The 56,299-nt window shown below is 72.3% G+C and carries 34 protein-coding genes, 1 tRNA gene and 50 pseudogenes (1 of these 85 cut by a window edge); 38 read left to right on the top strand and 47 right to left on the bottom strand.

Annotated features, from left to right (window positions below; genetic code table 11):
- The 4 genes from UK94_RS16670 to UK94_RS54925 all read right to left on the bottom strand — a co-directional run.
- Window positions 1-66 carry the 5' portion of a metal ABC transporter ATP-binding protein gene (locus UK94_RS16670; RefSeq protein ID WP_011601349.1) on the bottom strand. 693 nt of this gene lie to the left of the window's left edge, so 66 of the gene's 759 nt are visible here — the first part of the coding sequence; its start codon is at window positions 64-66; the stop codon falls past the left edge of the window.
- Window positions 67-109: 43 nt separating this feature from the next.
- Complete coding sequence (locus UK94_RS16665; RefSeq protein WP_235488290.1) at window positions 110-691, bottom strand: OmpA family protein; 582 nt, start codon at window positions 689-691, stop codon at window positions 110-112.
- Window positions 688-1,215 carry a hypothetical protein gene (locus tag UK94_RS16660; RefSeq protein ID WP_231861439.1) on the bottom strand — a complete coding sequence of 176 codons (528 nt, stop codon included), beginning with the start codon at window positions 1,213-1,215 and terminating at the stop codon, window positions 688-690. Before UK94_RS16660 ends, UK94_RS16665 begins: the two co-directional genes overlap by 4 nt.
- Before the next feature lie 84 nt (window positions 1,216-1,299).
- On the bottom strand, window positions 1,300-1,665 hold the full coding sequence (locus UK94_RS54925; protein ID WP_313949527.1) for a DUF2470 domain-containing protein: 366 nt from the start codon (window positions 1,663-1,665) through the stop codon (window positions 1,300-1,302).
- A gap of 690 nt (window positions 1,666-2,355) precedes the next feature.
- On the opposite strand from UK94_RS54925, the pseudogene UK94_RS54920 reads away from it, so the two are divergent.
- Window positions 2,356-2,484, top strand: a pseudogene (locus UK94_RS54920) (type II toxin-antitoxin system VapB family antitoxin); the annotation flags it as partial.
- Window positions 2,485-2,509: 25 nt separating this feature from the next.
- Window positions 2,510-2,620, top strand: a pseudogene (locus tag UK94_RS54915) (type II toxin-antitoxin system VapB family antitoxin); the annotation flags it as partial.
- Window positions 2,621-3,398: 778 nt separating this feature from the next.
- On the opposite strand, the gene UK94_RS74135 reads toward UK94_RS54915, so the two are convergent.
- From UK94_RS74135 to UK94_RS54880, 8 genes and pseudogenes are all read right to left on the bottom strand, one after another.
- Window positions 3,399-3,447: hypothetical protein (locus tag UK94_RS74135; RefSeq protein ID WP_268761408.1), on the bottom strand; the 49-nt coding region annotated here is incomplete at both ends.
- A gap of 10 nt (window positions 3,448-3,457) precedes the next feature.
- Window positions 3,458-3,588, bottom strand: a pseudogene (locus UK94_RS54910) (hypothetical protein); the annotation flags it as partial.
- Between the two features lies 1 nt (window position 3,589).
- A pseudogene (locus tag UK94_RS54905) lies at window positions 3,590-3,807 on the bottom strand (HNH endonuclease); the annotation flags it as partial.
- A gap of 1 nt (window position 3,808) precedes the next feature.
- Window positions 3,809-4,065 (bottom strand): annotated as a pseudogene (locus UK94_RS54900) (HNH endonuclease); the annotation flags it as partial.
- A gap of 1 nt (window position 4,066) precedes the next feature.
- Window positions 4,067-4,419 (bottom strand): DUF222 domain-containing protein (locus UK94_RS54895; protein WP_235488288.1); only part of this gene is annotated, 353 nt, incomplete at its 3' end.
- 314 nt (window positions 4,420-4,733) lie between these two features.
- Window positions 4,734-4,844, bottom strand: a pseudogene (locus UK94_RS54890) (DNA-binding response regulator); the annotation flags it as partial.
- 1 nt (window position 4,845) lies between these two features.
- Window positions 4,846-5,249 (bottom strand): annotated as a pseudogene (locus tag UK94_RS54885) (response regulator transcription factor); the annotation flags it as partial.
- A 1-nt stretch (window position 5,250) separates the two neighbouring features.
- Window positions 5,251-5,378, bottom strand: a pseudogene (locus tag UK94_RS54880) (DNA-binding response regulator); the annotation flags it as partial.
- Window positions 5,379-6,265: 887 nt separating this feature from the next.
- Here UK94_RS54880 and UK94_RS54875 point away from each other — a divergent pair.
- From UK94_RS54875 to UK94_RS74125, 6 pseudogenes are all read left to right on the top strand, one after another.
- Window positions 6,266-6,661, top strand: a pseudogene (locus UK94_RS54875) (YcnI family protein); the annotation flags it as partial.
- A 1-nt stretch (window position 6,662) separates the two neighbouring features.
- Window positions 6,663-6,902 (top strand): annotated as a pseudogene (locus UK94_RS54870) (DUF1775 domain-containing protein); the annotation flags it as partial.
- A 105-nt stretch (window positions 6,903-7,007) separates the two neighbouring features.
- A pseudogene (locus tag UK94_RS74130) lies at window positions 7,008-7,111 on the top strand (hypothetical protein); the annotation flags it as partial.
- Window position 7,112: 1 nt separating this feature from the next.
- Window positions 7,113-7,249, top strand: a pseudogene (locus UK94_RS54865) (hypothetical protein); the annotation flags it as partial.
- Between the two features lies 1 nt (window position 7,250).
- Window positions 7,251-7,345, top strand: a pseudogene (locus tag UK94_RS54860) (copper resistance protein CopC); the annotation flags it as partial.
- A 1-nt stretch (window position 7,346) separates the two neighbouring features.
- Window positions 7,347-8,400, top strand: a pseudogene (locus UK94_RS74125) (CopD family protein); the annotation flags it as partial.
- Between the two features lie 315 nt (window positions 8,401-8,715).
- On the opposite strand, the gene UK94_RS16620 reads toward UK94_RS74125, so the two are convergent.
- From UK94_RS16620 to UK94_RS54820, 8 genes and pseudogenes are all read right to left on the bottom strand, one after another.
- Window positions 8,716-10,173 carry a hypothetical protein gene (locus UK94_RS16620; RefSeq protein WP_011601360.1) on the bottom strand — a complete coding sequence of 486 codons (1,458 nt, stop codon included), beginning with the start codon at window positions 10,171-10,173 and terminating at the stop codon, window positions 8,716-8,718.
- Window positions 10,174-10,653: 480 nt separating this feature from the next.
- Window positions 10,654-10,841 (bottom strand): annotated as a pseudogene (locus UK94_RS54850) (PDZ domain-containing protein); the annotation flags it as partial.
- A 1-nt stretch (window position 10,842) separates the two neighbouring features.
- Window positions 10,843-11,018, bottom strand: a pseudogene (locus tag UK94_RS54845) (S1C family serine protease); the annotation flags it as partial.
- A gap of 7 nt (window positions 11,019-11,025) precedes the next feature.
- Window positions 11,026-11,337 (bottom strand): annotated as a pseudogene (locus UK94_RS54840) (trypsin-like peptidase domain-containing protein); the annotation flags it as partial.
- A gap of 1 nt (window position 11,338) precedes the next feature.
- A pseudogene (locus UK94_RS54835) lies at window positions 11,339-11,596 on the bottom strand (trypsin-like peptidase domain-containing protein); the annotation flags it as partial.
- A 1-nt stretch (window position 11,597) separates the two neighbouring features.
- Window positions 11,598-12,408 (bottom strand): annotated as a pseudogene (locus UK94_RS54830) (peptidase S1); the annotation flags it as partial.
- Between the two features lie 107 nt (window positions 12,409-12,515).
- Window positions 12,516-12,746, bottom strand: a pseudogene (locus UK94_RS54825) (MscL family protein); the annotation flags it as partial.
- A gap of 1 nt (window position 12,747) precedes the next feature.
- A partial coding sequence (locus UK94_RS54820) for an MscL family protein (protein WP_235488338.1) occupies window positions 12,748-12,911 on the bottom strand: 164 nt, incomplete at its 3' end.
- 1,439 nt (window positions 12,912-14,350) lie between these two features.
- On the opposite strand from UK94_RS54820, the gene UK94_RS32730 reads away from it, so the two are divergent.
- Complete coding sequence (locus UK94_RS32730) at window positions 14,351-15,130, top strand: LpqN/LpqT family lipoprotein (RefSeq protein WP_231861440.1); 780 nt, start codon at window positions 14,351-14,353, stop codon at window positions 15,128-15,130.
- Window positions 15,131-15,143: 13 nt separating this feature from the next.
- Here the strand turns inward: UK94_RS32730 and UK94_RS16600 are convergent, their stop codons facing one another.
- The 3 genes and pseudogenes from UK94_RS16600 to UK94_RS16595 all read right to left on the bottom strand — a co-directional run bounded on the left by UK94_RS16600 (window position 15,144) and on the right by UK94_RS16595 (window position 16,646).
- Window positions 15,144-16,031 (bottom strand): plasmid partitioning protein, encoded by an 888-nt coding sequence (locus tag UK94_RS16600; RefSeq protein ID WP_313949522.1) that lies wholly within the window; start codon window positions 16,029-16,031, stop codon window positions 15,144-15,146.
- Window position 16,032: 1 nt separating this feature from the next.
- A pseudogene (locus tag UK94_RS54815) lies at window positions 16,033-16,166 on the bottom strand (plasmid partitioning protein); the annotation flags it as partial.
- Between the two features lie 150 nt (window positions 16,167-16,316).
- Window positions 16,317-16,646 carry a hypothetical protein gene (locus tag UK94_RS16595; protein ID WP_231861441.1) on the bottom strand — a complete coding sequence of 110 codons (330 nt, stop codon included), beginning with the start codon at window positions 16,644-16,646 and terminating at the stop codon, window positions 16,317-16,319.
- Window positions 16,647-18,281: 1,635 nt separating this feature from the next.
- Here UK94_RS16595 and UK94_RS16585 point away from each other — a divergent pair.
- The 4 genes and pseudogenes from UK94_RS16585 to UK94_RS54790 all read left to right on the top strand — a co-directional run.
- A pseudogene (locus tag UK94_RS16585) lies at window positions 18,282-19,229 on the top strand (deoxyribodipyrimidine photo-lyase); the annotation flags it as partial.
- Window positions 19,230-19,282: 53 nt separating this feature from the next.
- The coding region (locus UK94_RS54800; protein ID WP_235488286.1) for an FAD-binding domain-containing protein at window positions 19,283-19,637 on the top strand (355 nt) is incomplete at its 5' end.
- 389 nt (window positions 19,638-20,026) lie between these two features.
- Window positions 20,027-20,282, top strand: a pseudogene (locus UK94_RS54795) (uracil-DNA glycosylase family protein); the annotation flags it as partial.
- Between the two features lies 1 nt (window position 20,283).
- A partial coding sequence (locus tag UK94_RS54790; protein WP_235488284.1) for a uracil-DNA glycosylase family protein occupies window positions 20,284-20,683 on the top strand: 400 nt, incomplete at its 5' end.
- A gap of 60 nt (window positions 20,684-20,743) precedes the next feature.
- Here UK94_RS54790 and UK94_RS16575 read toward each other — a convergent pair.
- From UK94_RS16575 to UK94_RS16560, 7 genes and pseudogenes are all read right to left on the bottom strand, one after another.
- A pseudogene (locus tag UK94_RS16575) lies at window positions 20,744-21,292 on the bottom strand (L,D-transpeptidase); the annotation flags it as partial.
- Between the two features lie 215 nt (window positions 21,293-21,507).
- Window positions 21,508-22,305, bottom strand: a complete 798-nt coding sequence (locus UK94_RS16570; RefSeq protein ID WP_041938613.1) for a hypothetical protein — start codon at window positions 22,303-22,305, stop codon at window positions 21,508-21,510.
- Window positions 22,306-23,191: 886 nt separating this feature from the next.
- Window positions 23,192-23,618: pseudogene (gene pdxH / locus UK94_RS54785) on the bottom strand (pyridoxamine 5'-phosphate oxidase); the annotation flags it as partial.
- Between the two features lies 1 nt (window position 23,619).
- A pseudogene (locus UK94_RS54780) lies at window positions 23,620-23,745 on the bottom strand (pyridoxamine 5'-phosphate oxidase family protein); the annotation flags it as partial.
- Between the two features lies 1 nt (window position 23,746).
- Window positions 23,747-23,912: pseudogene (locus UK94_RS54775) on the bottom strand (pyridoxine 5'-phosphate oxidase); the annotation flags it as partial.
- Between the two features lie 35 nt (window positions 23,913-23,947).
- Window positions 23,948-24,028: pseudogene (locus tag UK94_RS74120) on the bottom strand (toll/interleukin-1 receptor domain-containing protein); the annotation flags it as partial.
- Between the two features lie 36 nt (window positions 24,029-24,064).
- Window positions 24,065-24,334: toll/interleukin-1 receptor domain-containing protein (locus UK94_RS16560; protein ID WP_235488282.1), on the bottom strand; the 270-nt coding region annotated here is incomplete at its 3' end.
- 442 nt (window positions 24,335-24,776) lie between these two features.
- Here UK94_RS16560 and UK94_RS16555 point away from each other — a divergent pair.
- Entirely contained in the window at window positions 24,777-25,886 is a 1,110-nt protein-coding gene (locus UK94_RS16555; RefSeq protein WP_055750573.1) for a citrate synthase 2, read from the top strand.
- Window positions 25,879-27,003, top strand: a complete 1,125-nt coding sequence (gene serC, locus UK94_RS16550) for a phosphoserine transaminase (RefSeq protein WP_011601375.1) — start codon at window positions 25,879-25,881, stop codon at window positions 27,001-27,003. Before UK94_RS16555 ends, serC begins: the two co-directional genes overlap by 8 nt.
- Window positions 27,004-27,122: 119 nt before the next feature.
- On the opposite strand, the pseudogene UK94_RS16545 reads toward serC, so the two are convergent.
- The 6 genes and pseudogenes from UK94_RS16545 to UK94_RS54750 all read right to left on the bottom strand — a co-directional run.
- Window positions 27,123-28,178 (bottom strand): annotated as a pseudogene (locus UK94_RS16545) (citrate/2-methylcitrate synthase); the annotation flags it as partial.
- A 1-nt stretch (window position 28,179) separates the two neighbouring features.
- Window positions 28,180-28,490 (bottom strand): citrate/2-methylcitrate synthase (locus UK94_RS54765; protein ID WP_313949521.1); only part of this gene is annotated, 311 nt, incomplete at its 3' end.
- A gap of 271 nt (window positions 28,491-28,761) precedes the next feature.
- A pseudogene (locus UK94_RS16540) lies at window positions 28,762-29,327 on the bottom strand (LuxR C-terminal-related transcriptional regulator); the annotation flags it as partial.
- 1 nt (window position 29,328) lies between these two features.
- Window positions 29,329-29,405: pseudogene (locus tag UK94_RS54760) on the bottom strand (DNA-binding response regulator); the annotation flags it as partial.
- Between the two features lies 1 nt (window position 29,406).
- Window positions 29,407-29,589: pseudogene (locus UK94_RS54755) on the bottom strand (DNA-binding response regulator); the annotation flags it as partial.
- Between the two features lie 76 nt (window positions 29,590-29,665).
- On the bottom strand, window positions 29,666-30,322 hold the full coding sequence (locus UK94_RS54750; RefSeq protein WP_235488336.1) for a histidine kinase: 657 nt from the start codon (window positions 30,320-30,322) through the stop codon (window positions 29,666-29,668).
- A gap of 1,426 nt (window positions 30,323-31,748) precedes the next feature.
- Here UK94_RS54750 and UK94_RS16530 point away from each other — a divergent pair.
- The gene (locus UK94_RS16530) at window positions 31,749-32,180 is read left to right on the top strand and encodes a MarR family transcriptional regulator (protein WP_041938614.1); all 432 of its coding nucleotides are present in this window, start codon (window positions 31,749-31,751) and stop codon (window positions 32,178-32,180) included.
- A gap of 47 nt (window positions 32,181-32,227) precedes the next feature.
- Here UK94_RS16530 and UK94_RS54745 read toward each other — a convergent pair.
- Window positions 32,228-32,567 (bottom strand): annotated as a pseudogene (locus UK94_RS54745) (dehydrogenase); the annotation flags it as partial.
- 1 nt (window position 32,568) lies between these two features.
- On the bottom strand, window positions 32,569-33,241 hold a 673-nt coding region (locus UK94_RS16525), incomplete at its 3' end, for a Gfo/Idh/MocA family oxidoreductase (protein ID WP_235488281.1).
- A 135-nt stretch (window positions 33,242-33,376) separates the two neighbouring features.
- Here UK94_RS16525 and UK94_RS16520 point away from each other — a divergent pair.
- From UK94_RS16520 to UK94_RS16510, 3 genes are all read left to right on the top strand, one after another.
- Window positions 33,377-33,598, top strand: a complete 222-nt coding sequence (locus tag UK94_RS16520; RefSeq protein WP_011601382.1) for a helix-turn-helix transcriptional regulator — start codon at window positions 33,377-33,379, stop codon at window positions 33,596-33,598.
- Window positions 33,599-34,019: 421 nt separating this feature from the next.
- Window positions 34,020-34,201: Clp protease N-terminal domain-containing protein (locus UK94_RS54740; protein ID WP_268761404.1), on the top strand; the 182-nt coding region annotated here is incomplete at its 5' end.
- A gap of 14 nt (window positions 34,202-34,215) precedes the next feature.
- Window positions 34,216-34,845: a 2'-5' RNA ligase family protein gene (locus UK94_RS16510; RefSeq protein WP_055750569.1), complete on the top strand. Its 630-nt coding sequence runs from the start codon at window positions 34,216-34,218 to the stop codon at window positions 34,843-34,845.
- 9 nt (window positions 34,846-34,854) lie between these two features.
- Here UK94_RS16510 and UK94_RS54735 read toward each other — a convergent pair whose 3' ends face one another.
- Entirely contained in the window at window positions 34,855-35,127 is a 273-nt protein-coding gene (locus tag UK94_RS54735) for a helix-turn-helix domain-containing protein (protein WP_268761407.1), read from the bottom strand.
- Window positions 35,128-36,348: 1,221 nt separating this feature from the next.
- On the opposite strand from UK94_RS54735, the pseudogene UK94_RS54730 reads away from it, so the two are divergent.
- Window positions 36,349-36,896 (top strand): annotated as a pseudogene (locus tag UK94_RS54730) (deacetylase); the annotation flags it as partial.
- Window position 36,897: 1 nt separating this feature from the next.
- Window positions 36,898-37,299 (top strand): sulfotransferase domain-containing protein (locus UK94_RS54725; RefSeq protein ID WP_235488279.1); only part of this gene is annotated, 402 nt, incomplete at its 5' end.
- Window positions 37,300-37,609: 310 nt separating this feature from the next.
- Here UK94_RS54725 and UK94_RS16495 read toward each other — a convergent pair.
- Window positions 37,610-38,105, bottom strand: a pseudogene (locus UK94_RS16495) (lytic polysaccharide monooxygenase auxiliary activity family 9 protein); the annotation flags it as partial.
- A gap of 295 nt (window positions 38,106-38,400) precedes the next feature.
- Between UK94_RS16495 and UK94_RS16490 the strand changes: the two are divergent.
- Window positions 38,401-38,688, top strand: coding sequence for a DUF2530 domain-containing protein (locus UK94_RS16490; protein WP_011601389.1), 288 nt, complete (start codon window positions 38,401-38,403; stop codon window positions 38,686-38,688).
- A 14-nt stretch (window positions 38,689-38,702) separates the two neighbouring features.
- Here UK94_RS16490 and UK94_RS16485 read toward each other — a convergent pair whose 3' ends face one another.
- Window positions 38,703-42,380 carry a hypothetical protein gene (locus tag UK94_RS16485; protein WP_055750565.1) on the bottom strand — a complete coding sequence of 1,226 codons (3,678 nt, stop codon included), beginning with the start codon at window positions 42,378-42,380 and terminating at the stop codon, window positions 38,703-38,705.
- Between the two features lie 116 nt (window positions 42,381-42,496).
- Here UK94_RS16485 and UK94_RS54720 point away from each other — a divergent pair.
- The 11 genes and pseudogenes from UK94_RS54720 to UK94_RS54670 form a co-directional block, all read left to right on the top strand.
- Window positions 42,497-42,872: pseudogene (locus UK94_RS54720) on the top strand (maleylpyruvate isomerase N-terminal domain-containing protein); the annotation flags it as partial.
- Between the two features lies 1 nt (window position 42,873).
- On the top strand, window positions 42,874-43,309 hold a 436-nt coding region (locus tag UK94_RS54715), incomplete at its 5' end, for a sterol carrier family protein (RefSeq protein WP_235488277.1).
- Between the two features lie 304 nt (window positions 43,310-43,613).
- Window positions 43,614-43,792: pseudogene (locus tag UK94_RS54710) on the top strand (amidophosphoribosyltransferase); the annotation flags it as partial.
- Between the two features lies 1 nt (window position 43,793).
- Window positions 43,794-43,848: pseudogene (locus UK94_RS54705) on the top strand (hypothetical protein); the annotation flags it as partial.
- 1 nt (window position 43,849) lies between these two features.
- Window positions 43,850-44,869, top strand: a pseudogene (gene purF, locus UK94_RS54700) (amidophosphoribosyltransferase); the annotation flags it as partial.
- A gap of 1 nt (window position 44,870) precedes the next feature.
- A pseudogene (locus tag UK94_RS54695) lies at window positions 44,871-45,012 on the top strand (hypothetical protein); the annotation flags it as partial.
- A 1-nt stretch (window position 45,013) separates the two neighbouring features.
- A pseudogene (locus tag UK94_RS54690) lies at window positions 45,014-45,321 on the top strand (hypothetical protein); the annotation flags it as partial.
- Window positions 45,318-45,611, top strand: a pseudogene (locus UK94_RS54685) (phosphoribosylformylglycinamidine cyclo-ligase); the annotation flags it as partial. The pseudogenes UK94_RS54690 and UK94_RS54685, both read left to right, overlap by 4 nt.
- Before the next feature lies 1 nt (window position 45,612).
- Window positions 45,613-46,158: pseudogene (locus UK94_RS54680) on the top strand (AIR synthase related protein); the annotation flags it as partial.
- A 1-nt stretch (window position 46,159) separates the two neighbouring features.
- Window positions 46,160-46,202, top strand: a pseudogene (locus UK94_RS54675) (hypothetical protein); the annotation flags it as partial.
- Window position 46,203: 1 nt separating this feature from the next.
- On the top strand, window positions 46,204-46,544 hold a 341-nt coding region (locus UK94_RS54670), incomplete at its 5' end, for an AIR synthase-related protein (protein ID WP_235488275.1).
- 573 nt (window positions 46,545-47,117) lie between these two features.
- Here UK94_RS54670 and UK94_RS16465 read toward each other — a convergent pair.
- Both UK94_RS16465 and UK94_RS16460 read right to left on the bottom strand, forming a co-directional pair.
- The gene (locus tag UK94_RS16465; RefSeq protein ID WP_011601395.1) at window positions 47,118-47,324 is read right to left on the bottom strand and encodes a DUF3073 domain-containing protein; all 207 of its coding nucleotides are present in this window, start codon (window positions 47,322-47,324) and stop codon (window positions 47,118-47,120) included.
- Window positions 47,325-47,678: 354 nt separating this feature from the next.
- Complete coding sequence (locus tag UK94_RS16460; protein ID WP_055750561.1) at window positions 47,679-48,749, bottom strand: Glu/Leu/Phe/Val dehydrogenase dimerization domain-containing protein; 1,071 nt, start codon at window positions 48,747-48,749, stop codon at window positions 47,679-47,681.
- 315 nt (window positions 48,750-49,064) lie between these two features.
- On the opposite strand from UK94_RS16460, the pseudogene UK94_RS16455 reads away from it, so the two are divergent.
- From UK94_RS16455 to UK94_RS16435, 5 genes and pseudogenes are all read left to right on the top strand, one after another.
- Window positions 49,065-49,761, top strand: a pseudogene (locus tag UK94_RS16455) (hypothetical protein); the annotation flags it as partial.
- Between the two features lie 286 nt (window positions 49,762-50,047).
- Window positions 50,048-50,254, top strand: a complete 207-nt coding sequence (gene bldC / locus UK94_RS16450) for a developmental transcriptional regulator BldC (protein ID WP_009741343.1) — start codon at window positions 50,048-50,050, stop codon at window positions 50,252-50,254.
- A gap of 542 nt (window positions 50,255-50,796) precedes the next feature.
- Window positions 50,797-51,159: pseudogene (locus UK94_RS54665) on the top strand (hypothetical protein); the annotation flags it as partial.
- A gap of 181 nt (window positions 51,160-51,340) precedes the next feature.
- A pseudogene (locus UK94_RS54660) lies at window positions 51,341-51,567 on the top strand (hypothetical protein); the annotation flags it as partial.
- A 253-nt stretch (window positions 51,568-51,820) separates the two neighbouring features.
- Window positions 51,821-51,896, top strand: a tRNA-Glu gene (locus UK94_RS16435).
- Window positions 51,897-54,412: 2,516 nt separating this feature from the next.
- Here UK94_RS16435 and UK94_RS54655 read toward each other — a convergent pair.
- The 4 genes and pseudogenes from UK94_RS54655 to UK94_RS74110 form a co-directional block, all read right to left on the bottom strand.
- A pseudogene (locus UK94_RS54655) lies at window positions 54,413-54,758 on the bottom strand (recombinase family protein); the annotation flags it as partial.
- A gap of 1 nt (window position 54,759) precedes the next feature.
- Window positions 54,760-55,123: pseudogene (locus UK94_RS74115) on the bottom strand (recombinase); the annotation flags it as partial.
- 482 nt (window positions 55,124-55,605) lie between these two features.
- Window positions 55,606-55,929: pseudogene (locus UK94_RS54650) on the bottom strand (DNA methyltransferase); the annotation flags it as partial.
- Window position 55,930: 1 nt separating this feature from the next.
- Window positions 55,931-55,995, bottom strand: a 65-nt coding sequence (locus tag UK94_RS74110) for a hypothetical protein (RefSeq protein ID WP_268761406.1), incomplete at its 3' end; no start/stop codon positions are given.
- Window positions 55,996-56,299: the final 304 nt, after the last annotated feature.

Here is a 56,299-nt window from a genome sequence, read left to right as displayed (position 1 = left end):
CAACGCAGGCACCCGCCCATAGGCGATGCTCGCCTGGTCGAAGACGATCGCGGCGGGTCGGGACATGACCTAATTGGAAACGATTGTCGATGCCGATGTCAAATTGGACTCACTGGCCGCCGTACGTGATTGTCACTCGGCGGTTGATCGCTCGTCCGGCCGGGTCGTCCGAGCCGTCGGGCAGGGTGTCATGGGCGATCGGATCGGCGGATCCATGGCCCCTGGCGGAGACGAGAAACCCGGCCGGCGCCGCGGGACGCAGGAGATCGGCGACGGCGCTGGCGCGCCGTTGGGACAGGATCACGTTGTAGGCCGGAGTGCCGAAGCTGTCGGTGTATCCGTCCACCCGGATCGGCGCGGCGGACCCGGCGAGCCGACCCGCCACGTCGGCGATCTGGCGACGCGCGGTCGCGGTGAGCTCGGCCGAGTCGAAGGCGAACAACACGTCTGCGCTCAGGACGAGCGTGGTCTCGGCGCCGCGATGTTCCTCGGTGCGAAGCTCGACGACGCTCCTGTCGAGGTCGATCGGGCGGACCGCGTCGTCGGTCCGCAGCGTGTGCACCGCGGCGCGCACCTCGTCGTCCGGCACAGGGGCCGCGGCGACGAGCGCCAGCACGGCGACCAGCGCCACCATCGCTCGGGGCCCACCGCTCACGAGGCGAGGGCTACTCGCGAGGCGAGGGCTACTCACGAAGCGATGTCCGCACCGTCGAAGACGATCTGATCGTCCAGATAGACATCGATCTTCTTGACCTCCGCCGGTGGCGCGGCGAACGTGAAGGTCAGGTTGAGCGGGCGATCGTTGGCGGTGCGGACGACGCCCGGGATCGGACCGAGCGGCTCATTGTGGCTGTCGCGGACGACCAGGTAGCGGCGCAGGTTCTCCGTGTCGACCAGGCTCACGCTGCCGCCTCGACCACCCGCCATGTCCAGCAGGGAGATGCCGCCGGGGCGGTCGGTGCGCAGGTGCGGTGTGAAGGTCAGCCGCAGGATGGCGAGTCTGCCGCTGATCCGCAGGTCGACGAGCCCGATCTCGACCGGGCCGTTCTCGCCGGCGGTGAGCCGAGCGGTGCGGGCGACCTCCGGGCTCTCGCTCCTCGGCGACGCCGGACCCGCCGGCCGCGCGGACTCGGCGGCCGGACCGGGTCTGTCGATGCTGTCCGATCCGCCGGAACAGGATGCGGCGGTCAGTGCCGCGAGCGTGGCCAGTGCCATGACGACACAACTCAGTCGGTGACGCGATCGCGGCATCTGAGCCTCCGGGCGCGGGGCAGAAACGTCCGGAGCCGATTATGGGCGTCATTCGGAGGTGTTGGCCGACTGGTCGAGCAATCGGCGAAGTTCGCGGCCGAGGGAGCGCGGCTCGACGAGGGGCTGCCGGAATGCGACCCGCACCTGCTCGGCTCCGGCGCTGTCCACCCGCCACAGATCCAAGCCGTACCGATCCAGGCCACTGACCTGGACGCCGGCGATGTCGCCCTCGGTCTCCGCCGGCCGAGCGTGTCGGGCGAGCTGGCGCATCTGGTCAGCATGTCCCACGTTGAGATGCTCGATGAGCTCCGGCGCGTAGGCGCTGATCAGATCCGGCTCGGCAAACGCATAGGACGTCAGGTCGATGCGCCGGTCCACCGTGGCGGAGGGCCATCGGCGTGGACGACCGTCCATGATCACTGTGGGTAGGCAGAGCACCACGTCGTCGACTGAGAGCGCCAGCACGGAAAGNCCATCGGTGACNCCGTCCTCCGTGCTGACGGTGCGACCCAGATCGGCGAGCCGGCTCAGGATCTGCTCCGTGGTGCCCGGCACCAAGCGCAGGGGACCAGTCAGGATCAGACGCTCGCCGGCGTGTCCCGGCACCTCGACCCAGCTCCGCCTCCCGCTCCTGGCGGCGCTGGCCAGTCGACCGTCAGCGCTCGCCATCAGTANCGGCTCACCTCCGTCGTCGATCACTCCCACCCAGNCCCGTGCCTGCTCACAGGGGAGAGTCAGTAGTGCCGTGNGGCCACCGGCGAGGACCGTCCTCGCCCGTCGAGCCATCGCGATCATGTCGTGAGTGTGGGCTGGTGACGACACTGGACCTCCATGTATTCAGGTTAGGCTTACTTAAGCCAGGCCGGGCGTGGAGGTCAAGAGATACTCAGGCCCGATNTGGGGATCCGCCACGCGGCCGTGGTCCTGATGTCCACCCGGTTCCCNCTCCGGGCCGACCGGGGTCTTATAGACGGGGCGGGGATTCTAGGCTGTCGTAGTCGACGGAAGTCTCGCCCTCGAGGAGGAGGTGCCGGTGATCTTCAAGTTGGTCGGAGACGGTCGCCCGTACCCCGAGCANGGCCTTGGCCAGCGGGACTGGGCGGNCATTCCCCCTCGCCAGGTCCGGCTCGATCAGCTCGTCACGACGAAGCGGGTGCTGGCGCTCGATGTGCTGCTCGATGAGGACTCGACCTTCTATGGAGACCTCTTCCCGCATGTGATCGAGTGGGGTGGNGCTCTCTACCTCGAGGATGGGTTNCATCGGGCGGTCCGCGCGGCGCTGCAGCAGCGCACATCGATACACGCTCGGGTGTACGTGCTCACTGGACCGGCGTTGAGTGACTCCGCTCAGTCTTCGGTGGCGCGGTAGGTCACGTAGACGTCCTTGCCAACCTTGGCGAACAGATACTGCGGGCAGGTCGAGGACGGACGGTAGGCGGTGATCGGCCGAAAGACCNGTGACCGCATCACTGGCTTGAGGTTTCCGCCGGCGGTCCTCCTGGCCTGTCGGCCAGTGACGTCTGGCGCGTCGGCGCGCTCGTACCATCCGCCGCAGTAGCGGATGTCATGCGGCCGCGACGTCCAGNCCGGAGTGTGGAAGAACCACAGGAGGTAGGCCGTCCGCATCATCAGAACGAGCAGAAGAATGATCAAGACAGATCGGAGAAAGTTCCCAGCTCGTCCGGACGCGAGGATGGGGCTCACAAGACCGGGAGCCTACGGGCATCGCCTCACGTAGCCAGGCAACCGACCGCGTGTCACACCAGACTAGGTCAGGAGACTGGAGGTCTGGTCGGGTGCGACGTGTGCTGATCGACCGGAACTCGGCCAGCGGGGAGGCGCTCACGCCNCCTGTCCGGCCGAGGACCCGTGGCCTGGCCCAGGGGACGCGGGGGAGTGGAAGAAGCGCACCGGGTCAGGCTCGATGCTGACCGGTGGCGCCTCCTGCATGACCGTTCCGTCCGGATGGAAGACCAGCAGCTCGCCGGTCGGTCGCCGCTTGAGAGTCAGGCTCCTGTCGTGCACCAGCCGGTGATGGAGTGAACAGAGCAGAACCAGATTCGCGGGGTCCGTCAACCCGTTCTCGACTCCCCATTCCTGCAAGTGATGGATCTGCAACCATTGGGTGTGTCGGCAGCCGGGGTAANGGCAGACGCCCTTATCCCGCGCGTAGACTGCCCTCCGCAGCTTGGTGGANGGGCTCCGNCGGGTGCGGCCGAGTGCGAGCGGATTTCCCTTCGGGTCGGTCAGAAACGCGCGGAGAAGACTGTTGCAGGACAGCCGGCGAACGACGCTTGGCGGGAGCGTGCCACCGCCCTCGATCTCGCAGGTCCGACCNCTCAACTCATCCTTCTCTGCTCTCGGGGCACGGTCGTCTTGACGATCTTGGTCCCCGCCGATCAGAGTGTCGACATCGACATGCACGTTGACGGTGAAGGAATTCGGATCGGTCAGCCCCGGCGCGCCGTGGGTAAGGAAGGATTCCGCGACTCCCGCGAGCGCGTCGACTCGCAGGGCCCGTGACACCGCCTTCTCCTGGCCGCCGTCCGGGAAATCNGTCGTACTCCTTCCGTCGTCACGGGGTCTGGCCGACTGGTCGAGAGTCGACGCGGCCATCGCGAGGGCCTTGGCGACCACCGCGCCACGCTCCGCATCGAGATGAGCGATCAGGAAGAAAGTGCCATCCTCGTTCCAGTGCCAGGAACAGCGCACGGAGTCCTTTTTGTCGCCGCTTTTCTCACGGTCGTTCCGGCTGTCCGCCTTGATCTTCAATTGGAGGGAGACGAGTCGCTCGAGTTCGCGGGCTGAGCATCGNGCCGCGTCGTGAGCCCACCCGCCCTCCGTCTCCGGGGTTGCGACGCGTGTGATGGCTCGAACCTTGGAGTAGGAGATTTCGCCTCGGGCGAAGGTTGCACTGATCTGTGGGAGCGTCTGGAGTGCGCGAGCGACGCGCAGATACTCGTAGCTTGCGCGCAGGCCGATCCCGCAGCGCCAGGCCAGCCAGTGCGCACAGGTCGGCAGCCCGGTTGCGGACCAGCCCTTCCGGCGGTCGAAGGCGGCGAGCAAGGTCAGCCAGCGGCAGGTTGCGGCCGAGATGCGACCAGCCCAGCCGCAGACTTCCACCTCAAGGTCAGGGAGGGGGACGACGTCGGGGTCTCGATCGAACATGGGTTCGATTGTGCGTCGAGTCGGCGCCCTCGTCAAGCGGCACTGACGCCATTCTCGCCGAGGAGACCGTCTGTCATGGCAGTCGGTCGCGGTGGCCCCTTCTGGGGCTGCGGCGGCCACCGTCCATGCCTCTCTGCTCCGCGGTGCGTATTTGCCTTGTGGTCGCCGGCGCGTCCACAACAGCGCCCTGGGCGGCCAGGCGGTTGTGGGCTGATCTGCTGGTGGGTGCCGGGTCTTGACGGAGGTGTGCCGGTGCTGCATAATCGATCATATGTTCGAATCCAGAAAGGGGGGTGAGTCGGCGACCAGGCCGGTCAGCTCCGCAGATAGGCGAGGACGGCCAGGACCCGGCGATGGTCCTTCGTGGTCGGCTCTAGTCCGAGTTTCGAGAAGACGTTTGATATGTGTTTCTCGACGGCGCCACTNCTCACGACCAGGTGGGAGGCGATTGCGGTGTTCGACCGGCCTTCCGCCATCAGAGTGAGGACCTCTCGTTCCCGAGGTGTCAACGCGGACATGGGGTCGTTGCGACGATTTCGAACGAGGAGCTGTGCCACCACTTCCGGATCCATGACGGTGCCGCCTGCAGCGACCCGACGTACTGCGTCAACGAATTCACGCACATCGGCGACGCGGTCCTTCAATAGATAGCCGACGGCACCGGCACCGTCAGCGAGAAGCTCCGCCGCGTACTGTTTTTCGACGTACTGGCTCAGGACGAGAATCGGTGATCCGGTGACTTCGGAACGGGCCCTGATCGCCGCTCGCAGTCCTTCGTCGCGGTGGGACGGAGGCATCCGGACGTCCACGACGGAGACGTCGGGCTGGTGNGTCACCACCGCATCGACCAGGCCGGGCCCGTCTCCGACCGTGGCGACCACCTCGCAACCGGCGTCGGTGAGAAGGCGGCGCAACCCTTCACGGAGCAGTACCGAATCCTCGGCGATGACCACCCGCACGATGCATCAGCCCTTCTTCGGGGTCCTGGTTCCGGCGTCGGAGTACGCCGACGCTACCCGTGGACAGGTGTTGACCGTCCGAGGTTGACGGATGTCGGCGGCGGTGCCGGCAGCACAACTGACGGCTTGACGACGCTGCGGGAGGGGGTGTGGCGGTGAGCGGGCCCGACATGGCAGTCTTGGTCCCTGTGAGCACAGGGTGGTCGGCGAGTGGAGGGACGGCTCGCCTTGGACGAGCTGCCACCTTCGCGTCGTCCTCTGTGTGTCTGGCGTGGGCGGCGCACGTGGCCGGTGGTGCCCAGCGGTCGCCGGCCACAACGATGATCATCGCCTTTCTTCTTCTCACCAGGATCGCCTACGGCCTCGNCGGCCGGGAGCGACGCCTTCCGATGCTCGTGGCAGGCATCGCGGGGACCCAGGTTCTGCTCCACATCACCTTCGCTCTCGCGCACCCGCACGCCCACCGAGCGGGCGGCTACCCGATCGAGATGNGGATGGTGTTCGCGCACGGTCTGGCGGCGGTGTGTGTCGCCGTGCTGCTGCGCCGCGCGGAGCGTGTGCTGTGGTCGGCATCCGGGCTCCGTCCCCACGCGGTCCTGTTCCNCCTCTTCCGGCCAGTGGCAGATCGGGCCGTGCCCTCGATTCCGCCAGTACCACGCGTCGATGTCCGACGACGGGCTCCCCGCCCCCACACCCGGCCGCTCGGTCCATCTGCCCNCAGACGTGGTCCACCGCCGGGACAGCCGGAGTTCGGTCGGACGGGACGGTGTGCTGTGGACTGCTCACCGCCGCTTTTTGCCATGGCCTGACGAACGACACTCCGGCGCCCGAGAGACACGGATTCTCTGTGTTCCCGCTGCGCTGTGGGACCGTTCGGAAGGATTTTTATGACTTGCCTCTTCAGGCGTGCGGGCATACTCGGCGTGATTGCCGGCGCGGCCGTACTCGCCATGACCATGCCGGCCTCCGCGCACGTCACCCTGCAGCCGTCCACGGCGTCCGCAGGGAGTTACGCCACGCTCTCGTTCAAGGTGCCGACCGAAGAGGACAACGCGTCCACCACCGGTATCGATGTTCAGTTCCCCGTGGACACACCGCTCGCGTCGGTGTCGGTGCAGCCCAAGGCCGGCTGGAGCTACAAGGTCGAGAAGGCGGCGCCGGCGAAGCCCCTGACTACCGACGACGGCAAGGTGAGCGAGGTGGTCACCCGCATCACCTGGACTGCGGACGGGAGCCAGGGGATCAAGCCCGGGGAGTTCGACACGTTCACCGTCTCCGCCGGTNCGTTGCCGGACAAGGTCGGACAGCTCACGTTCAAGACGCTGCAGACCTATTCCAACGGGGACGTGGTGCGGTGGGTCGATGTCGCGGAGCCCGGAGCCGGCGAACCGGAGAAGCCGGCGCCATCGCTGACGGTAACGGCAGCCGGGGCGGCTGCGGACTCATCCACCGGTGCCCACGACGCGGCGTCGACGCAGAACGCCGCCGCGTCCTCGCAGTCGGATGGCAGTGACGGGACCGCCCNCTGGCTCGGGACAGTCGGGGTGGTCCTGGGCGCAATCGGTCTACTGACCGGCGCCTTTGCACTGGTGACCGCCCGGCGGCGGGCGTAGCTTCGTGCGAAGAGTGATGGTGGTGACCATGGCCCTTCTGGCCATGGTCACCACCTCGATCGGGCTTGGGCTCGGCGTAGCGCCGGCGTCTGCTCACGCCCTGCTGACGGGTACCAGTCCNGCGGACGGCGCGGCGCTCGCCGCGGCGCCAACTCGCATTGTGATCAGCTACAGCGAGTCGGTTCGAGTCTCACGGGATTCCATTCGCGTGCTTGATTCGGCCGGTGCCCGGGTCGACGACGGACAGGCGCGCTCGGGNCAGAAAGCCTCCCAGGCGATGGTCGCGCTGCGACCCAATCTGCCCAGGGGCACCTATGTGGCCAGCTGGCGGGTCATCTCTGCGGACAGTCACCCNATCTCCGGTGCCTTCGCCTTCGGCGTGGGCGGACCGCCGGAGGCCGGGGCTGCCAGTGCGGAGGCGGACACCTCCGGTTCGCGGGCGGTCGGATTCCTGTTCGGTGTCGCGCGGTTCGCTGGTTACGCCGGAACCGGCGTTCTGCTGGGGGCCTGCTTCTTTCTGCTGATGCTGTGGCCGCAGGGGCTGCGGACGGGCGGTGCAGGCCCACTCGTGGCGGGGGCATGGGGACTGTCGGCGCTCGCGGGGCTGGGGCAGCTACTCCTCCAGGGGCCGTACGCCGCCGGACTCGGGCTGAGCGGGCTTGGCCGGTGGTCGGTGCTGTCGACGACCCTGGAGGAGCGGTTCGGCCACCTGTTGCTGATCCGACTGCTGGCGCTCTGCCTTGCGGTTCCGCTGCTGCGCCGGATGTTCCGTGTCGGCTCGCTGGACGTGTGGCGCACCTGCGAGCTGGCGGCTCTCGGGCTCGTGGTGGCGGTGACCCTGGCGGCGATCGGCCACGGCAGCGCGGGGGATCTGGTGTGGCTCGCGACGGCCAGCCTGACGGTGCATGTGCTCGGCATGTCCGTGTGGATCGGCGGGCTGGTCGTCATCGCGTTCTTCCTGGTCCGCCGGGCGGCAGCGGTGGAGCTGGCGGAGGTGCTTCCGCGTTGGTCGCGGGTGGCAGCCGTGGCCGTCGCCGTGATCGTGATCAGTGGCCTGTTCCAGAGCTGGCGGGAGATCGGAACGCTCCGGGCGGTTATTGACACGGGCTACGGGCGATTGCTGCTTTACAAGGTGTGGTTTGTCCTCGGCATGATCGCTCTCGGCGCTCTCGCGCAGCGATGGGTGCGCCGCCACTATGCAGGTGTTCGTGCCGATGCCCGCTCTGGTTCGGGTGGGACGGGGACGGGAACTGGGACTTGGACTCCACCCAGCGTCGCCGCGTTGACCGGGTTGCGGCGTGGTGTCGCTTCGGAGCTGGTCGTCGGGGCGGTGGTACTGGGGCTCACCGCGACCCTCGTGAACATGGTTCCGGCGCGTACCAGCTATGCACCGCCGTTCACCGGCACGGNGTTTGCCGGCCCGANGACGGTGAAGGTGCGGGTCGCCCCGACCAGGATCGGAGCCGAGTCGCTCGACGTGTACACGTGGGCGCCGAGCGGCAAGNCGCAGAAGCTGGTTCAGGCGAGCGCGGCGCTGTCCCTGCCGACCGCGGATCTTGGGCCGTTCGAGGTGCCGCTCGACCTGGCTNAGCAGGGGCACGCACGCAGTGACCGGGTCCAGGCACCTCTGGCGGGTAAGTGGCAGCTCCGGCTGACCCTGCGGATCAACGACTTCGATCAGTACGTGACGACGCTGTTCTACACCGTCCGCTGACAGAAGTCGGTTAGACGGAGACCGGTACCGGCGCGGTGACGGGGCCGACGATGCGGTCGTCGGACTCCGACGGGCCGGCGCCGGTCGGGCTGCTGGTGCTTTCGGTAGCGGCGGTACCGCCAGGACTGGTGGTACCGCCGCTACCGCCGGTGCCCTCGGTACTGCGGGTGCCTCCAGTACTGCCGGTGCTCTTGCCCGCCGACGGCCGAGCGGACCGTTGTTGCGGGCTGGAGCTGGACGGGTCGGCCGGCGCGGACGGGGCTTTTCCGCCCGGCGGCGTCGAGGGGGGTGCCGTGGCACTGCCTGGTGGCACGCTCACCGATGGCGGGATGGTGGCTGTCGGCTGTGGCGCCCGTGCCTTCGGCGGGGTGGTCGATGCAGAGCTCCCGGAGCTCCCGGAGCTCCCGGGGGTCACCGGGGGCGCAGCCGTCGTGGACGCCGCGGTGCTGGTCGGGAGCTTCGGCGGAGTGGTGCGCGGCGCCGTGGTCGAGGGCGCCGCCGAGGTCGCGTGGGGGCGGTTGGTGCTTGGCGTGGCAGTTGGCTCGGACCTGTGCACGTCTCGAGCGATCGGCTCCACGAGGCGTGGCCGCACTTCCCTTGGCGCCGCGGCGCGGCTGGTGAAGGCGCCGGCCACCGTCGGGACGACGGTGGGGGCGACCGCGGTGCCTCCGCTGGGCGCGGCGGGCGCGGTGGCGGGGCGAACCACGTCGAGGGATGGTGGCGGACTCACCACCGCGACACCGTTCTCCGACATCAGGCGGGGATCGGACGACGGCCAGTTCATCGCCGCGGTGAGACCGACCACGGCGACGACGACCGCTGCCGCGGCGGCCATCGCCGGCCGGCTGCGCCAGTCCACGGTCCCCCGGCCGGGTGCCGCAGCGGCGGCGGTGGGTTCGACCTCGGCGTCCATCCGCATCAGCGGCAACGCGCGCGCGGTGGCGGGGGCGATCAACGTCTCGGCGGCGTCCGCGGCGGGGGCGGCCGCGGGCCCGGTCGGCGTCTTGACGAGGTTGATCTCTCGGGGCGCGGGGGCGGCGGGTGGGGCGACTCGGCGGCTGGCGGCGGCAGCCTCCGCGACGGCGGCGGCGCGGTCGAAGGTACGGGCGAGACCCACCCGCAGGCTGGCGGGCGCCGGCACCACGGAGCCGACCAGGAGTTCCTCTGGCGGCACACCGTGGGGCACGGGGATGCTGCGGGCCTGCGGAGACCCCGACCAGGCCAGGGCGCTGCCGCGGGCGAGTTCCAACAGCCAGGATCGCAGCCGGGCCGGGTCGCTCAGCGGGTTGAGGCGGGTGCGGGCGACCAGGGCGAACGCCGTACCGGCGGCCGCCCGGGCCACCGTGGGATCACCCAGGATCAGCAGACACATGGAGAAGACATCGTCCGCGTAGAGATCGTAGAGGTCGTCGAACGCCTGCCGATCACCGCGTCGGACACGGGCCGCCAGGTCCGCGTCGTCGTCCATACTTTAGCTTCTCCCNGGTCGACTAACCGCGAGCCCGGAACGCATGACGGAGCCAATGCTAGGAGGCGGGCCTCCCTAACGGGTGAACGTTGTGCGGATTTTGTTGTCGTCGATTCGACAGCCCGAATCACTTGACCCGCACGCCGGNAGCGCTTTGATAGCTTTTGCCTACCTGTAGTTACTATTTTGGGTGTCGACGCGCGGCCGAGGTTGCCATGTCCCGCCGGCGGACTAGTCAGAAAGACGTGCGGACGAATAGTCCGCCGGCGGCCTTGCCTCGAATTCCACAACCGATTGGACCCAGCGGGGACCTTCCACGCCGGCTCGGCCATTCGCGACCGTCCGCCGGATTGCCCCACGATTACTGCGTGATCGGTATGTCGGCTCCGAAGCGGCATGACGGCGACGATCAGGGCGTTCCACGGGCCGCGACCAGAGCCGCGACCAGAGTTGTGATCACGGTTGTGATCACGGCTGTGATCAGGAGGTCGGTGGCTGCTGGGCGAGCCGGGTCTTCACGGTGCCGGTCTGGCCGTTGCGGGTGTACGTCACCTCGACCTCGTCCCCGATGGCGTGCGAGCGCACCGCCGCGATCAGAGAGTCGACGTCGCTGACGGCTCGGTTGCCGACCTTGGTGATCACATCGCCGGTGCGCAGACCGGCGCCTGNCGCGGGGCCGCCGGAGACCATCGACCGGATCTGCGCACCGGTTCCGCTGGACGCCGTCGACCGGGTGTTCTCCGCTGCGGTCGACGCGGTGACGCCCAGGTAGGGATGTTGCGCGCGCCCGGTGGTGATGAGCTGAGTGGCCACCGATTCGGCGTAGTTGCCGGGGATCGCGAATCNGACGCNGATGTTGCCGGACTGCTGGCTACCACCGAAGGGGCTGCCTCCGCCGCCCCCGACGGTCGCGATCGCGCTGTTCACCCCGATGATCTCACCGCGACTGTTGACCAGTGGGCCGCCGGAGTTACCCGGGTTGATCGGCGCGTCGGTCTGGATCGCGTCGAGGACGGTGTTCTGCTGGTCCTGCACGGTCGAGTCGCCGGTGCGGACCGGACGGTGCACGGCGCTGACGATGCCGGAGGTCACCGTGCCGTTCAGGCCGAGCGGGCTGCCGACCGCCACCACCAGCTCGCCGATGCTCAACGAGTCGGAGTTGCCNAAGGTCGCTGCGGTCAGCCCCGAAGCGTTGATCTTGATGATGGCGAGATCGGAACTGGGGTCCGTGCCCACGACCTGCGCGTCGAAGGTGCGGCCGTCCTGCAGGGTCACCGTGAGCGTGCCGCCGTCGGAGGCCCCCGACACGACGTGGTTGTTCGTCAGGATGTGGCCATCCGAGCGGATGATCGTCCCCGAGCCGGTGCCCGCCTCGCTGCTCGACTCCTCGGAGATCGTCACCACACTGGGGAGGATCTTCTGCNCCGCCGCGGCGACGGTGCCGGAGGCCGCCGGGGATGTCCCGCCGGAGCTGTCGCTGCTGCGTTCGAGCCCGGCGTTGGTCACGACCGTGTTCCCACTGTCGTTGTCGGCGACCAGGGCGCCGACGCCACCTCCGATGCCGGCGGCGACGAGGGCGATGGCGAGCCCCGCGGCCACCAGTCGGCGTCGCCGCCAGGGTGGCGGGGAGGCCGTCGCCGTGGCGAGCTGGTTGCCGTGGATGTCATACGTGGTAGGGGGAATGCCCCCGCCGGGAGCGCCCCACTGGCCGCCCCACGGCTGCCCCCCCGGCGGTGGGCCGGGCGGCAGGCCAGAACCGTCCTGCCCACCCGGCCCACCGACCCCCGGGGCACCCGGAGTGCCCGGGCCATACGGACCGCTCAACCCGCCCGGCCCGGCGTTCGCCCTGACCACGCCCTGCCCCGGACCGCCCTGCCCCGGACCGCCCTGCCCTGGACCGCCCTGCCCTGGACCCGGGCTGGGCTGGCCCCAGGGCCCGGACGCGAGCCCGCCCGTGTTGAACGGTGCCGTCTGAGCGGGGCCGGTGGCTGGGTGGAACGGCACGGGAGCGCCGTAGGGCGCCCCGGGCGGGCCGGGGGGCGAGGACGTCACAGGACGGTCGGGCGCGGAGCCGACGGGGCCGGCCGGGTGGGGCTGTTCTGCCCGGGACCCGAATGCGCCATCGGCGGGTGGGGCCCAGGGGGACGGCGAGTCGTGCCCGGCGCCGGACTCCTCCCGGCCGCTGTCCGCCTGAGCGTCCTCGGCGCCGCTGCTGAAGGGGAGACGCGGTGTCATGGTAGGCACTTTCCCTTGCGAGCCTGAGCGATTCCTGAATGCCGACCAACGTTCGGGTAAGCGATCGACAGGATGGTTCGGTGTGGAGTCCCTCCCGGTCGACCGGGTCAGGAGGTGGGGCGACGTTCCGCCAGTAGATCACGAATCTCGGTGAGCAGACGTGCCTCATCGGTCAGCACCGGGTCCTCCTCGGGCGGGATCTGGCCCCGGGCGCGCCGGTCGTTGATGGTCTTCAGGGGGAGCACCACGACGAAGTAGATCACAACCGCCACGGAGAGGAAGGCGATGACACTGTTGATGAACTCTCCGTAGCGAAACACGCTGCCGTTTAGCGTGAANGTGAGGGCGGAGAAGTCCGGTTTGCCGAAGATCGCCGCGATCAACGGGGTGAAGATGGTCTTCACCAGGGACGTGACGACCGCGGTGAAGGCGGTACCGACCACCACGGCGACCGCAAGGTCGACCACGTTCCCCCGCATCAGGAACTGCTTGAAGCCCTTCAACGACGATCCCCCCATCGGGCGCCCGGTGNGCCCTGGGAGGATATCGCCCCAGGTCGGTGGCAACCGGCCCGGCCCCTATGCCCCCGGCGGCCTGTTGTCAACTAGGCGCGCGCTGCCTGTCGGCAACTCCGTGGTACACCGGTGGGACGAACGAATGCGTGCGGGGGCTCGGGATCGGAGGTCGTCTGGTGACGGACGGTGCGCGACGGGCCCAGTGGGACGACGATCGCCAGCCCGCCCACCGTCGGCCCGGGGAAGACCTCCCGCCGCGTGGGCCCTATCCCCCGGCCGAGCCAGCACCTCGCCCGACCACGGCCGCGGGATATGGCGGGCACCCTCCCCGCGGTGATCACGGTGGTGCGCCCGCCACCGGCGGCTATGGCAGTCGGCCCGCCGCCGGTGGCCATGGCGGCCCGCCTGTTTCCGACGGCTACGGCGATCGGCCCGCTCCCGGTGGTTACGGGGGCCCGCCCGGCGGCGGTGGCCATGGCGGTCCGCCCACCTCCGGCGGTTATGGTCATCAGCCGTCGGTCGCCGGCTACGGGACGAGCACCGGCTCCTACGACCTGGGCGGTCCGCCGACCGGTTCCTACCTCCCCGGGGGCGCTGGCGGCGAACTCGGGCCCGTGGACGGCGCGCGAGAGGATCCGAACGTTCGAGGCCGCCGTCCGCAGGGCCGCGCCGACGGCCCGGGCTCGGCCGGCGCCGGAACCTCCATGCGCAGGGCGCTCGTCCCACCGGTCGGCGGCCGGCGCGTGGCGGGCGAGCCCGGGGGCCCGACGGCGCGGTCGGGTACCTCCACCGGGACGACGGGCCGACACGCGGTCGTGCGGGCGCGGCCGGTCCCCACGCCCGGAGCGGACGATCCGGCCACCGACGTGGAATCGGCCGGGCGGCCCGGTCGCTCGAAACACGCCGGCCGGCGGGATCGGACGATCCCGCCGGGGTTCGGGCCCGACGGCGGCCCGACCCACGATGCCTCAGGCCGCGACGCCTCAGGCCGCGACGCCTCAGCTCGCGACGCCTCAGCGCACCGCGCCTCAGCCCCCGGCGCTTCGCCGCCTGAGGCTGGTAGGCGCGCGGGTCGACCCGGGACCGGGGGCAGGCCCGGCGGCGCCGACGCGCGGGCACGCTTCGCGGCACCCGAGGGCGTCGAGGACACCCGCCTCGACCGGACGGGCTCCCGCCGGCCGGCGCCGGGCTTCGGCGACCACACCGATCCTGGACGCTCCGACCGGCCCGCGGGCGCGGCACGACCGTCCCGGTCGCAGCGCTCTGGCGGCCCAGGACGAGCCGGCGCCGCCGGCCCCACCGCCGGTCGGGACCTCGAGCGGCCGGACTCGCCGCCCACCATGATCAGGAACCGCACGGGGCCGCATCGTGCTGGTGGCGATCGGACGGCCGGGCAGCGCCGCTCGGGTGGTCCCCGCACGGCGGCGATGGAGCGCGACTTCCCCGAGGCCGACGACGTCAACGACCTCGACGAGGCCGACGAACTCGACGATCGCCGCGACGGTGGCGGTGGCGACTCCATGTCCTTCCTGCACCGCCTCGGCGTCGCGCTGGTGGTGCTGGCGGTCGCGCTCGGGGTGGGGGTCGGTGCCGGCGTCGTGTGGGAGAAGGTGCGCCCCAGCGGCCGCACCGCCACGGACGCGCCCCTGGCGCCATCTCCGTCAGCCTCCGCCGCCGCCAGCGGACCGGCGGCGACCGGGCCGGGTGCGTCCGCCGCGGCGAGCACCGGCGGCCCACCGGCCGCGGGGCAGATCGCCGTGCCGGCGGACTGGGCCCCCTACACGGACCCGCTGCAGAAGGCGACCTTCTCCCACCCGCCGGTGTGGAAGCAGCGTCGCGACAACACCGGGATCTTCTACGGTGAGCCCGGCACCGTCTCGGACTACGGCCCGCAGATGATCGGGGTCGCCCGGATCGCCGGCACCGACCCGACGGCGGCGCTCACGCGCGTCCAGGCGGGCGAGTTCGACGCCGTCTCGGGGCTGACGAAGGAGCGGTCCGGCCCGACGACGGACACCAGCGGCCAACCGACCCAGGAGCTGGCCGGTTCCTACGACCGCGAGGGCCAGCGGGTGTCCTACCTGATGCGGACGGTCGCCGCGGACGGCGCCGTCTACGTGCTCATCGCGAGGGTCTCGACCAGCGCGGCCGCCACGCTGAACACGCTGATGGGTGCCTTGCGGGCGTCGTTCTCCCCGGTGGCCTGACCGGCGTCCGCCGTCACATCCGGGGCCCGGGGTGGGCCGACCGGGCCGGCGCCAGCAGGTTCCAGATCACCCCGGTCGTGGCGAAGGAGTTCGGTCCGGTGGCAGGCGGCCAGCCGTGAGCCATCGAGGGCAACAGGTACTGGACGACCCGGGCCGAGGACGCGCACCGGGTTTCGCGGCGGACGGCCACCGGCCCCGTCGTCGTCGGCACGGCCGGGGGACCGGCGGTGGCGGCCAGACCGTCGGGCAGCGGTGTTGGCGCCCCGGCGGGCGGTGTCGGCGCCGCGGGCGAGCCGGTGGCCACCCCGGGCTGCTGCCCGGCGGACAGGGCGAGGGGCGATTCCGGGGCGTGCCAGGGCACCCCGGTGGAGTCGGTGAGGATCGTGTCGCCGGGCTGGCTGGGCAGCGGGCACTGGTCCACCGCGCGGAACGGCGCCATGCTCTCCTCGACCGGCGTGATCGCCGTCAGCAGCACCGGTGACCACTGCGAGCCGAGGTAGGGGACGTGACCGTCTGCTCCGCCGTGCACGACGACGACGGTCAGCGGAGCCGCCGGCTGGCACTGCGCCACCTGCCGGCTCGCCGCCACCACGGCGATGCCGGCGAGCTCGTCGCCGTGCTCGCAGGCGTACCGGTAGGCGAGCATCCCGCCGTTGGACAGGCCGATCAGGCTGACCCGCGTGCGGTCGATCGGATAGTTCTCACTCAGGTGGGCGATCAGGGCACGCAGCCAGCCGACGTCGTCCGTATTGTTGATCTTTGCGGTGTCGCAGCAGGTCCCGGCGTTCCAGGCCTTGCCGATGCCGTCCGGGTAGACGACGGCGAGGCCCGCGGTCCGGGCGAGGCCGTCGAGATCCCAGTGAGCCTTGGGGTCGGTGCCGTCGTAGTGCAGGCTGTGCAGNGCCACTATCAGCGGGTAGGGCCGGGGGGTGCCGGGTGGCGGCAGTGTGATGCGGATCGGCGTGCCGCGGCCGGACCGTTCGAACGCGTCCGGCCCGGTGGTCGGCGTCGCGCTCGGAGTGGCCCCGGGGACCACACCGCCGCGGCGGGTCCCNCTCAACCCGCTACAGCCAGTTACGACCAGTAGCGCGGGGAGCAGGAAGGTGAGGAGCCAGACCGCGGTGACGCGGCGGCGACGAACGGCCGGCACGGTGGCCATTCTGACCCGCCGCACGCGGGCTGGGCGTCACCGGTGCCGGTGATTACTCTTCGTGTTGGAACTACTACGAGCGAGGTCGCCCTCCGGGGCGCGGACCACATTGAGGCGGGGGCGCTCCGCCGCGGCCGGAGGTGACCACCGGCCGGTGGGGCGCGGCGGGGGAGCCGGGGTGTTCTCCGCGGCGGTGCGATAGCGGTCGAACGCCTCCTGGGCGCGACTCTCCAGGTCGTCGACGAGCGCCAGCGACTCGCGCACCCGACGTTCTCCCGCGGGACCGGCGGCGAGCAGGTCCGACAGACAGTTGTCCACCGCGCGCCGCGCCGCCAGCCAGCCGAGGAGCAGTCGGGAACGCTCCATGTCCGAAAGCTCCTCCACCGAGATGTCCCTCCGCTCGCCACTCGTGACGTTGATGAGGTTCCTGCCGCGAAGATCGGTCGTGGGGAGATCGATCGGCGGGTCTCCTGGCTGGGTCAGGTGTCCGGGTCAGGTGTCGAGATCAGGTGTCCGGGTCCGGGCGGAATGGGGGGTTCAGGTCCGCGACCGGCGCTGACATCCCGTCCTCTCCCAGAGTGCCCCACCCAGGGGCCGAACGCGCCGTAGTTCGCCTAACGCACATCCACTGGTCCCTGCGTGACGGTAGAGGCGGGAGCGTGCCACAGGCTACGGGGGTCCCTCCGCTCGGGGCCGGTCGGCGGGCCGCGACGGGGCGTTCGACCGTGGCGGCGAGGCGGAGGCCGAGGTCCGGTCGGGCCCGGCGGGGTCGAAGGGCACCTGTTCGCCCGGCGGTGGGATCGACGGGCGGGGCGCGGTGGCGGCGGCCGCTCCTGAGGCCGGGGCCGGGATCGACGGCGCCACCGGGCCGGCGGCCGGATCGGGTTCGACCGGCACGTCCGGGTCGTTGGACAGCTCCCCGGGCCTCGGTCCGCCGCCTCCCGGCTCGCCGCCTTTCGGTCCGCCGCCTCCCGGCCCGGGGGCATCGGCATCGGCATCGGCGTCGGTCAGGTCTGGGCCGACGCGGTCGGTACTGCCAGGGTCGGCGGCACCGGGGCCGGCGGTGCGGGCGTTGGGGTCGGTCGAGCTGGGATCGGCTGTGTCGGGGTCGCCGGTGCCGGGGCTCGCGACGCTGGGGCTGGCGGTGCTGGGGTCCAGGTCGGCGCCATCGGGGTCGGGGTGGCGTGCGCGCCAGGTCAGCCGAGCCTGGGCGGCGGTGTCCTCGGCATGTTCGAGGATCTCCTCCCAGCGAAGCTGCATGGGACGGACGAGGCCCCCGCCGACGCCGACCACGATCACCCCGGTCAGGGCGGCGAGGACGGCCCAGAGCACGGGGGTCGTGACCGAGGTCGCGAGGCCCACCTCGTCGAGCCCGGCCTTGCCGAACGCGATCACGAGGACGGCGGCCACCGTGTTGCCGGCCGCGCGTGCGTAGCTGAGTTCCCGCAGCGCCTCGCGCACGAAGGTCCGAGCGAGGCGGGCGAGGCTGACCCCAATCGCGATGATCACGGTGGCGAGCATGGTGTGCAGCAGCAGCGCGAGCAGCTCGGTGACGGTGTCCTCGGCGGCGCTCGGGCCGAAGACCCCCACGGCGACGCGCAGCACCGCGAGCAGGCCGAGGCCGGTGAGCACCCGCACCGCGCCCGCGCGAACGTCCGCGGCCGGCCGACGCAGCAGGGCCGGCAGGCCGCACCGGTCGAGGACCCCGTCGAATTNCAGCCGGGCCGCCAGGGCGGTCAGCAGCCGTGCCCCGGCCCGGACCAGCAGGCCGCCGAGCAGGCAGATCGCGAGGAAGACCCCGATCTTCGGCCCGGTTTCCGCGATGCGGGACCAGGCGTCCGAGAAGCCGCGATCCCACGCGATGGCGACGGTCTCCTGCACCGGCCGATTGTACACTCACAGTAGTTTTTCGATGACGCACAGCTATAGATCGGCGGGTCCTCCGGGCGTCGTCCCGCGCTGCCACGGCGCGGGCCGGGCGTCGGTCTAACGTCCGGTCGCATGACGGTGTCGGTCTGCTGGCTGCGGCGGGATCTGCGACTGAGCGACAGTCCGGCGCTGTGCGCGGCGGTGGACGGGGCCGACGATGTGCTGGTGCTGTTCGTCCTCGACGACGCGCTGCGCCGCCCGGCCGGGCCGGTTCGGCTCGCGTTCCTGTACCGCTGCCTGCGCGAGCTGGACGACCGGCTGGGCGGCCGGCTGTGCGTGCGCCGCGGCGACCCGGTGGACGTCGTACCCGAGGTCGCGCGGGCCGTCGACGCGCGCCGGGTGCACATATCCGCGGACTACGGGCCCTACGGGCGGCGTCGCGACGGCGAGGTCGAGCAGGCGCTGCGCGCCGGCGGCCGGGAGCTCGTCCGGACCGGGTCGCCGTACGCGGTCGCGCCGGGCCGGCTGGCCACGGCGGGCGGCACGCCGTTCCGCGTCTTCACGCCGTTCTACCGGGCGTGGAAGGAGCATGGCTGGCGCCGCCCGGTCGCCGAGCCGGTCGGCGCGCGCTGGGCGCTGCTGGCCTCGGACGGTATCCCGGCCGATCCGGACCTCGGGGGTACCCGGCTGCCCGCGGCGGGCGAACGGGCCGCGCGCGAGCGGCTGGCCGAGTTCCTGGCCGGGTCGCTGACCGGCTACGCCGAGCGGCGTGACGTGCCCGGCCAGGACACCACCTCGCGGCTGTCGCCCTACCTGAAGTACGGCTGCATCCATCCGCGGACCGTCCTCGCCGAGCTCGACCGAGCCACCTCTCCCCGTGACGCCGAGAAGTTCCGGTCGGAGCTGGCCTGGCGGGAGTTCTACGCCGAGGTGCTCGCGGCGAATCCGGCGTCGGCCCGGGCGGATCTGACCGGTGCACTGGCCGACATGGCATACGACCCGCCGGAGGGCGGATTCGAGGCCTGGAAGTGGGGACGGACGGGGTTCCCCATCGTCGACGCGGGCATGCGCCAGCTGCTCNCCGAGGGCTGGGTNCCCAACCGGGTGCGCATGATCGAGGCGTCGTTCGTGTNCAAGGACCTGCACGTCCACTGGACGCACGGGGCGCGGTGGTTCCTCGACCATCTCGTCGACGGCGACCTGGCGTCGAACCATCACGGCTGGCAGTGGACGGCCGGCACGGGGACGGACGCCGCACCGTACTTCCGGGTGTTCAACCCGGTGTCGCAGGGCCACCGGTACGACCCGGACGGGACCTACGTGCGCCGCTGGATACCGCAGCTTCGTGACGTACCGGCGGCGAAGGTGCACGAGCCGTGGACGCTGCCCGGCGGTCCGCCCGCGGGGTATCCGGCGCCGGTGGTCGACCATGCCACCGAGCGGCGGGAGTCGCTGGCCCGCTACGAGGCGGCCCGTCGCCGCGGCTGAGCCGGCCCGAGCAGCTCCGAACTCGGGAGACGGAGCGACACGGAGCGACACGGAGAGGTACGAAGAGGTACGAAGAGGCACGAAACCGGGCATCGGCGGGGATCGTCTAGCGGATCGATGGCTTGCTCGCAAGCGTGACACGTGTCGCGCATCCGACACGCGGGTTGTGCGGTCCGCTGGGTACGGCGGGCGGGGATTGGCCACCCTTGTTCCAGGGCAGGGAGTGTGTGGGCAGGGATCTCCCGCTCGAAGCCCGGTGGAGAAGTGACGGGCTCCGCCGGAGGTGGTCGCGCCCGCGTGGGGTGTGGAGGGCAACCCACGTGCGGCGCGCCACGCCCACCCCGGCGGGGTCGCGGGCCGGCGCGTCCGCTTGAATCGTCAGGGTGAACATGCAGCCTGTCGTGGTGCCCCCCGGCGCGGACCTGCCGGCGCTGGCAGCGGCGGCGGCGAGCTGTCGGGGCTGTGACCTTGCCGAACTGCCCGGCACCCGGACCGTCTTCGGCGCGGGCCCCGGGCGCGCATGGCTGGTGGTGGTCGGCGAGCAGCCCGGAGACGTCGAGGACCGTCGTGGTCAGCCCTTCGTCGGACCCGCCGGCAAGCTGCTCGACCGGGCGCTCGGCGAGGCGGGGCTGGATCGGGCCGAGGNGTACGCGACGAACGCCGTGAAGCACTTCGGCTACCGCACGGGCAACGGACCCCGGCGCATCCACCAGACGCCGCAGGCGCGGCACGTCACCGCCTGCCGTCCCTGGCTCGCCGCCGAGCTGAACGTCATTCGGCCGTCGTTGGTCGTCGTGCTGGGCGCGACGGCGGGTGCGTCCCTGCTCGGGCCGTCGTTCCGGGTGACCCGGATGCGCGGGCGGCTGCTGCCCGGGCCGCCCGGGTCGAACGCCCAGCTGCTTGCCACGCTGCACCCCAGCGCCGTGCTGCGGGCCGATCCGGCGAGCCGGGACGAGGTGTACGGCGGGTTCGTCGCCGACCTGCGGATCGCCGCCGCGGCCCGCCCGGCCCCGGTCGGCGGCGAGCAGGGTTTCCCGCCGGCCTGACCGGCGGGTCGGTGCCTGCGGGTCGGTGCCTGCGGCTCGGCGGGCGCCTGCGAGTCGGCGTCAGGCGACGATGTCGACCGGAGTGCCGAGCGGGACGGTCTGGGCGAGGCGGGTGATCGCGTCGTTGCTCAGCCGGATGCAGCCATGGCTGACATCCTTGCCGATCATCTTCGGTTCGTTGGTGCCATGCAGACCGATCACCGGCTTGCGGCCGTCGAACGAGCTCAGCGAGGTGGAGAAGCCGTTCAGGCCGAAGGCGTACGGGCCGTACGGGCCGTTCGGGTTGCGCGGCCGAAGCAGCTCCATCAGGTAGAAGCGGCCACCCGGGGTCGGGGTGTCGGTGGTGCCGATGGCCACCGGTTCCTGCGCGATCTGCTTGCCGTCGCTGAACACCTGCAGCAGGTGGTGACCGCGGGACACGACCAGCCGGAAGGGCGTCTCCGACGCGCTGACCTGGTCGGCCTTGACCCAGCCGGTGCTGCCGTTGGGCTGGACGGGCAGCATCACCTGCCACCAGCCGGGCATCTTGGCCTGGACCAGGAAGACCCGCTTGACGCCGTTCTCGTTCGGGCTCGCGAGCGTGGACGACGGCTGGGTGTCCGTGGGGGCNCTGTAGATGTCCACGCTGGTGCCGACGGCGGTGACCACCGTGCTCTTGTTCTGCCCGAGGCCCGNGATCGCGGCGAGCTGGTTACGGACCTGCGGCGAGAGGTTGGTGGCGGCGTCGTGGCTGCCGTCGCCGCCGCCGCACCCGGTGAGCACCACGCCGCCGAGGACGGCCGCGAGGATTCCCGTGGCCGTCCGGGAACCGAGTCGGCTGATGGTCATCCGGTGTAGTACGGCTCGGCCGTGACGGAGCTGCCGGCGGCGGGCGCGGCGATCGGCAGCGCCGCGGGCACGGGGATCGCCGGCGGTGCGCTCGTCGCGCCGCCGCAGTTCGACACCCCGACGGTGGGCACGGTCACGAGCAGGAGCTTCGTCTCGGCGTCCCAGGGGGAGCCGACGACGGCGAGGGCCTTCGACGGGAGGTCGACGGTCTGCGTCGGACCGATGTCGAGGATGCCGCCGCCCAGGTTGGTGTCGAACCAGCCGAAGCCGAAGCTCTTGTCGCTGGTGTTCTTCAGCTTCCAGGCGGGCTCGCCGCCGTTGCAGGTGAAGGTGAGGACGAGGGGGTTGACGTCGATGTCCTCGATGCCGTTGATCTCCCTGTCCAGCGGCACCTTGAACGGCAGCAGGTCGAGGAACCCGTCGAGGGTCGGGTCACCGGTGCCGCCGGTCGAGGCCGCCGCGCCGGCCGGAGTGGCCGACGCCGAGGCCGAGGCGCTCGGGTCGGCGCTCGCCGTGGCGCCGGCCACCGGGCTCGGCGTGGCGCTCGGGTCGACGCTCGGGGTCGCGCTCGGGTCGGCGGACGGGCTGGTCGCGGCGAGCGCGGCGGCGGTCGGGCTCGGCGACGCGCTGGCAGACGCGCCGGCCGCCGCGGGAGCCGTCGGAGTCGGTGTGCTGACGGCGGCGGTCTCGGTAGGTGTGGGTGACGGCGTTGTGGCGGACGCCGGCGAGGCCAGCGCGATCGCCGCCACGCCGAGAACGCCGGCCACCACGACCCGCATTCGCGTGCTGCGCATGAATCCGTCTCCCTCGACATCTGCCGGGTCAGGAAACCTCGACGGGAAGCTTTGATCGGGAAGAAGGTAGCAACGCGGCGGACGTCCCGCTACGTCCGGGTCGGTCGTAGCGGGACCGTTGGGTGAACTTCGCGATGATTCGTGGTCATCCCGTGCTGTTCGCCGCAACCAAGTGGCGTCCGGATGAACGCCGACGCTGAACGACACCGAACCGCGAACAGCGATCGGTCCGGATGCGCGATCGGTCCGGATGCGCGATCGGTTCGATGCGGCGATCGGTCCGATGCGGCGATCGGTCCGATGCAGTGAGCGGTCCGGATGAACGGGTGACCGCGCCGCCGCGGCAATGGTGCCGCCGGCGGCGCGGTTGCTGACGGCCTCGTCCCCCTCTCGGCCGCCCCCGTCCGAGTCGCCCCTGTCCGCGCCGTCCCGCCTGGGCTCGCCCGTTTCGGCCGTCCGCCCTACCCCGTCGGTACGGGTTGGCGCGCTGTCGGCCGGCGCGGGTTGGGGCGCCGGCCCGGCCCGTCGCCGCCGCGGATACCGAAGCGCGTGTTTCGTGGCGGGAGCCCGACTGAATCCGCCGGGCTGTACCTGTTTTCCTTTCGCCGGCCTCGCCGTGGGCGCCCGGTCGGATTTCTCCTGTGCCGCCGGTGGCAATGGAGGCAGGTCCGCCGCCATCACGCGCAGCACGTGGTCGGCGGGTTGTCCGGGCGGGTTGTCCGGCGGGCGTGCGCCGCGAGAATGCGAGCGGGGACCGGCGGTATCGAACGGTGTCGTCCGGACGACCGGGTCCGGCGGACGGACCGGGTTCGGCGAGGCGATTCCTGTGCGGTGTGTGAGGTGTGACGTGAGCATCCGCTGCCGGTACCCGGGCGAGGGCCGGGTGTCACGGGGAGAGCCGCTCGACGGCCCAGCGGTCCGCGGTGCAGACGCGGCGGTAGCGCAGCCGGTCGTGCAGCCGGTTCGTCCGCCCCTGCCAGAACTCGACGGTGTCGGGCACGAGGCGCAGCCCGCCCCAGAACGGCGGGGTGGGCACCGGGGTTCCCGCGGGCCAGCGGGCCGCGAGCTCGGCAGCTCGGGCGTCCAGGACGTCTCGGGACTCGATGATCTGCGACTGGTGGCTGGCCCAGGCACCGAGCTGGGACCCGCGGGGCCGGGAGGCGAAGTACTGCTCGGTCTCGGTCCTGCTGACGCGCTCCACCGCGCCGATGGCCACCACCTGCCGTTCCAGGGTGTACCAGGGGAAGACCAGCGAGCCGAAGGGATTCTCGGCGCTCTCTCGACCCTTGCGGGAGGTGTAGTTCGTGTAGATCNCGAAGCCGCGGTGGTCGAAGCCCTTGAGCAGTACCGTCCGCGCGCTCGGTCGGCCGTCCGCGGACGCGGTGGCGAAGACGGCCGCGTTGGCTTCGGGGACGCCCGCGCCCGCGGTGCTCGCGTCGGNGAACCAGCGGGCGAACTGTTCGACCCAGGTCGTCGCAAGCTGCTCCGGTTCCAACCGACCGGCGTGGTAGCTCTGCCGCTGCCCGGCCGGATCGGGACCGTCCGGGCGGTCTGCACCGGGGGAGACGGCTGTGCGTCGGGGGGATGCGGCGGACGGCGGGTTGGAGNCCATCGGAGGATGGTGCCAGTCGCGCCCCGGCGCTCAGCCGAGCTCGCGCAGGACCGTGGCCACGCCGCGATCCCAGTGGGTGGTCAGGTCGAGGCAGGGCCGCCCGCCGAGCCGNCTGGGGGCCTCGGTGCCGGAGAGGATCACGGGCANCATGACGATCCCGCGGGACGACAGGTCCGCGGCGAGCGCCGGCAGAAATTCCTGCGCCACCCACGGCGCGTGAATTCCCAGGGTGGAGTGGCCCAGCACGAGAAAATCCGCGGTGGCGAGCGTGTCATTCATGAACATGGGCACGGTGTCGCCGATGCGCACCTCCCAACGGTCCAGGTGCACCGCGTGACCCACCGCGTTGACCGCCCGCCCCAGCCGTTCGGCGCTGGCGATGTCCGCCGCGCGATGACTGATGAAGACGAACGCCATGATCTCCCGAGCTCCCGATCCGGTTTCCGCGCAGCGTGACCGCCGGTCAGGCGGGCCATTTCCTCCTGCCGACCGTAGCGCGGCGCGATCTCCGCTGGTCGGCCGTCCCTGGCGTCCCTTCCGGCAGCTTGTTGCAAATAGCCGCACAAACGGACAAAGCGCCTGTGAGGGATCTCATAAATTGTCGGATGAGTGTGGCAGGGTTGGCGATGTGTGAGGCCGCTGCGTCCGTCGGCGGGCCGGATCGAACGGCGCGAAGTGGCGGCGCTCTGGCGCGTCCGGATGTCGCGGGGCAGGATCGGATGGAGCAGGACCGACGAGGCAGGCACGACGGGCCGCCGGTCGACGTGCGCGCGGGGGCGCGACAGAGCGCCGGTCGAACCACCCCCGGTCGAACCAGTCGCCGGTCGAACCAACAGACAGAAGCGGAGATCCGGACTCGATGGCCGAGAAGACAAGCGATTTCAAGCCAGGTCTGGAGGGCGTGATCGCCTTTGAGACGGAGATCGCCGAGCCGGACAAGGAGGGCAGCGCGCTGCGCTACCGCGGGGTCGACATCGAGGACCTCGTCGGCAAGGTGGACTACGGCCACGTCTGGGGGCTGCTGGTCGACGGAGCGTTCGAGCCCGGGCTGCCGCCGGCCGAGCCGTTCCCGGTGCCGGTGCACTCCGGTGACATAAGAGTGGACGTGCAGAGCGCCCTGGCGATGCTCGCCCCCTACTGGGGCCTGGGCCAGCTCATCGACATCGCCCCCGAGCAGGCCCGCGACGACCTCGCCCGCGCGTCGGTGGTTGCGCTGTCCTTCGTCGCCCAGTCGGCCCGGGGCCTGGGGCAGCCCGCGGTCCCGCAGAAGGAGGTCGACCGCGCCCGCACGATAACGGAACGGTTCATGATCCGCTGGCGGGGCGAGCCGGACCCGAAGCACGTCCAGGCCGTCGACGCCTACTGGGTGTCGGCCGCCGAGCACGGCATGAACGCCTCGACGTTCACCGCCCGGGTGGTCGCCTCGACCGGCGCCGACGCCTCGGCCGCGCTGTCCGCCGCCGTCGGCGCGCTGTCCGGACCGTTGCACGGCGGTGCACCCTCCCGCGTGCTCGCGATGCTCGACGAGGTCGAGCGCACCGGCGACCCGCTCGGCTACGTCCGGCGCGCCCTGGACCGCAAGGAGCGGCTGATGGGCTTCGGGCACCGGGTGTACCGCGCGGAGGACCCGCGCGCCCGGGTGCTGCGCCGCACCGCGCGTGACCTCGGCTCCGACCGCTACGAGGTGGCCGAGGCGCTCGAGGCGGCCGCGATCGAGGAGCTGACCAACCGCTTCCCCGACCGCCCGCTGCGCACGAACGTGGAGTTCTGGTCGGCCGTGGTGCTGGACTTCGCCCAGGTGCCCGCCCATATGTTCACGTCCATGTTCACCTGCGCCCGCACCGCGGGCTGGAGCGCTCACATCCTCGAGCAGCAGCGCACCGGCCGGCTGATCCGCCCGTCCGCCCGCTACGTCGGCCCGGACCCGCGTCCGCTCGGCGACGTCGTGCCGGGGGTGCCCCGTGGCTGACGCCGCCGCGATCCACCTGCCCGACAGCCTGCGCCCGGCCGACGGCCGCTTCGGCTGCGGCCCGTCGAAGATCCGCCCGGACGCCGTCGCGGCCCTGGCCGCCAGCGGCGTGACCTACCTCGGCACCTCGCACCGCCAGAAGCCGGTCAAGGGCCTGGTCGGCCGGGTGCGCGCGGGGCTCGCGGAGCTGTTCTCGCTGCCCGCCGGCTACGAGGTCGTGCTCGGCATCGGCGGGGCCACCGCGTTCTGGGACGCCGCCGCGTTCAACCTGGTCCGCACCCGGTCGCAGCACCTCGTCTTCGGCGAGTTCGGCGGAAAGTTCGCGGACACGACGAAGGGAGCGCCGTTCCTGGCGGAGCCTTCCGTGGTGTCCTCGGCGCCGGGAACGCACCCGGACTGGGCGCCCGAGGCCGGCATCGACGTCTACGCCACCCCGCACAACGAGACCTCCACCGGCGTCGCGCGCCCGGTGCGCCGCCCGGTCGGCGCCGACGCCGACGCCCTGCACCTCGTCGACGCCACCTCCGGCGCCGGTGGCCTGCCCGTCGACGTCTCCGAGGCCGACGTCTACTACTTCGCGCCGCAGAAGAACTTCGCCTCCGACGGGGGCCTGTGGACGGCGCTGTTCTCCCCGGCGGCGATCGATCGCCTCGCCGAGATCGCCGCGACCGACCGGTGGATCCCGCCGTTCCTCGACCTCACCACGGCCCGCGACAACAGCTCCAAGGACCAGACGTACAACACTCCCGCGGTGTCGACGCTGTTCCTGTTCGCCGACCAGATCGAGTGGATGCTCGCCCAGGGCGGGCTGGACTGGTGCGTGCGCCGCACCGCCGAGTCGTCGTCGATCCTCTACACCTGGGCCGAGAAGACGGCGTACACGACGCCGTTCGTCGCCGACCCGGCGCAGCGCTCCCAGGTCGTCGTGACGATCGACTTCGACGGGGTCGACGCGGCCGCGGTGGCGAAGGTGCTGCGCGCCAACGGCGTGGTCGACGTCGAGCCGTACCGCAAGCTCGGCCGCAACCAGCTCCGCGTCGCCACCTTCCCGGCCATCGAGCCGGCCGACGTCGAGGCCCTCACCGCGAGCATCGACTACGTCGTCGAGCGTCTGTAGCGGGGTCGATCCGCAGCCGGAGACGACGACGGCCCGTGGGGAGGGATTCTCCTCGCGGGCCGTCGTCGTCGGCGTCGCAGCCGACGGGGACCGGGTTCGCCGGCGGCGGTGTCCGCCGTTCAGCGCAGGGGGCGCTCCGGGGCGGCCTGGGCGGCCTGGGCGGCGATCGGGTCGGCCTCGGTGTCGGCGGTCGCGCCGCGGTCGTCCATCGGGACGTAGGGGCGCTGGTCGTAGCCGACGTAGAGCTGGCGCGGGCGGGCGATCTTCTGCTCGGGGTCGAGCAGGCCCTCCTCCCACTGGGCCAGCCAGCCGGGCATCCGGCCGATGGCGAACAGCACCGGGAACATCTCCACGGGGAAGCCCATGGCCTGGTAAATGATGCCGGTGTAGAAGTCGACGTTCGGGTAGAGCTTGCGGGCGATGAAGTACTCGTCCTCCAGCGCGATCCGCTCCAGCTCCATGGCCAGGTCCAGCAGCGGGTTCGTGCCGGTGACCTTGAAGACCTCGTCGGCGACCTGGCGGATCACCCGGGCGCGCGGGTCGTAGTTCTTGTAGACCCGGTGGCCGAAGCCCATCAGCTTCTTCTTGCCGTCCTTCACCTGGGCGATGAAGGAGGGGATGTTCTCGACCGAGCCGATCTCGGCGAGCATCCGCAGCACCTGCTCGTTCGCCCCACCGTGCAGCGGGCCGTACAGCGCCGCGATCGCGGCGGCGGCCGCGGAGAACGGGTCCGCCTGCGAGCTGCCGACGGCGCGCATCGCGTTCGCCGAACAGTTCTGCTCGTGGTCGGCGTGCAGGATGAACAGCACGTCGAGGGCGTGCTCCAGGTTCGGGTCCGGCTCGTACTTGAGCTCGGTGGCCTTCCACATCATGTTGAGGAAGTTGCCGGCGTAGGACAGGTCGTTGTCCGGGTAGACGTACGGGAAACCGACCGAGTGCCGGTACGAGTACGCCGCCAGCGTCGTGATCTTGGCGATCAGGCGGACGATCTGGAGGCGGCGCAGGCCGGGGTCGTCGATCGTCTTGGCGTCCGGGTAGAAGGTCGACAGCGCGCCCACGGTGGACACGAGCATGCCCATCGGGTGGGCGTCGTGGTGGAAGCCGTCGATGAACTTCTTGATCGACTCGTGCACCAGGGTGTGGTGCGTGATCTCGTCTTCCCAGGTCGACAGCTCNTCGGTGGAGGGAAGCTCGCCCGCCAGCAACAGGTAGGCGACCTCGAGGAAGCTGCTCTTCTCGGCGAGCTCCTGGATCGGGTAGCCGCGGTAGCGCAGGATGCCGGCGTCACCGTCGATGTAGGTGATGGCGCTGCGGCAGCTCGCGGTGTTCGTGAACGCCGGGTCGTACGCCATCAACCCGAAGTCGTCGTCGCCCGTCTTGATCGAACGCAACGCACTCGCGCGTACCGTGCCGTCCGTGACCGGGATCTCGTACGTCTTACCGGTTCGGTTGTCGGTGACGGTCAGTGTGCTGACCTGCTCGGACACGCCGGGCTCCTCTCGCGGTGGCGATGCCGCTGGTGACGGCTCTGGCCCCAGCCGGGGCGCGCATCCGGGTACGGAGCGCTCACGCCGGTTTGCTGGCTCACATGGTTCTTCCCAAGTCTGGCCGTTCGCGGCTGCACATGCGCGTGATCGGTGAGNCTCATCCCACGTGTGCTGCGCCACCCCTTGGCGGGGAACGCATCCCCTGCCTGCGGTGATGGGGTACGGCACGCTCGGTGAGCATGCGGACGGCCGCCGGGTCGGTGGATTGCACCTACCCGAACGGGGAGAAGCCACTCTGGTGCCCGGAGCCACTCGTCGAGCGGGTTCCCGGTGTGATACCGGAAGAGGGGCCGGCCGGCGCTGCGGCGACGGCACCCGGCTCACCCGGCCCGGCGGCGGCACTGCGCAGCCAGGTGAGCACAGCGAGCACCCGGCGGTTGTCGTCCGCGGACGCCGGCATACCGAGCTTGCTGAAGACCCCGGCGATGTGGTTCTCCACGGTCTTGGGCGCCAGGTGCAGGCGAGCGCCGATGCCCTGGTTGGACCGCCCCTCGGCCATGTGCGCGAGCACCGTGCGCTCCCGCGGGGTGAGCCGGGCCAGCTCGTCGGCGCGCCGCCGGTGGGCCAACAGGCCTGCGACGATCTCCTCGTCGAGCACGAGGCGTCCGTCGATCACCCGCCGCAGCGCGTCCTGCAGCGCGCCGACGTCGTCGACCCGGTCCTTGAGCAGGTAGCCGAGGCCGCCGCTGCCGTCGCCGAGCAGGCGCAGCGCGTAGGGCGTCTCGGCGTAGGTCGACAGGACGAGCACGGCGATCGTGCGGTGCTGGGCGCGGATCCNCTCGGCCGCGACCAGGCCCTCGTCGGTGTACGTGGGCGGCATCCGGATGTCCAGGATCACCGCGTCCGGCCGGCTGCNCCCGAGCCCCTGCAGGAGATCCTCGGCGGTGGAGGCCTGCGCCACGACCTCGGCGCCCGCGGCGGTCAGCAGCATCGCCAGCCCCTCGCGGAACAGGGTCGAGTCGTCCGCGATCGCTACCCGCACGGGTCCGTTCTCCTCGTCTCGCTGCTGGCTGGTCGGCCCGGTGCTGGTCGTCGCGATGTTGGTCGTCACGCTGTTGGTCGTCACGTTGTTGGTCGTCACGCTGTTGGTCGGCGGGACGGTGCCGGCCGGACGGTCAGCACGGGATGCTCGCCGTCAGCCGGGTTCCGCCGCCGGACGGGCTGACGATCACCAGTGCGCCGCCGAGCGCCCGGACGCGGTCGGTGAGGCCGGCCAGCCCCCCACCCTCGACCGCGGTGGCGCCGCCCTTGCCGTCGTCGCTGACGTCGATGCGCACGACGCTGCCGTCGTGGCGCACCGCGACCCGGGCCCGGCTGGCCCCGGCGTGCTTGACCGTGTTCGTGAGCGCCTCGCAGATCGTGTAGTAGGCGCCCGCCTCGAGGACCGCCTCGAACCGCGCCGCGGGCACGTCCAGCTCGACCTCCACCGGTAGCGCGGCCGTGACGACCTCCAGGGCCGGCAGCAGCCCACCCTGGCTGAGCACGGCCGGATGAATCCCCCGCGCGAGGCTGCGCAGGTCCGCGAGGGCGTGGCGCAGGTCCTCCCGGGCGGCCTCGATGGCGGAGATCGTATCGGGATCGGTGGCCTTCGTCCGGGCAAGCCCGAGTCTGGTGGCCAGCGCCAGCAGCCGCTGCTGGGCGCCGTCGTGCAGGTCGCGCTCCAGTCGGCGCCGCTCGTGCAGGCCGGCCTCGACCAGCCGGGCCCGGGAGGCCCGCACGGCGTCAAGCTGGGCGGCCACCGTGGCGTGCAGCTGGGCGTTCTCCAGGGCCATGGCGCTCGCGCGCACGGCCGCCTCGACCAGGTCGCGGTTGCGGCGCATGGCCGGTGCGGCGGCGATCACCGCCAGCGGCGCCCCGACCGCGGTCCGCACCGCCATGATCAGCTCCGGCGCGCCGGGTGGTGGTGGGGGCCGGACCGCCCCGTCGGCGTCGACGTGGTGGTCCTCCCCGGGCAGCCACAGGTGGATCTCGGCGGATCCGTCGTGCAGCGCCGCCCGCAGCGCCGCGCGGACCGCGCGCACGTCCGGCGGGGTGGGCAGCGTCGCGAGGAGCTGAGCGATGCGGGCCCGGACGAACACCCGGCGCAGCACCGCCGCCGCGAACGCCAGGGGGATCGTCAGCAGGGTGAGGGAGATGACGACGAACTCGGGCCCGACGTCGCCGTTGCTCGGGTTGTAGACGAAGAAGTTCACCGTCGCCGCGAGGACGAACGCCAGCAGCAACGCGAGCGCCACCGGCCGGAAGACCCGCCGGTCCAGCTCGGAGTACCGCCGCAGCCGCCCGCGGACGACGAGCAGGAAGGCGCCGGCGAGCACGAGGGTCAGGCCGTCGAGGATCCAGACCACCGTGTCGAACGCTCCGTGGCCGATCGGCTCGCCATACCACCAGACGTCGGGGTNCCCGGAGTAGCCGAACCACTCCGGCCGCCCGATGCCGATCAGCCCGAGGTTCGCCAGCGGAATGACGAGCACCGCGCTGCCCAGCAGCGCCCGTTCACCGTTGTTCTGCAGCCGCCCGGTCGGGTAGCGCAGCACGCCCCAGCCGAGGCAGACCCAGAAATGGGTGTAGGCGAACGTCGACACGAGCGCGGACGGGCCGGCGTCCCAGCTTGCCGTCCACGACAGCGGCCACAGCAGCCCGCCCAGGACCAGCGCCGCGGTGACGCTGCCCAGCGACTCCTCGCCGTTGAGCATGGCGGCGGTGAGCACGAACGCGAGCGCCACGAAGACGTTGAGGGTCGCGAAGAGCGGGCTGTGGCCGAAGGAGGGCCACTGGCACGCGATCGCACCAGCGGTGGTGGCGGAGCCGCCGATCGCCAGACACCACTGGCGGTGGNGGGCGGCGCACGCGGACAGTCGACCGGGCAGACGCGGATGCGGCACGTCAGTCGACGTTATGTAGCCAGGATCTCACCCGGCAAGCGTCGCACACGCCCATTGTCGGATTGCGGGTTACCCCCCACTCCCTGCCAGGAGATCCCCCGATGAACTGTGGAGATCTCCCCGAAGTCAGCGCGTGCGCGGCGGTGGAACCTGGTGGCACGGATCGGTGTCGTCGGTGATCGCATCCGGATGCAGGACACCGTGCCGTGCGGGGGTCGGCTGCCGCCGGGGGGCGGCCGGCCCCTTTTCGTCCTCTTGGCGACGCATCCCCCGAAATCACCCTTTCTTCGGTCCCCCGGACGAGTACCGTCAGAAGATGGAGACCGAGACGGCGAGCGACGCCGAACTCGCGTCCGCGCTGCGGCTGTCGGTGATGCGCCTTTCCCGACGAATGCGCCAGGAGCGGTCGAGTCAGCTCACCCCCACGCAGACCTCCGCGCTGGCATCGCTGGAGCGCCACGGCCCGATGACGCTCGGGGAGATCGCGGCGCACGAGCGCGTGCAGCCGCCGTCGATGACGCGTGTCATCGCGCATCTCGCGGTCGCCGGGCTGGTCGAGCGCCGCCCGCACCCCACCGACGGGCGGCAGGTGATCGCCGAGGTCACCGCGAAGGGGCGGTCGCTGCTCAGTGACGATCGCCGGCGCCGGGACGAGTGGCTGACCGACCGGCTCGCGGCGCTGTCGGCGGAGGAGATCGCCGCCCTGACCCGGGCTGCGCCGATCCTGGACGCCCTCGCCGGCTCGTAGCCGCGTCACGGTGGGACCCGGCTGCCTCACAGGTCGACCCGGCCACCTCACAGCTCGACCCAGCCGCCCCGCCGGCGGGAGGTGCCGGCCGCGGCGATGAGCCGGTTCGCGGTGAGCAGGTCGTGGAAGGTGGCGCCCCGCACCAGCCGCGCATCGTCGAGTTCGGTGGCCCGCACGACGTCGTAGGTGGCCTCCATCAGCCCGGGCCGGGCGGTCGGCGGGGTGGGCATCAGCAGGTCACGCACGCCGGCGTCGTCCTGGCGGCGGACGCGGCGGCCCTGGACGACGATGCGGCCGGCGTCTCCGCACACCGTGATGGTGGCGGTGTCCAGATTGCCGCCCATCCGTTCGTTGATCAGCACGGTGGCGCCGCTGGCGGAGAGCAGGNCCAGGGTCACGGGCGCGTCGGGCGTCAGCGTGGCGGCGGGCATCGCGGCGGGATCGGCGCAGACCGCGAGGATCTCCCCGCACCAGCGCATCGCGAGATCGATGATCTCGACTCGGCCGGTCGAGCCGGTCGGCGCGCCGACAACGGTCATCTGGGTGAGCCGGCCCAGCGACGCAACCGTGGCCGCGACGTGGGTCGCCGCCGGCCAGGCCCGCCCGTCCAGGGCCACCACGTGGGCGAGATCGCCCTCCTCGGCCAGGTCGGCGACGGCCCGCAGCGTCTCCGCCTCGGCGGTGGCGGGGCCGGCGAGCAGCACGTGCAGGCCGATCTCGGCCGCCCGCCGGGCGACGATGTCCGAGCCGGGCGGTGGGGTCTCCACGCAGACGGCCTCGATGTCGTCCGAGAGCAGGGCGAGCAGGTCGGCGTAGGCGCGGGGGACCCCCGCCTCGGCCGCCCAGGCCAGCGATTCCAGCGGCTCCGGGGCGAGCAGGCCGACGACCGCGACCCCGGCGTCGCGCAGGACCTCGGCCGTCGTGCTGTCGGAGCCGTCGGTGACCAGGGCCATCGCGAGCGGCAGGTCGGGCTGGCGGCGGCGGACGAGCCGCCGCAGTTCCCGCCAGCTCGCGGACAGTGCCGGATCACGCGGTGGCACCAGCTCGGGGAGCGTCGTCACGGCTCTGATAGTGCCCCCGGGCCGCCCGTGGTGGTCGGCGATGGCCGCGATTGCCGCGGAGAGCGGACAGCGTTGCCGCGTGTCAATCAGGGTTGACACCGCTTCATGTGTCAACGTAGGTTGACGGCCATGAACATGACCGCCACGAAGCTCGCCGGGGCGGCCTCCGACGACGACCCCCGGGTGGGTCTCGCCGCCGTCGCCTCGTTGCGAGCCCTGTTGGAGTCACTCGAGGAGCTCCAGGTCGCCAGCGCCCGGCACAAGGGCTGGTCCTGGCAGGAGATCGCCGACGTGCTCGGCGTGAGCCGGCAGGCCGCGCACAAGAAGTACGGGCGCCGATTCGGAAAGGGGAGGTAAGCGGTGTTCGAGAAGTTCACGCCGCAGTCCCGCGAGGTCGTGCGCGCCGCGACCCGGGTCGCGGCGGCCTTCGACCACGACCGGGTGCACAGCGGCCACCTGCTGTTCGCCATCGTCACCGAGGGCGGTGCCGTCGGGCGTGCCCTGACCGGCCTCGGGCTCGACGAACCGTCGCCGCGGACCGAGCTGCACGGATCCCGGGTGCTCTCCCGTGGCGGCCGGGAGGTGGACACCGACGCGCTCGCGGCGATCGGGGTGGACTACGAGGCCATCCGGGCCGCCGCCGACGAGCGGTTCGGCGCCGGCGTGCTGGGACTGACGATGGTCCGTAAGGTCCCCCGGCGGTCGTGGTGGCGGCGGCGCCCACGGGCGCGCGGTCCGCGCTTCTCCGCCGAGGCGGCGCGGGCGTTGGAACGCGCCNTGCGGTTCGCGGCTGCCCGCGGCGACGGGGATCTCACGCCGCTGCACCTGCTGCTGGGGATGCTCGCCGACCAGTTCTCGCTGGCCGCCGGGATCATCGTGCGCCGCGGGACGAGCCTGGACCAGGTCCGGTTCGCGGCGACGGAGGCGGCGGACGGCGCCGACCCGGGAGCGCGGGGCTGACCGCCCGGCTGTTCGTGGCCGCCGTGCCGCCGGCGGCGGTGACCGACGCGTTGTGCACCGCGGTGCACCGGGCCCGCGCGGCCGCCCCCGAGCTGCGCTGGTCGGCGCCCGACCGGTGGCACGTCACCCTCGCCTTCCTCGGCCAGGTGCCGGACGATCGGCGCGGCGACCTGGACGCCCGGCTCGCGCGGGTGGCCCGGCGGCACGGCCCGATCGCCGTCGAAACCGTCGGCGGCGGTCACTTCGGTGACCGGGTGCTGTGGACGGCGGTGCGGCCCCGATCCACGATGGCAGCTCCTGGTCCCACGACGGCAGCGCCCGGGCCCACGATGACCCGGTCTGGGCCCGCGACGGCGCCGGCCGGGGCGCTTGGGGCGCTTGCGGCCGGCGTGCGGCGGGCAGCCGAGCGGGCCGGCGCCGCCGCCGGGGCGGACGACCGGCCGCTGCGGGCGCACCTGACGCTCGCCCGGGTGCCCGACCGCAGCCACCGTGGGCTCGGTCCGCTGGTCGAGCTGCTGCGGGCCGACGTGGAGCCGCTGCCGTGGACCGTCGACCGGCTGGTGCTGATGCGCAGCGTCGACGGCGGCCCGGGCGCCGCCCCGGTCTACCGGGAGGAGGCGTCCTGGGCGCTCACCGGCCGATGAGGGCCGGCCTCAGGACGCCACGGCCGGGTCGAGCGGGCGGTAACGGTAGCCCACCCGGCGGACCGTCTCGATCCGGTACCGGTGCTCGGGGCCGAGCTTGCGCCGCAGCCGGGTCACGAGGACGTCGACCGTGCGCACGTCCGGGGAGGTCTCGTCGTCGGCCTGGTGTCCCCAGACCGACGACAGCAGCGCCTGCCGGCTGTGCGCCTGCCCGGGGTGGTGGACGAAGAAGTCCAGCACCTCGAACTCGAGGTAGGTCAGCTGCAGCGCCCGCCCGTCCACGGTCGCGAGNCAGGCGGTCCGGTCGATCCACACCCCCGAGCGGGGCGGGGCCTGGACGGGCGCGTGGTGGTCGGGCCGAGCCGGCGCCGCGCTCGCCCGGACGTGAACCGGGGCGGGCGCGGGCTGCCGGGGGAGGGTCGCCGCCGTCCCGACGGGCGTGCGCGGCGGCGTGGTCACCAGGCGCGGCCGGTACGGGAGGGTGGTCGTCTGCGGGGGCATCGCTGGCCTTTCGGTCAGTGGTTCTCCCGGTCGCCGGGAGCTGTGGGCNCGGGGCCGGGTGGGCTTGTGGAGCCGGGTGGGCCGTGGACCCTGGAGCCGTATCGGGCCTTGGAGTCGGGTCGGGCCTTGGAGCCGTATCGGGCCCTTGAGCCGTATCGGGCCCTTGAGTCGGGTCGGGCCCTGGAGTCGGGTCGGGCCCTGGAGTCGGGTCGGGCCCTGGAGTCGGGTCGGGCCCTGGAGTCGGGTCGGGCCCTGGGCCGGGGCGGAAATCCTGAGCGGGCGGTGGCGGCGGGGCTGGTCCCGGGCTCGCTTTCGGCGGGCGCGGGCCAGGGGCCGGACAGCGCTCGGGCACCGCGACGATGGGGCGGCCGAGCTGGGGTGGACCGGGGCGCGACGTCGACGGTGCCGGGCGTCCTCGCCGGTGGCGTGAAGGGATGTGATGCCATCGCGACGACGGGTGCGCCTGATCGACTACGGGCCCGTGGCGAGGACGGCGGGCCCAGGCAGGCCGGGGCTGGCGCACCGGGCCGGGAACCGGAGCCCTTGCGGCGCCGGCCGGCCCGCAGGCGCGGATGCCGGGTGGTGCGGCTGGTGGCTGCCTGTCAGACAGCCGGACAGGCAGCCGAGGCGACGCGGAGCAGATCGATATGGCTCCGGGTGACCAGGATCAGCCGCTTCAACACAAGAGCAACGGAAGNACACTGCTCCGGTCGCCGCCAAGAGAATAAAAGTGTGACTTGCTTCACATGGTGTTATGGGATGGATCGAACGGGTGGCAGCGAAGGCCTGGAACGGCGGNTCCGCGCGGATGCTCGGCGAGGGTCTCCGGGCGGGCGGCGGGGTCCGCGTCCATCCGATTCGGACCAGTTCGTCCGGAATGTGGCGCGTCGTGCCGCCGGCCCGAGCGAAGTCGATTTTTCCGGTGGGGAAGGCGGAATATACTGGTGGATCGTTCGGCATCCGCTGGTCGGGGACGCGACGCGNCCGAGAACAGGAGATCTCATGGCGCTGCCTGATTTCCTCGTGATCGGCGCGCCGGACGCGGGCATGGAGATCCTCCTCGCTGACCTGCGACGCTGCCCGGCCGTCTTCCTCCCCGCCACCGAGCTGACTCCGCCTACCGAGCTGACTCCGCCTACCGGGCTGACTCCGCCTACCGAGCCCACTCCGCCCGCCGAGCGAGCCTTGGGTACCGGGCTCATTGCGCCTGCCGCTCTCGCCCCGCCCGCCGAGCGAGCCTCGGGTGCCGCAACGCCACAGGGCGGTGCGGGGGCGTGGGGCCCGGAGGCGGCGCGGCGCCGGGCGCGGTTCGAGGCCCTGGTCGACCCGGCGCCCGCGGGCGTCCTACGCGGCGTCAGCGCTCCCTACCACCTGGCGGACTTCACGGCCCTGCGGCACCTGCACGAGGTGCTGCCCTACGTGCGGCTCATCGCCCTGCTGCGGGATCCGGCGGCGCGGGCCCACGCGCACTGGCTGCGCATGCGCGCGTCCGGCCTGGAGCCCATCGTCGACTTCGAGGCAGCCCTGGCGGCGGAGGCGGAGCGGGCCTGNACCCTCTCGTCCTGGCCGTGGCGGTATCTGGCCCTTGGCCGATACGGGGCCCAGGTGCAGCGCCTGTACACCCTCTTCGCACGCCAGCAGGTGCTGCTCGTGCCCTACCCCGAGCTGAGCACGGATCCGGCGAGGGCACTGGGTCACGTCCACCGCTTCCTCGGTCTCGGCCGCCACCGCGATCCCGCCGGTGTCGATCGTGCGTACCGTCCCGCCGAGGTCCCGGTCGAGAGGTGTGGCGACCTGGTCGCCCCGGGGTGCGCCGAGCCGGCGGTGGCGGCCGCTGCGCGGCGGCTCGATCCGGCCGTGGCCGCGCGGCTGCACGCCGGCTTCGGCGCCGATCTCGACCTGCTCGACCAGGTGACGGGACGGCGCTGGGCGCTCCGTCCGGCCCCGGACTGATCGCCGCACGGCTCTCTCGCCGGCCGAGTCGCCTGACGCCCAGCGCCGCCGGGTCAGCGGAAACCCTGGTGAGAGCGACCGAATCGGGCGCTCGGACGGCCTCGGGCACGGTGCGGGGGAGGACGCCCTGGATCTGCCCGGNCACGTGACTCGTGACTGGTGACTGGTATCCGTTTGTCGACTGGTGTCTGTTTGTGGGCTGGTGCCTTTTTGTGGGCTGGTGCCTGTTCGGCGACTGGTGGTCGTCGGTGGTCGTGACCCGGCCTGTCCCGTCCGCCGACCTGGGTCGGCCGACGGACGGGACCCGGCGTCACCCGGTGAAACTGAGGTCGATGACCTGGTAGAAGCCCTTGGGGGTGTCGGCGACCTCCCAGACGCTGAGCAGGACGTGATAGCCCTGCCGCTGCGGTAGCTCGATCGTGTGCCGGGTCGGGTTCGCCGGAACGAGGTCGTCGGCCGACCAGTAGGGCTGGCCGCTGTTCTGGACCTGATGGAAGGGGTTCGGCTCGAACTGGGCTCGGCTCAGCGGGGCGTTCGGATCCCAGCCCTCGCGGGTCAGGAAGTAGTTCCACCGTCGCGTCTTGTGCGGGGCGTGGAAGCTCCAGGTGATGGTGAGCTGCTGGCCGGCGGCGACGGAGTGCTTCTGCCAGTCCGATCCCGGCTTGTCCAGTTCGGCGGCAAAATCCTGGCCGGCGCTGGCAATCTTCCCGTCGGCGGGCGGGGAGTCGTTGCGGACATCGTCGGCCGCGAACGGATCGGCCAGCCCGGCCTGCGTGGCCGGGAAGAACTTCCCTGATTCCAGGCCTNCGGACTGCCATTCGGCCAGATAGATGTGCGCGCGGGAGGCCGNCTCGGAGACGGTACCGTGCCGCGGCGCCACTTTACTCTGAGTCATGGTGTAACGGTAGCGTCGGACCTCTTGTTTTGCATTCCTAGAACATGGGAAGCAGATGNCTTCCACGGTGATTTTCCTGGAAACTCGCCCGAGCCATTTCCGGCGTTTCCGCGGAATGCCCAGGACCGGGCTCGGGTGCCGCGTTCCGGTCGAGCGGGGGCGTCCCGGCGGTTCCGGCCCACGGGCGCCGGGTACCGTCGGGCGGGATGAGTGCGTCAGCGAACAGCGACCCCGCCGCGGGCATCGCCGCCGGGCCGGCCTCGACCGACCCGCCGGCGCCCCAGCCCCTGCCCTACGACGGCGTCGTCTCCGTCGCCGTCGGCACGGTGCTGTGGGCCGTCGCCGCGCTGGTCATGCTGGTGTTCCTCGGCGATCTGCGCGACGACGGCCATCTGTGGTGGCTGGCCACCGCGATCTGCGGCTTCGGGCTCGGGCTCGCCGGGCTGTGGATCGTGATCCGCCGCCGCAACCGGCTGCGGGGCCGGCAGGGATAGCCGGCCCTCGCCGCTCACGTCTCGTCGAGATCGTCCTCCGCCGCGCGGAAGGCCGCGCCCGCCGGGTCGCGCAGCTCCGCGGCGAGCGCGTGCCGCCGGTCCCACTGGCCGCCCCGCCAGGCCAACGCCCGGGCCAGCGCGTCCGGGCCGGCGTCGGCATCGACGTGCACCTCGCCGCCGATCCCGCCGAGCACGCGCCACGGCACCCTCGTCGACCGGCCGGTCAGGTCCTCGACCAGCAGCGGGCGGTGCACGCGGTACGGGGTGCCGTCCGGCGCCCGCCGCGGCTCGCCGTCCGGTCCGTCAGGTCCGTCCGGGCCCCACCCGGCCCCGTCGGCTCCAGCCCCGTCGGCTCCAGCTTCGTCGGCGTCGGCCTCGTCGGCCGCGATCTCGCAGGGCGCGATCTCCGTGGCCAGCGGCACCCCGAGGACGTGGGCGACCTCGGCCGCACGGTCCAGCGGCAGCCGCAGCGCGCCCCGACCGGTACCCAGCAGGCCCAGCAGGTCGGGCGCGTCCACGACGACGGCCTGCCCACTCGGCACGACCCCCTCGGGGGTTCGCACGGTCAGCGGCGGGTCGAACCGCTCGCCGCCCGCGGACCGGTCCGGTGTCGCGAGCACCTGGGCCACGGCGTCGACCGCGGCGATGTAGAGCGTCCGCGCCGCCGGCCAGGGAACGTCCCGGTCGGCGTCGCCCAGCCGGTCGAGCAGGTCCATGACCGCGCCGAGGTCGCCGAGGACGTCGTCGAGGGTGAGCCGGGCGCCGAGGTGGCGCAGGAACTCGTCGTCGACGCCGGCCAGCGGGGCGGCGGGCGCGAACAGGCCGGCGAGCAGCGGATCGGCGGCGGGCAGCAGCAGCTCGCGCGGCGGCAGCACCCGGCCGGTGCCCGCCACGGGCAGCACCGCGTGGCGCGCCAGCCACCACCGGGTGTACGACGGTTCGGGGGCGAACACGGCCTCGCGCAGCGGCGGACGGGCCAGCTCGACGAGCGCCTCGGGCCAGGCCGCCGGGTCGACGAGTTCGAGGTCGCGCACCGCGACGAAAACGCCGATCATGGCTGGTGCGGGTGGCCCTCCCGCCGGTGGTCGGCGCAGGTTCGCCGATCCCCCCGGCGCGCCGCCGTGATCGTCCGCCGCGACGTCGTCGACCCAGACGTCGCTGTCGTCGAGATCGAGCAGGATCTGCTCGTCGGCGTCGAGCGGCAGGTCATAGGTGCGCAGCACGCCGAACGAGTGCAGCACGCCGACCCGCTCCAGCACCTGCGCGGGCCACGCGCGGGCGACCTCGGGCGACAGCGTCGAGAACGGAGCGTCCTGCGCCAGCACCCGGTCCAGCGGACCCCCCTCGACGAGCAGCTCCCCGGCGGGGGTGAACTCGCCGTCGGCGGCCGGCAGCAGCAGGTCCTCCAGCCAGCCGAGCTCCGCCGGATGCTCCTCACCCGCGTCGCGGACCAGGGCGAGCACGGCGGCGGCCAGCGCCAACAGGTCGTCGGGGTGGTCGTCCGGATCGGCGTCGAGTACCGCTTCGCGCACGGCCGGATCGCGCAGCACCCCGGCCGGCGTGCCCTCCAGGGCGCCCAGGGTGCGCAGCGCGTCGCGGGCGCTGCCGGCACAGGCGTCGGGATGGACCACCCGCAGCGGCAGCCCCGAGCGCACCAGGGCGACGATGTCCAGATCGGCGGTGGGCAGCAGGGTGCCGCGCGGGCCGGTGACCATGCGGGTCCGCAGGCCGTCGCCGGTCGGCCCCGCCGACGCGGGGGCGGCGAGCGCGTCGGCCGCGTCGGGCCCGTCCGTGCCGATCTCGGCAAGCGGCACCGGCAGTGCCCCCAGGGCGTCCCGGTCCGGTGCCGCGACCAGCAGCGGGTAGAGCCGTCCCCACCAGTCCGGCGGGCGGGTGACCCCGGACAGCAGCTCGACCAGCGCGGCGCTGTCCACTCGCCGGACGCCGAGCAGGTCCAGCGCGGTGCGCCACCGCCGGGCGGCGTAGGCCGCCGGAAGCAGGCCCGCCACCAGGTCAGCCCCGCCCGCAGCCGCATCTGTGCCCGCGGCCGCATCGCCCGCGGCGATCGCGTCGGCCGGGCTGGGGGGATCGAGCTGACCGGCGGGGTCGGCCGGGGGCCCGGGGGCGCGCAGCAGCTCGGTCACGGCGTCGGTGGCGGGGCCGAGGTCGGCCACCGAGCAGTCCCGGCCGCGCAGGGCACCGGGGAACAGCGCCGAGTCGGGCAGTAGCCGCAGCAGGGACTCGCGCAGCCGCCCGTCGACCTCGCCGAGGGGGAGCCCCGTCGGGACAAGGGTCAGGGCGGCCAGCGGATCGGGCGGCTGCCCGCCTGGCTCGCCCCGCCCGCCGGGCTCCAGCCCCGTGCCGAGGTACTCGGCCAGGAGCACGGCAGCCGCGGCCAGCTCCTCGGTCAGCCGATCACGCAGCGGGCCGCCGACGGTGTGCCGTCGGGACGGATCCAGCGGCAGCTCGACGCTGGCCAGCACCGGCAGCGAGAGGGGCTCGTCGGTGGGCTGCGGCGCCCGCAGCACCCGGGCCACGTCGTCCGGCCAGCCGCCGTCACGGACCATCACCCGGGCGGTGAAACCGGTCCGTCCCCGCTCCTCGACCGGACGATCGGCGAGCAGGGCGGCGGGAATCACGCCGCTGCGCGCGATCCCGCGCCACCGCTCGCCGTTCAGGTCGGCGATCTCGACGCGTTCGGTGACCGAAGTGTCCGCCGCCGGCCCGACGCTGCCCGCCGGTGTCGCACCCCGCCCGCCGTCCCGCCCGCCGCGCAGCCAGTGGCAGGTGACCGTCCGCACGGCGCCGTCCACGTCGACGACGATCTCGCCCGGGCCACCGAGCACCAGCGGCAGGGTGGGATCGAGTCCGGCCAGCAGCTCCTGCGCGAGCGCCGCCGCGGCGCCGTCGCGCAGCGGGAGCCTGACCACGGTGTCGTAGCCCTCCGGCGGCGGCCCGGTGGTGATCGTGAACGGCAGCCGAAGGATCGGCACGGCGCCCTCGCGCCGGGCGAGCTCCTCGCCCAGGCGCCCCGCCTGGCCGTCGCCGACACCGTCGCCGTCGCCGTCGCCGAGAGGGTCGAGGCCGAGGGGAACATCGAGAGGCGATCCGAGGTTCGTTGCGTCGCGATTCGTTACGTCGCCGCTGGTTACGTCACCACCGTTCGGCGTGGTGACCGGTGCGGCGAGGGCCGTCACGGCCTCGATCACCCGGGTCCTCGACCAGGCCACGCCGGTCGCCGACGGGTCCGGACCGCCGCGGGAGACGATCGCGGGCTCGTCCGTCACCGCGAGGACCGCGGCGAAACCGGCGCCGAACCGGCCGACGGAGGCGCTGTCGCGTTTGGTCGAGGCCCGCAGGGTCGACAGCGCCTCGACACCGGCGGCCGACAGCGCCGCCCCGGTGTTGGCGATCTCCAGCAGGCCGCCGGGCCCGGCCTGCGGCGCGGTGGGATCGGTGCTCAGCCGCAGGAGCACCCGTGCCGGCACGCCGGCCTCGCCCGCGGCGTCGACTGCGTTCTGCAGCAGCTCCACCACGAGTCGGTCGTGGTAGGCGCCGAGGGCGGCGTCCTCCTCCGCGTTGGCGTCCTCCCGGAAGCGGGCCGGCGAGGCGATCCAGGCGTCGAGCACCCGCCGCCGGATCGCCGCGGTCCCGTACACATCTGCCGCAGCATGTGCGGCGGTCACTGACACCCGTCCATCCTCGTCTTCCCACGCCGCCCACGGCGGGAGCGGGTTGACCCGGATCGCGCGGCGGGCGTGGTCGGACCGTCACCGCTCGGACCGGGCCGACCGGGCAGGATGGGACGATGCCCGCCCGCACCCGCCGCCTGGACCCTTCGGCGGCGCTGCCCGAGCTCGCCGCGGCCGTCGTGCCCCAGTGGGAGCGTCTCGCCGGCGCCGTGGCCGATCTGACGGACGGCGCGCTCGCCGCACCGAGCGTCTTGCCCGGTTGGACGGTCGGAGAGCTGGTCATGCACGTCGGCCGGTCCGCGACCGCGCTGTCGACGGCCCTCGCCCCGGTGGCCGTGGACGGTCCGGCCACGATGCCCGCCACCGCGACGCGGCCGGTCGCGGCGGTCGACTACCTCACCGGCACCGGGGCGCGGGCGGAGGCGATCGCGGACACCGCCCGGGCCCTGGCGGCGCGGACCGGACCGGCCGAGATGCGCGCGGGGCTGGCGGNCGAGGTGGCGGCGGCCGCGGCCGCGCTGGCACGGGTCACCGACGGCGACCCGGTGGTCGCGACCCCGGGTGGCCCGATGCTGCTGACCGAGTTCCTGCGTACCCGGGCGGTGGAGGCGGTGGTGCACGGGCTCGACCTCGGCGTCGAGCCGCTGCGGCCCGCCTTGAAGGTGGTGACGAGGCTGTTCGCCGAGCTGTTCGTCCACCGGGTGCCCGGCCACACGGTGGAGCTGCGCGTGCCTCCCTTCGCCGCCGTCCAGGTGGTCGAGGGGCCCCGGCACACCCGCGGCACCCCGCCGAACGTCGTCGAGGCCGGGCCGGTCGCGTTCGTCCTGCTCTGCGCGGGGCGGTTGGCGTGGGCCGACGCCGTGGCCGACGGGCGCATCTCCGCCAGCGGCGAGCGGGCCGATCTGAGCGGCCACCTGCCGCTGTTGTGACGGAAGGGTGAGCTGCGGGGGAGGCTGCGGCGCCTGGGGCCGGCACGCGAGGCAAGGGCCGATGTGCGTCGTCGCTGCTAGCGTGGAGGGAGGTAGCTGCCGGTCGAGGCGGTGGCCGGAACCGGTCCGCCACGTCTCGTCACGAGTGAGGACGGGCCGGCGTGGACGCGGTCCCGCGCGTAACCCTCCGCATTTCTCCGGTGTCCCTGACCAGTCGAGGAGTCCTGGTGCCAGACGTCGCCGCCCGCTTTGGCGCCACCCCCGCAGCGGGGTCCGAGCTGTCCGATGATCCCGGTCCCCGGGNTGCCTGCGGCGTCTTCGGCGTCTGGGCGCCCGGCGAGGACGTGGCGAACCTCGCCTACTACGGGTTGTACGCCCTGCAGCACCGCGGCCAGGAGGCAGCCGGCATCGCGGTCGGCGACGGCCGGACGGTCGTGGTGTTCAAGGAGCTCGGCCTCGTCGCGCAGGTCTTCGACGAGATCANCCTGTCCAGCCTGAGCGGCCACGTGGCGGTGGGGCACACCCGGTACTCGACGACCNGCTCCTCCACCTGGGAGAACGCCCAGCCGTCCTACCGCACGGCCCGCTTCGGCGGCCCGATCGCGCTCGGCCACAACGGCAACCTCACCAACATCGTGGAACTCGCGCGGGGGCTCGGCGCCGGGCGTGACCGGCTGCGCGCGACCACCGACTCCGACCTCATCACCGCGATGCTCGCCGACCATCCCGGGCCCACCCTCGCCGACGCGGCGATGGCCGTGCTGCCCCGGCTCGCCGGCGCCTTCTCGCTGGTCTTCTCGGACGCCTCGACCCTCTACGCGGCCCGCGACCCGCACGGCATCCATCCCCTCGTCCTCGGCCGTCTCGACGACCACCCGGACGGGGCGTGGATCGTCGCCAGCGAGACGGCCGCCCTCGACATCGTCGGCGCGACCTTCGTCCGCGAGGTCCAGCCCGGCGAGATGATCGTCATCGACGCGGACGGGGTGCGGTCGCGGAGCTTCGCCGAGGCGAATCCGCACGGCTGCCTGTTCGAGTACGTCTACCTCGCCCGCCCGGACACGGCGATCGCCGGCCGTTCGGTGCACGCCACGCGGGTCGACGTGGGCCGCCAGCTCGCCCGCGAGGCGCCCGTCGAGGCGGATCTCGTCATCCCGGTGCCGCAGTCCGGGGTGCCCGCCGCCGTCGGCTACGCGGAGCAGTCCGGCATCCCGTTCGGGGAGGGCCTGGTCAAGAACTCCTACGTGGGCCGCACCTTCATCCAGCCGTCGCAGACGATCCGCCAGCGCGGGATCCGGCTCAAGCTGAACCCGCTTCGTGACGTCATCGAGGGCCGCCGCCTGGTCGTCGTGGACGACTCGATCGTGCGCGGGAACACGCAGCGGGCGCTGGTCCGGATGCTGCGCGAGGCCGGCGCCGCCGAGGTCCACATCCGGATCTCCTCGCCCCCGGTGCGCTGGCCCTGCTTCTACGGCATCGACTTCGCCACCCGGGACGAGCTCATCGCCAGCGACGCCGGCGTCGAGGAGATCCGCGCCTCGCTGGGCGCGGACTCGCTGGNCTACGTCTCGTTGGAGGGCCTGGTCGCCGCGTCCCACCAGCCGGCCGGGTCCCTCTGCCGGGCCTGCTTCGACGGCGTCTACCCGGTGCCGCTGACCGAGTCCGACAAACTGGGCAAGCACCGCCTGGAGCCGATGGCCGGCNCGCAGACGACCGCGGACATGATCGCTGAGGCGATGCGTCGGGAGGTGACGCTCGGCATGAACGGGGGCGATCCGTCCCCGGACGACCATGACGACGCCGACCTGGTCGACGCCGACCTGGTCGACGCCGACCTGGTCGACGCCGCCGGCCTCGCCGATGCCGCCGATCTGACCGACGCCGCCGACCTGACCGATGTTGCCGACCTGACCGATGTTGCCGACCTGACCGATGCTGCCGACCTGACCGACGGCGTGGACCTGACCGGCAGCGCGCAGCGGCGCCAGCCGGCCGGGGCGAGGCCGGCATGAACGGCGCCGAACGGATCCCGGCCGAGGCTGCCATCCCGGCGTCGACGCCCTCGGGCGCCTCGTACCGAGCCGCGGGAGTCGACGTCGCCGCGGGGGACCGGGCCGTCGAGCTGATGCGCGGGCACGTCGCGCGGGCGACGCGCCCCGAGGTGGTCGGCTCGCTGGGCGGATTCGCCGGCCTGTTCGCCCTGGACACGGCGCGCTACCGGAAGCCGCTGCTCGCCTCGTCCACGGACGGCGTGGGCACCAAGATCGCCCTTGCCCGCGCCCTCGACACGCACGACACGGTCNGCATCGACCTGGTCGCGATGGTGGTCGACGATCTCGTCGTCTGCGGTGCCGAGCCGCTGTTCCTGCTCGACTACATCGCCTGCGGGGCCCTGGTGCCCGCACGGATCGCCGAGATCGTCTCGGGGATCGCGGCCGGGTGCGAGCAGGCCGGCGCCGCGCTGGTCGGCGGCGAGACCGCCGAGCACCCCGGGCTCATGGGTAGCGACGACTACGACCTGGCCGCGACGGGGGTCGGGGTCGTGGAGGCCGACGGCGTGCTCGGGCCGGAGCGGGTCCGGCCCGGGGACGTGGTGGTCGCGATGGCATCATCCGGCATCCACTCCAACGGCTTTTCGCTCGTACGGCACATCTTGTTCGGTCCTGTCGATTCTGGCCAGCCCGGTGGGGTCTCCGAAACCGCTGCGGCGGGTCTGAGGTCATACGTCCCCGCACTGGGGGACACACTCGGCCGGTCCCTGCTCACCCCGACCCGCATCTACGCGAGGGACTGTCTGGCCCTGGCGGCGGCGGTGGAGGTGCACGCCTTCGCCCACATCACCGGCGGCGNCCTCGCCGCGAACATCGCCCGGGTGATTCCCGCGGGCCTGGTGNCCACCCTCGACCGGGCGTCCTGGGCGGTCCCGGCGATCTTCGGCCTGCTCGCCGAGCGCGGCGCGGTGGCCCAGTCGGACATGGAGAGCACTTTCAACCAGGGCATCGGCATGGTTGCGGTGCTGCCGGCCGACGTCGTACCCGCGGCCCTCGCGCTGCTCGCGGAGCGGGAGGTGCCCTCGTGGGTCGTCGGCGAGATCGGGGCCGCAGCCGACGGGAACCATCCCGCCGGGGAGTCCGATGAGCGCGAGGGCGCCGGGGTGCGTCAGGCGGCGGCCACCGGCGGGCCGGGGGTGGACGCCGCGCCTCGGGCCCGGCTGATCGGGCGGCACCCGGCCTGAGCCGCTCGCCGGCGGGCGTCGCCGGCCTGCGCCGGTTCGCGGCGGCGGGCCGGCGTCCGGCCGGCGCCCGGCCCGGGCGACACCCCCGGCGAAGCGGGGTCGCCGGCAGGGCGGGGCCGCGGTGGATGTCGCCCGGCCCGAGCCGCAGGCGCGTGTCGCTGCGGCGAGCCGCCCGCGCGTGTCGCGGCGGGCGAGGAGCTCGCCCAGCCGGGCCATCGGACTGCGCCTACACCGGCGCCAACGGTCCACGACACCGTCCGGCTGCTTCGGTCGGCAGCACCATCGGTCGTTGCGCGCCCGCGCGAGAGCGGCCGCGTGTCGACGGCCGCATGATCGGCGCGTATCGCAGCGGTGGTCCCGGGGGCACCCCACGACGTCGGGGCGCACGCGAGAGTAACGCTGCGCGTTTCGGCCGTGCACCGAGGACGGGCACGACGATCAGCGCCATCGCGCCTGCACGGAGGCAGCACGACATGGCGGTGGATGCCCGGACCGAAGCCCGGGCCGCCACCATCGGCGACGACCGCCGGGGTGAGCCTGCCGCGGCGGGACGGCTACCGACGTGACGCTATGTCAGCGGGAGGAACGGCGGTCGTCCTCGTCATCTGCGTAAGCGTCGTATCCGTAATCGTCATCTACGTACGCGTCGTCGCTGTTGTTCTCGCGCGTCGAGCCCGCGCCCAGATCCGCCTTCAATCGGTCGAGATCCATATTGGGCGAGTTGTACTTGAGCTCGCGGGCGACTTTCGTCTGCTTGGCCTTAGCTCGGCCGCGCCCCATGGCTCGACCCCCTCGAACATGACGACGGGGACCCGCCCCGGTGCTCTCACTGTCTCGTGCTTCCCGAGACTACAGGGACCGGAGGCTTCTCGGCACGCCAACCCGACAGTTGCCTGTCCTCGGACAAGATGTCCACGATCGGAAGCGCTCCGTGAGGCCTGCTGTCCGGCGGGTTCGAACGGGGAATCAGGGCCGCTCACCGGCTCGCATGCGGCGCGACCCGCCGTGCCGAGGTGTGCGCACCGTCACATTCCCTCGATCGTCCTGACCTGCGCGGACGTGCCGCGGCCCGGCCTCCGGGGCCGGCCGTGTCACCCGCCGCAGCCGCGCTCGACCCGGTGCGGCCGGTAGGAGTCAGCGCAGCAGCAGCCCCCGCAGTCGGCCCACCTCGGCCATCCGCCGCTCGGCGAGCCGCTCGGCCGCCCTCGTCGGCGTCACGCCCTCGTTCTCGGCGAGGCGGAGGACCTCGGCGGTGGTGTCGAAGATCCGGGCCGCCCGGGCCCGGGCCCGCTGCGGCGAGTATCCCTCGATCTCGTCGGCGACCTGGATGAGTCCGCCGGCGTTGACCACGAAGTCGGGCGTGTAGAGCACCCCGGCGTCGGCGAGCCGCCCGCCGATCTCGGGCGTGGCGAGCTGGTTGTTGGCCCCGCCGCAGACGATCTCCGCACGCAGCCGGCCGACCGTCTCGGCGTCGAGCACCCCGCCGAGCGCGCACGGCGAGTAGACGTCGAGCTCGAGGTCGAACAGCTCGTCGGGGTCGGCCACGGTCTGCGCGGTCGGGAACTCGGCGCGCAGCCGGGCCAGGGCCGCCGGGTCGACGTCCGCGGCGATCACCGAGGCCCCGTCCTCCACCAGGTGCCCGACGAGGCGGCGGCCGACCTTCCCGACGCCGCTGATCCCCACCCGGCGCCCGGCGAGGTCCGCCGTCCCCCACCGGTGCCGGGCGGCGGCGCGCATGCCCTCGAAGACCCCGTAGGCGGTCAGCACGCCGGAGTCGCCCGACCCGCCGTGGGCCGGCGAGCGCCCGGTCACCCAGCGCGTCTCGCGGGCGATGACGTCCATGTCGTCGACGTAGGTGCCGACGTCGCAGGCGGTGATGTAGCGCCCGCCGAGGGAGGCGATGTGGCGGCCGAAGGCGCGCAGCAGCGGCTCGGACTTGTCGCGGGCCGGGTCGCCGATGATGACCGCCTTGCCGCCGCCGAGGTCCAGCCCCGCGCAGGCGGCCTTGTAGGCCATCGCCCGGGACAGCGCCAGGGCGTCGGCGAGCGCGTCGTCGTCGGCGGCGTAGGGGTGGAAGCGGGTGCCGCCGAGGGAGGGGCCCAGCGCGGTCGAGTAGACCGCGATGATCGCGCGTAGCCCGGCACGCCGGTCCGAGCACAGCAGCACCTGTTCGTGGTCGCGAACGGCGTCGAACAACGACGTCATGGTGCACCTCCTGGGGGACGGACCCGGCTTGGGACCCGGACCGTCGCGGCGCCGTCCGCCAGGCGGACCTGCGGGTCGGTGGCCGGCTGGGCACGGGCGGCGGTGTCGGCCGGGTCCTGGCGAACCCTATGGCCCCGGTAGCGCGCACGGCTTGCGTGCGGACGTGCCAGGATCGAGGCATGCCAGGTTCCAGGGCATCCGCGTGGGTGTCGTCCGCGGTGCTGCGGCGCGCGACCGGGCTCGCCCCACGAGGTGGGCCGCCCACCGCCCGCGCGTGGCCGGGCCCGGGGCCGGACGCGGTCTGTGGGTGCTGAGATGGCCGTCGTCTCGCCCGCGGCGTACCTGCGCGTGTACGAGCCGCTCGCGGCGTTCCCGGCGGCGGAGCGGGGGCGCTGGCAGCGTTACGCGGCCGCGGGGCCGCCGTCCCGGCGGGCCGGCTCGCGCCGGGAGCGCGCCGTCGCCCTGGTCGCGACCATCCGGCCGACCCTCGACGTGGCCGACGAGTCGGCGTTCGTGCAGTGGATCGACGGGCTCATGTTCGTCTGCCCGTGGTCGACCCAGTTGCGGGTGTGGCAGGCGGCGTTGGAGTTTCGCGGCCTGATGCCCGAGCGGGTCGCCGAGGCGTTCCTGCCGCGGCGGATCACCGAGCCGGCCGAGATCGAGCTGGACCGCTGGAAGGCCCGCCGGCCGAGCCTGAAGGTCCACGTCCAGACGTGCACCTGGATGGTCCCGCCGCCGTGGTTCCTGCTGTTCGACCCGGCCGAGCGGTCGCTGGTGACCGGGGACACCGCCGAACGGTCGATGATCTACCGGACGACGATGAGCCTGGCCCGGCGCCGGGCGAGCCGCGCGGTGGAGGCGGTGGAGACGCTGCGGGGCGGTTCGAGCGAGGCCCCCGCGGTCGAGGGCATCGGCGATCTGGCCCGTTGGCTGGGGTCCTTCCATCCGCAGAGCAGGGTCGAACTGGACTACGACGGGCTAGTTGACCTGCTCGACGATGACATGCTTCGGCNCGACAGCTCGGTAGAGGACATCGTCGAGGCTGTCAGCGCGTTACGCCGTGGGCGAACAGACCTAGCGGTCGAAGCCTACGAACGGGTCCTGATGAGGTGGAGACCCTTGCAGGCGCGGGAATCCGCAAGCTGATCGACGCATTCCNTTAACTGAGAGTTGCCGTCCGCTTCGGACGAGCTGTGACTAGNCAGCAGATGGTCCTGACGTGCCATGTCCGAAATGCCCCCGAAGGATGCACGATCTGTATGGGACGGAGCGACGCTCTGTGACGGGAGGCCAACACAATGACGACACGAACGCCGGACGCCGAGCCGCTGCTGACGCCCGCCGAGGTAGCCACGATGTTTCGGGTTGATCCGAAGACCGTGACCCGGTGGGCGAAGGCCGGCAAGCTGACGTCGATTCGGACCCTTGGTGGGCACCGCCGGTACCGGGAGGCCGAGGTGCGTGCCCTGCTGAAGGGGGTCCCGAGCATCGGAGGCGACATCTAGATCGCNCCAACCCGGCGCGTAGCCGGAAGCACCTCCTTTCCCTCGTCCGGGCGGCAGTCGCTGCCCTTGCGAGGGTGTCGGTGGTCCGACCTCGTGGAACAGGGTCGAAGGTCCGAAAGGCTGTCCGTTCGGTTGAGAACCGGGCAAGCCGGCCGGTCCGGGCCCCCACCTTGGGGCCACGCGACGTAAAGGAAGTGTGAAGATCCGAATGCCGGGCTGCCCGGCCGGCGGGGAGGCCGTCGGGCGGGGTCCGGTTCGCGTCGACGTCCGCGTCAAGGGCCACCTGAGCACCGGGAGGGCGCAGGGTGGACCTGTTGGGGAACCGGCGGACGGCCCGATGGGCCGTCCGCCGGCCTCGGCGCACGCGGCGACGACGTCGGACGGGGCCGTTGCGGCCTGGCGGCGCGGTGCGCCGACTGCGGCGTTGCGCACCGCCTGCCGTGTACTGACCGCCGTGTACTGACCGCGCGTTCACCGAACGATGACCGGCACCCGCCGTCTGGTCTGGCCAGGTGGTGTGGGGTCGGGCGAGGGGCAGCACCATGGACCGTGACCGCCCCCAGAACTGGGTGGTTCGGTCTGCCGTGCCCGGGTTCCGGCCCGGCGTCAGCGCGTTCCGGTTCACGAACAGCTTCGACGTCCAGCCACTGCTGGCCCTGCGGCTGCCCGGCCTCCCCTGGGGCCTCGGGATCGGGGACGCCAGCCGCGGCCTGTGCGGCGGCATGATCTTCGCGGTGCGCGACCTGTTCGAGGCCGGTCTCGCCGCGCCGCCCGACGCCGACCCGCCCCGGCGGGGCTCCCCGCTGTACGGCTACCTCGTGCGCCGGCTGCTGGCGAGCTTCGACCTGCCCCGCGGCGTCGCCCGGTACTACGGCCTCATGCGGGCCGCCGACACCTACCCCCAGNCGCGCCGCGGGGTCGCGTGGTGGCCCGGCACTGGCCGGCAGGACCGCCGCGGCTCCACCTCTGACCCTCGCGGCTCCACCTCTGACGGTCCCGGCTCTGTCCCCAACCGTTCCGGGTCTGTTCCGGGGCGGCCCGGCGGCGCGCTGGGCCGCCTCGGCGTCGGCCGCCGCAGCCTCGCCNACGAGTGGCCGCGGATCCGGCTCGATCTCGACTCCGGCAGGCTCGCCCCGATCGGCGTCATCACCGTCCACTCGGCGGATCCCCTGAAACTCGGCCTGAACCACCAGGTTCTCGCCTACGCCTACACCCAGGTCGACACGGCGGTGACCCTGCGTGTCTACGATCCGAACACCCCGCTGGAGCGGGCCGACGACGTCACGATGTCCTTCGACCTCGCCGACGCAGGCNGTGACGCCGGCAGGGTGCGCATCACCCACTCGATCGCGATCGGCGGCCGGCCGGTGCGCGCGTTCTTCCACTCCCGCTACCGCTGGGCCGACCCGCGCCCGGCGCTGCGCGCCCATGTCGCCGGCAGACCCTGACCGCACCCAGCGCGGACGGGTTTGTCGGCTGCCCTGGCCATCCCCTATGCTTGCAGTGCTTCAGACGATCGACGATGTGGCTGAGNGCCTGCTCCGCCCCGGCTGTGATCGTCACCGCGCCCCCATCGTCTAGCGGCCCAGGACGTCGCCCTTTCAAGGCGGTAGCACGGGTTCGAATCCCGTTGGGGGCACCACGCAGACCCGTGCATGATCCCTTCCGAGATCTGCACGGGCATGGCCACTTCCTCCTTATTGATCTTTCTTGGGACGTCTTGCATAGCCCTGACCGCATCGACGCCGACGCGGGCGGTAGCCGGGATGGTCTCGCCTGTCAGGGTTACCCGGCAAGTTGCGATGTTAGTCGCGCGGTTGTAGCGGACTTCGAGCCGAAGCGCCTCGAAGAGGCGGCGGGACAGGTCCTCGGGCAGCTCGTCGAGTTCGACGAGCCCCACCGGCAGTGCCCGCAGTAGGCCGGGATTGGGTGCCGCGGCTTCCTCGTCCTCAAGCGCGGCCAGCTTCTGCTGAAGAGCCACTCGTTCAGACCTCAGTTCGATCCNCCGCTCGGCGATGTCGCGGCCCATGTCCTGGTCCGGGTCGTCTACCAGCTCGAAGTTGCGTAGCAGGCGCTTGCTACGGGCCTCGGTGTCGGCGATGGCCCGGTGTAGCGCCGCGACCTGTCGCTCCCGATCATGCCCTCGGTCCGCATCCACTGTTCTCAGATGAGCATCGAGGAGGTCCAGACGGTACTGACCGAACACCCGTTCAGCTAGGAACGCGTTGACGCCGGCGACCAGATCATCCTCNCGGAGCCAGATAGCCGCCTTCTGCGGATGNTCGGCCGCGACGTATCCGCCTTTTGGGGCGCAGACGTAGTAGCCGACGCCGCGCGGGGCCCGACCGCTCATCCTTCGTCCACACAGATCGCAGAACACGTAGCTGCGCAGGCGGTAGGTCCGAACGGAGTTCGAGTGCGCGCTNACGCCCGAACGCGTACGGGAACGTTCCCGCAGTGGCGCAACCTCCTGCGCTTGGACNAAAGTCTCTAGGTCGATAAGCGCCTCGTGCACGGGCTCGGGAGACCAGACCCAATTCTCGACGGGGTTCACCCGGTTCTTGCCCGCGCCCTTGCGTGCCCGCCGGTTCCAGACCATGTGGCCGGTGTGCTTCGGATTGGTGAGCACGTCTCGGACGTTAGAGTAGTTCCATTCGCCCCGAGCCCGGCTTGGTTCGACAGGTACCGGCGGGGGGTTCTCGGTGAGATCGAGGTTCAGCCTGTCCGCGATCGCGCCGTACCCAAGCCGCTCGGTGACCCTCCAGGTGAAGATCCTGCGGACCACAGCGCCTTCGACCGGTTCGACCGCGAGCAGCGTCTTCTTCACGCCTTTTGCTCGCCTGGCCGGAACGGGATGGGGTACGTGATGTGCTCGGTATCCGTAGCACGGTTTGCCGACGTTGTAGCCCTGCTCGGTGTGGGTCTCGAAGCCCGCCCAGGACTTCTCCAGCATCTCCACCACGTACCACTCAGCTACCCCCTGCTTGAGCCGACGGGTCAGCACCTGGGTGGCGGTCTTCGGCCGGACGAAACTCCCGTCCAGTCGAATCGGTTCATCTGCGGCGNGGAGGGGGACGCCGGCCTGCTCAAGGATGTGCTCGATCTCGGTGCCGATGTAGGTGCGTCGAGCGATCCGGTCAATGGACTCACAGATCACGGCGTCGAACCGTCGGTTGGGTCGCGCGGCTTCCTCAAGCAGATCGGCCACACCACCGTCGCGCGGTATGGGAATCTGGAACATTTCGTGCGCGCGGCCATGACCTCTATCAGCCAAGTCCTTACGCCCGGACTCCACGTCGTAGAAATGCGCGACGATCACCGCGTTCGGCGGCAATGCCCGCTGGGAAGTTCGCAGCTGCCGAGGCAATGACAATGTCGGGTCCTNCTGATCGTAGGTGGACGTGCGTCCGGCCCACGCCAGTCGGATGACGCCGGGGGTACCAGCCGCGCTTCCTGGCGTCTGGCCTCGGCCGTCTACGCGCCTGTTTCCTCCCCAGGCTTGTATCGCTTGTGGGCTAGCCACTCCAGCACCTCCATGAACACCTGAGTCTGNAACCTGGACAACCGCTCGCCTTCCAGCCCACCAACAGTAATGATCTCCAGTTTCATGACGGGAGTATCGTTACGACCCGGTGGTTCAGCGGCTTGATCCGACGGCCTCTCATCGGCCATCGCGGGCTTCTNCAGAATCTATTTCATCAAAGAAATCCTGGCAGCGGGTCGAGGTTGTGTGGATCTTCCATGAAGGGGTCCACGNCCNCATTGGGAAACCGGTTCCGAGAGCTATCGGCGAGTAGAACAAGTCCGGCAGGCGGAGAGCGACGACACGGGAACTGAGACGGTCGTCGACTCGCCGCCGGACGACCATGACGATAATGGGGCCAGGGGGAACGTGGCGGCGGGGCTGCCTATCGCGGTCGAGCACGGTAACCCGGTGTGGCTGGTAGCCGGCGGACTCCGGGCCGAGGTGGGAGCCCGCGTGGACGAGCTCGACTTGGGCCTGGCGGGCGCGATCGGTGGTCCGGACGTGGGGAGTCGCAAGCAGAAGCGCCTGCCGCGCTGCTCGGGCGGGGTGGGAGTGGGTGAACCGCCGCCACCAGCCGGTCCGGCACTCCGGCGTGGCCGATGCGTGCGGCAGCGGACCCTCCGGGCGTGCTGTCACGCGATCGCCCCGAGGTGGCTGTTACCTGTTCCCGGGTCGGGCGGGGGGTTCTGGGGGAATTCCCAGGGCGGCAGGTGCGGGCTGAGGACCGTGGTGCCGGGGGGCGCGAGAAGTTGGGCGTGGAGGAACGTCCGCCCGTCGATGATCGGCTGGTGGGCGTGGGGGCAGATGATCCAGTGTTCGGGTGCGACGGGCTGGCCGCCTCGGGTGCGGCCCCAGACGGTGGCGCCGGTGTAGACGGGGTTGGCCAGGATGCGGCTGATGGCGGTCGGGGTCCACGGCCGCGGGAGCCCGCTCGCCGGTTCGCCTGGGGTGAAGAACTGGCTCCCGAGGCCATGCAGGNGGGTGGCGATGGACCGGGGGCTGAGCCGGTCGTCGACTCTCCATCGGTAGATCGCCGCGACGACGTTGGCGGGTCCGGGGTCGACGACGAGGCGGACGCGGCGGTGGGGCCGGCCGACGGCGTCGGGGAGGGTGACTCGGTGGGGCTGGTAGCCGAAGGGGATCGATCCGAGGTGGAAGCCGGCGCGGACGAGGTCGATCTGGGCGGCGCGGGCGCGTTCGGTGGTCCAGGTGTGGTGGGCGGCGAGGAGGCGCGCCTGCCGTGCGGCGCGGGGGTGGGTGAGCCGCCACCACCAGCCGGGCTGGCGCTGCGGTGCGGGCGGGGCGGGTGGCAGCGCGGGGATGGGCAGCAGGTCATCAGACATGCGGGGCTCCAACCAGAAGGCCGGCCGCGGCGGTGCGGTGCGCGCACGGGCCCGGCCGGCACGGAGTGCTAGGCGGCCGGGCGGTGCGAGGTGTTGAGGGCGGCGGGCGGCGCCGGTGGGCGCGGCGGGCGCGGGCGCCGGGCTGGTCGGCCCTCGATACGGAAGACGATCACGTCCTGGTGGACCGGGTAGGCGCGTGCCCGCCCGGGCGGGCGGTGGGTGCCGCATGCCCGGGTGTAGGGGACAGCGGTGAGCGCGACGGCACGCTGCACCGGCCGCCAGCCGACGTCCCGGCCGGCGGCGGCGACCTGGCTGGCGAGGTCCAGCCCGCCGCCGATGTGGTAGGCGGTGATGACGATGAGGTGGCCGCCGGGCCGGGGCAGGTCCCGGTAGGCGGCCAGCCGTGCGCGTAGCCGGTCCCTGGCCGGACCGGTCGGCTCGGCNGGGTCGGCCGGTCCGATNGCGGTCAGGACCAGGTCGANCGGTCCGAGTCCGGTCCAGGACTCGCCGTCGGGCAGCGCGTCGAGGATCATCCCGTCGCCGCGGGCGCCGCGGGCCTTTGCCAGGGTGAGGGCGGTGCGGGCGGTCTCCCACTGGTCGGGGTCTGTGGTGATGCCGATGCCGTGGCGGCGGGCGTGCACGGCTTCGGCTACGACTGTTCCCCGTCCGCAGTCCGGGTCGCACACCGTGTCCCCGGGCCGGCTGTAGGCGGCGATCGCGTGGGCGGCGACCGCCGCTGATATCGCCGCGTCGCCGTGCGGCGCATCGGTTGGCGGTCGCCGGGTCTGGTGGGTGGCGGCGTTGTGNCGGCCGGTGGGCCAGACCGTCGCCCACCGCGCGTCGCGGCGCCACGTCTCGTCTTCGGCGGTCATCGGGCCGCGCTCCCCGTCGGTGGCACCGGTAGTCCGACATCGCTGGGGTTCATCTGCGGCGGGTAGCCGTAGGTGCTGTGGTCCAGGTGGTTCTGGCTCTTGGCGGGCCTGCGTGCCGTGTTGACGCGGCCTCGGACTTCTTGAAGGTTCCTCACGTGGGTTGCGTTCTCCGCTGTCTGCGTGAAGGTGAGGTGCTCGGATTGGCGCTCGCGGTGGTACGCGATATTCGGGACGCGCGGCAGTCGGCGGCGTCCGCTGAGGAGTTGGCGACGTTCGAGACGGACGTGCTCGCGGGGTTCGTGCT

The sequence above is a fragment of the Frankia sp. AvcI1 genome, from assembly GCF_001420875.1.
GTDB classification, from domain to species: Bacteria; Actinomycetota; Actinomycetes; order Frankiales; family Frankiaceae; genus Frankia; species Frankia alni.
This window is presented reverse-complemented; position numbering and strand designations above follow the sequence as displayed.

Excerpts from the sequence above, each read along its gene's own strand:
- UK94_RS16520 (WP_011601382.1), top strand. The coding sequence starts at position 33,377 with ATGACCGCCACGAAGCTCGCCGGGGCGGCCTCCGACGACGACCCCCGG.
- UK94_RS16570 (WP_041938613.1), bottom strand. The coding sequence starts at position 22,305 with ATGCGCAGCACGCGAATGCGGGTCGTGGTGGCCGGCGTTCTCGGCGTG.
- UK94_RS16555 (WP_055750573.1), top strand. The coding sequence starts at position 24,777 with ATGGCCGAGAAGACAAGCGATTTCAAGCCAGGTCTGGAGGGCGTGATC.
- UK94_RS16660 (WP_231861439.1), bottom strand. The coding sequence starts at position 1,215 with ATGGCACTGGCCACGCTCGCGGCACTGACCGCCGCATCCTGTTCCGGC.
- bldC (WP_009741343.1), top strand. The coding sequence starts at position 50,048 with ATGACGACACGAACGCCGGACGCCGAGCCGCTGCTGACGCCCGCCGAG.
- UK94_RS16620 (WP_011601360.1), bottom strand. The coding sequence starts at position 10,173 with ATGGACGACGACGCGGACCTGGCGGCCCGTGTCCGACGCGGTGATCGG.
- UK94_RS16460 (WP_055750561.1), bottom strand. The coding sequence starts at position 48,749 with ATGACGTCGTTGTTCGACGCCGTTCGCGACCACGAACAGGTGCTGCTG.
- UK94_RS16465 (WP_011601395.1), bottom strand. The coding sequence starts at position 47,324 with ATGGGGCGCGGCCGAGCTAAGGCCAAGCAGACGAAAGTCGCCCGCGAG.
- UK94_RS54750 (WP_235488336.1), bottom strand. The coding sequence starts at position 30,322 with ATGGCCCTGGAGAACGCCCAGCTGCACGCCACGGTGGCCGCCCAGCTT.
- UK94_RS16530 (WP_041938614.1), top strand. The coding sequence starts at position 31,749 with ATGGAGACCGAGACGGCGAGCGACGCCGAACTCGCGTCCGCGCTGCGG.
- UK94_RS54925 (WP_313949527.1), bottom strand. The coding sequence starts at position 1,665 with ATGGACGGTCGTCCACGCCGATGGCCCTCCGCCACGGTGGACCGGCGC.
- UK94_RS16490 (WP_011601389.1), top strand. The coding sequence starts at position 38,401 with ATGAGTGCGTCAGCGAACAGCGACCCCGCCGCGGGCATCGCCGCCGGG.
- UK94_RS16595 (WP_231861441.1), bottom strand. The coding sequence starts at position 16,646 with ATGGAGCGTTCCCGACTGCTCCTCGGCTGGCTGGCGGCGCGGCGCGCG.
- UK94_RS32730 (WP_231861440.1), top strand. The coding sequence starts at position 14,351 with ATGGAGCGCGACTTCCCCGAGGCCGACGACGTCAACGACCTCGACGAG.